Source organism: Lentzea chajnantorensis, assembly GCF_054300775.1.
The window spans coordinates 62,672-120,342 of record NZ_JBSDZT010000002.1; the positions used below are offsets into that span (position 1 = coordinate 62,672).

Here is a 57,671-nt window from a genome sequence, read left to right on the forward strand (position 1 = left end):
GCTTGAAACCGAGTTGCAGCTCCATGTCACCCGCTCACCCGATTCCGTACACCCTCGCCCCCTTCACGAGGCCCTCCGGCCCTTCGACCGCTACAAGCACATGGGATGGCAAAGCGTCGTGGCAAGCTCGCAAGCCTTCGACTGGCCAATGATCGTCTCCCAGAAGCTTCCCCGGCTCCTGGTGCTGGATGGTGCTAGCGCTGTGAATCGTTGGCTGGGCGAAACGAGCGAGGCGGAAGTCGTTCTCGCACTTGTACATCGTCCTGATGCATCCGCGGCTTCAGCAGCCGAGGCGCTGCTGAATCAATGCCGCAGCGCAGTTGACATCGACGTCAGAGCGCTTGGCTGGACGCCCCCTCCAGCAGTTGAGGTGATCGCATACGGAGTGCCTGCATGAGCCTTGTTGAGGAAGCAACTGTTCGCTACCGCGTAGCCGAGAACCCAGCCATCACTCGTGCACCTGTGGACAGCCCACTGATCGAAGCAGTGTCCACTGCTGCCGCTGCTCTTGTTAAACGTATCGACGAGCGCGAGCGGCCGGCCACATGGGCCACAACCAGAAGCGCCGCCAGTGCACTTCGCTGGTCAATAGCAACGCGACCCCTGGATCTGCAACAAGCGGACAGCCACAGCGTCGAGGCCCTGCGGACACTGACACGCGCAGCAGAGCGCCTGGCAGGCAGCGTGGATCCAGCCACCTTTCAACTCCTTCTCCGCTTAACCGCCGCTGCCGATGAGCTGCACGGACAAAATGATGTCGACTTTGCAACCGAGATCATCGCTCAGACACGTAGAAGCGAACCTCAAAACACCTGCGTCGTTCTTGTGAGCACCACCGCACGAGGAGAGGCCGAACGCGCGCTCCGGAACGAGCTTCCCACGACGACGTTCCTCAACCCTCGACAGTTCATGACTAGGTGCGTGTGGGGGCGGGCAGTCCTGGTGGGCGTGTCGTCTTGGTATCCGGACGAGCTGTTCACGTGCCCTCGGTCCGAGGAGCTCACATTGGTGCATCATCGATGGCTCGTCGACCGCAAACGCGTCCAGGGCTTGTTCACCAGCCGCAACGCCCACGGGATCGAAGTGCGAGTTCCGGCTCTCCACACCAAGTCTGCGGCTCCTGTCGATATACGGCCGCCAATCGAAGATCTCGACTGGTCCGCCATCGAACCAGTAGGCGGCAAGCCGAAGGATAACGATCCATTAGACGACGTGCCCGCGCACCTGGTCTTGCTCGCAGGCGGATACGGATTCTACCTTGAGCAGGATGCTGGCACGCTTCGAGGCCTTGATTCTGCGGGGACCTCGGGGCAATGGATTAGACAGATGCCAGCTACTGAACTGGCACCTGACAGTATTGTCGTACTCCGCAAGGGGGCAAGCGAGCGAGAGATCCTTCTCCCGATGATCGCAAGCATCCTCGGCGGGAGTGAAGCCTCGGTCCGAGCTTGTCAAGCCCGATGGAAGAACGCCCTTTCCTCTAGACTGAACACGGGAGACCTAGCGGGCATTCGTCGAGCGGTCGAACAACCGAAGCTTAGCCCTGCCTACGTCCGATACTGGGCGGGAAAGGTCTGCATCAGCCCACGCAAGTCGACCTTCGTCTCACTCCTCAACTATCTAGGCGTCGACGAACCCCAGGACTGCATAAACGCAGCCAGGAAGCTCTACTCTGCACACCATAAGGCTGGACGAATCTTAGCTCAGCAACTCGTCGCATCAGTTGATGAGTCAATAGTAAAACGCCTGATGGTCGAAGACTCCGTGACTCTATCTATAGGCACAGGATCGCCCCCGGTTCAGATGACCCTATTTAAGGTCATCGCCGTTTCGCCGACGATCACCACGGTACCGGCAACAGCACTGCGAATTGCGCTCCAAATGAAGGCGGCGGCATGGCTAGAATGATTCCTCCAGTATTTGACGAGTCGATGCCTAGTCCCGGCGAGCGTATGCTCTTCCAAAAGCTGCTTCGCGACCCCGGCACCGCGGAGTGGACAGTGCTCCACTCGCTAAACCTCGCCAACCATCCGAGCCAGGTTTGTGGCGAAGTGGACTTCGTGGTGATCGCTCCCGATCTCGGCGTACTATGCTTAGAGGTCAAGGCCCATAGACGCGTTACTAGGGATACCAATGGAAATTGGCTGCTGGGCGGCAGGGTTGCCACACGGAGTCCGTTCGTTCAGGCCGACGGCCAAATGCGCAGCGTCATGCAATTTCTGCACAGCCAGGAGCCTGCACTATCGAATGTGCCGGTCTTTTGCGCCGTATGGTTCACCAATTGCCGGATCCCACTTAATTCCAATATCGAGTGGCACGACTGGCAGCTCCTGGACCAAGACGACCTGTCCCGCCCGGTAGCGCAGACCCTCGCCGGCCTCTTTCACAAGGCCCGCACACATCTCGCAGCAAAGACGACGAAAATCCTACCATCAGGACCAACATCAAAGACCTGCCAACGGGCCGTCCAAGCACTCAGGCCCGAATTCGAGTTCGCGTCTCCGCAAGAACCCGAATCCAAGCATCGGGAAATGCAGATTTCGAGGTTCACAGAGGAGCAGTACGACGCGCTCGACACTATGGAGCGCGCCCCAAGGGTAATCTTCTCAGGGCACGCTGGCACGGGCAAAACGTTCCTAGGCTTGGAGGTGGCACGTCGCGCCGTTCTCCGAGGCCAAACCCCGCTTCTCCTTTGCTACAACCGATTGCTCGCATCCTGGCTTAGAGATGTCGCGCCACAAGGAGTCGAGGTGGCCACACTTCACGCCTTTATGTGTCGAATATCAAACACGAAGCCGCCACTCAACACTTCCGAGGCTTGGTGGCGCGACACACTGCCAGACCTAGCGATCCAGGCACTCCTTGAAGGCCCGACTACAGAATACGATTTGCTGATCGTCGACGAAGCGCAGGACCTGATGACGTCGACGTATCTAGACGTGCTCGACCTTAGCTTGACCGGAGGTCTGACCGGGGGCAGCTGGCGAATGTTTGGAGACTTCGAACGTCAGACCATATTTAACCGCGGAGAAGGTACGTCCGCGGTGACCGCTCGCGCCAGCGATGCCGTCGAGTACATCCTGACCAAGAACTGTCGAAATACACCGCGCGTTGGTAAGATGGCCACTACTCTTGCGGGACTGAATCCCGGCTATAAGGGCTTCCGACGGCCTGATGATGGCGTAAACGTCAGCTTTGCCACATACGCAAGCAACACAGACCAAGAGCGCATTCTGATAACGGCACTCAACCGGCTTACCGAGGAAGGATTCATTCCTGAAGACATTGTCATCTTATCGTCCAGTTCATTAGGAATTGCGGCTACTTCGGAAAACTCACGACTAAGAGCCAAGCTGTGCAGGCTCGACCAACCTCGTGCCGCTCGAGTTCGACATGGCACGGTCCACTCCTTTAAGGGACTTGACGCTCCTGCAGTGATCATGACAGATGTGCAAACCCTGTCCGGGCCGTCCACAGAAGACCTCATGTACATAGCAATGACCCGCACCACCGGGCCGCTCATTATGCTCGTCGACCGCGAGATCGCCCATGACATCGCACAACTCGCGCTTGGAGGTGCCGCCGATGCCTGACTTCATCCAGGCGAGGAATAGCGTTGTCGAATCCCTGCGCGCAGAACTCGTCGGGCCGAAAGCGGGCGGCAAGCCTCTTGACACGGCCCGCAGGGTCTTGAAATTTGCGGACTGGCCGTCGGCTAGAGGGCCTTGGCATGACGCAGTCACGGGCGAGGAGATTTTGACCGAGACCGGCCCTGCCATGAGATACGGGGTCGGCGTCCTGTTTAGCGACAGTGGCGCTCCGAGAACATCAGAGCACGAGCAACCTCTCCTGGATGCTGTGCCCCTGGACCGGGAGATGCCAGACGATGCATTCGCCGAACTGAGCGCGAGCGTCGAGAAGTCAACTGACAGAGTCTCCGAAAAGGCAGATCGCGATGACTTTGATCTTGACAGCGCCAACGCCTACAAACCAAGCACAATGGGCGTAACTTGCCGAGTCCGTGTTACTCCAGAAAGCTCAATTGAGCTTGTGGCGAATTTTGGACGTTACGAGAGTATCGATGTCCAGGTTGGCGAAAGCCAACGAACATGGTTTCGACGCCGTCCAGTTCAAATGCGAGCATCATTTAGAGGCGCGGACCTTACAGCCTCCGATTCAAGGAAGATCGTCGACGAGCACAAGCCAGCTCGCGAACGCACCGGCGATGAAGGCCTCAGCGTAGAAATCCGCGCTTACAGCAGGCCAACCAAATCCCCCATGGAGCGCTTAGTCACGTTCTACGTTGCGAATAGAACTAGCGGCGCCAAAGACACCTCAAGCCTATTCCAGTCCGGCTTCACGTTGTCTGTGTCAGCAGGAGCGCACGTTGTACCTTATCGACCTCCAGCCATAAGCCTTTCAGACGATCCTGAGCTTGCCAGCATCGCTCTGCTCTACAGGGGACACCAAACTTTTGCTGTCGGCCACGGATGTGCGGCCGACTGGGGACCAGTGAGCAAGGATGGAAATGTAACGACGGTTGATGCCACTGCCCTACCGGTACACGAAGCTCCAAGCATTACCCCTGTGATCAAGAAGCGCGATGGCCATGATCTCGTGGTAGGTATGGAGAATCTGGCACTCCTGGATTCGAGTGTCGCCGGCCAGGATGAAGTCGAACAGCTCCTCTCCGAGTACCAGGCATGGATCGACCAGCAACAAACTGAAATATCGGGACTCTCAATCGAGCTGCGTCGCACAGCCAACAGCCATCTAGATGAATGCCGATCGGCCCTCGATCGAATGCGAACAGGCTGGCAGCTGGTCACCGACGATCCCGTCGTAAGGCGTGCGTTCACCCTAGCGAACCAGGCCATGCTCACCCAGCAAGCACGGTCCGATGGAAAGCGTCGCGCTGTCACCCTTGACGAGAACGGAAAATGGTTCTTCGCAGGGACTCCTCCAACCTCCGAGCCTGGCACAGGAAAGGGAACATGGCGCCCATTTCAAATCGCGTTCTTTCTCGCAACTTTGGAGTCTACAGCCAATAACAGCAGCCAGTTCAGGGACACTGTCGAACTGATCTTTTTTCCCACTGGCGGCGGCAAGACCGAAGCTTATCTCGGGCTGGCAGCATTCTCCATGTTTCTACGGAGACTCCGTGATCCCGATGACGCGGGCACCGAGGTTTTAATGCGATACACACTAAGGCTCCTCACGACGCAACAGTTCCTCCGCGCATCCTCATTGATCTGCGCCATGGAGGAAATTCGCGAGCGAACACCCGAACTTGGTGATGCAGAGTTCTCGATCGGCATCTGGGTCGGTGGTGATAGCACGCCAAATAGCCGCAACGACGCAACCAAGAAGTACAACCAGCTCTCTAGCGGCGGACAGAATCCCTTCCTGCTTCTGCGCTGCCCATGGTGCAGGGCAGGGTTCGGCAGTGTACGAGACAGGGCGGCCGGCAGGCGCAAGAAGTACGCTGTAGCAGGATACGAGAAGTCCAAGAATTCAGTCAGGTTCCGGTGCCCCGACAATACATGCCACTTCCATCATCGCCAGTTGCCCATCTACGTGGTCGATGACGATCTTTACGACGTTCGCCCCACTCTTATTATTGGAACTGTAGACAAGTTCGCAATGCTCGCATGGAGGGAGAGAGCACGAGCGATATTTGGAATTGGCCCGGCAGGAAATCACATCTGCTCTCCGCCCGGACTGATTATCCAGGATGAACTACACCTGATCTCCGGCCCGCTTGGCTCAATGGCAGGACTCTATGAGGGAATTATAGAGGACCTGTGCACGCAAGCCTCTGCTACACCCAAGAAGCCGAAGATCATCGCCTCCACCGCAACAATCCGTCGTTACAAACAGCAGGTGCGTGACCTCTACGGCCGCAAAGACACTAGGCTCTTTCCGCCTCATGGGCTATCGGCTGGCGACTCGTACTTCGCTACCTGGGCACGTCGCCCTGACGGATCCCTTATGCCCGGCAGGCGGTATGTCGGAGTCCACGCTCCAGGCCTGGGATCAATGCAGACCGTTCAGGTCCGAGCCGCGTCCGCCTTGCTGCAAGCTCCGATGGAGTTACTTCCGGACGAGCGCGACCCTTACTGGACGTGCCTAACATTCTTCAACAGCCTCAGAGAGCTGGGAAACACACTCACGCTTCTCCAAGCAGATATACCGACTTATCTCGGCGGTATGAATAACCGCGACGGCCTCGACCGGGCACGACAACGGTGGCCACGACGCGTCCCAGAGCTGACCAGTCGACTCAGTGACGACGAGGTCCCCAAGGCGATCGAGGATCTCGAGATCGCATACGGCGAACGAGGCTGCATCGACGTCTGTCTTGCGTCCAACATTATCGAAGTTGGCATCGACATCGAACGGCTGTCGCTTATGACAGTGGTCGGTCAACCGAAGACGACCTCACAATATATCCAGGTCTCTGGCCGTGTCGGCAGACGATGGCACGAACGTCCTGGCCTCGTCGTGACCCTCTATGGCACCTCCAAGCCTAGAGATCGATCGCACTTTGAAAGGTTCCGCACCTACCACGAGCAGCTCTACGCACAGGTCGAACCGACTAGCGCAACTCCCTTTGCACTACCGGTTCTGGAGCGCGCAGTCCACGGAGCCCTCGTCGCCTACGTGAGGCAACGCGGTCCTCAGTCACAGGCACCCTTCCCGGTCCCACACGCGCTCATCGAGGAAGCAGCGAACGTGCTACGGAGGCGCATCAGGGCCACAGGGGGTGCGAGTGAGACCGACCTCGAGAACGTTCTTCAGCGCCGGCTGAAGCAGTGGACCAGCTGGCAGCAGACCAAGTGGGAAGCGAACCCTCCGCCCGGCGGCGATCCCGACAACGGCTTGATCCGTTATCCCGGCACGAGCGTCAACGTCGGTGCAAGGGACACCAGTTGGGAGACACCATCATCCATGCGGAACGTGGACGCGAACTGCCGCATTGAGATCACTGTGGACTACGCGGTCCGCAACGGCGCCGACCTCGATGAGGAGCCAAAGTGAAGCGGGCAACGAACGGAGTGATCCGTCGAGCACAACTGATCGCACCGTTTGGAGTCGGTGCAATGACGATCCTCGCCGACGGCACGTCTGTCATCGCTGCCGGTCTCGACCATTGGTTCAGTACGCCCGAACACAGCTTCCTCGATGAGACCGAGTTCGACGTGTCCGAGTGGCGCCTGCAGCAGCAACTTAAAGTCAGCGGATTCAAGCTTCCACCCGACTATCGCAGTGGTTCGAACTCTGGCGGGCCGCAGGCAAACATCGGCCTTACCGTGCCGTACCTGAGGTTTCCGACATGGAGCTTCTGCCCGATGAGCAGGTGCAAGCGGCTTGAACATCATCCCCTGTCCATGAAGGACCGTCCAGAGTGCCCTGATCTGTCCCACGCGGATGACAAGTACCCAAGCCGCATGGTCCAAGTCTCTTTCGTGGCCATATGCGAGGACGGGCACATCATGGACTTCCCGTGGCGGCAGTGGGTGCACCGCAGCATCTCAACTCAATGCGATGGGGTGCTGAGACTCCTGTCGACGGGTGGTGGGACGCTCGATGGTCAGAGGGTCACCTGCTCATGCGACATCGCACCGCGCACTCTTCGCGACGTCACCATGGTCACGCCGAACGGTTCATCACGGCTTTCTACCAACCTTGAGCCGGGCGTGGACTTCCTCTGCGAAGGCCTGATGCCGTGGCACGGACAGGAGTCTGGCCAACAAACTTCGCGATGCGGTACGCAGGTGCAGGCGAGTCTGCGCGGTGCATCGAATGTCTATTTCGCGCAGGTCGCAAGTTCCATCTATCTTCCGGAGCACACAGATGGCGTAAGACAGGGAATTGATTTGCTCAGCGATCTGGAAATCAACAGTAAGCTGAGCGCAGCAATTGACTTCGGCGTCACGGTCACGCTCGAACAACTCAGGATCTGGTCTGGCAAGCGGAGCACCACTCTTTCCGACGATGATCTTCAAGAAGCACTGAACCTCGTGACGGCTTCGTTGACTAAGACCACACTCAAAGTCACATCGCCGCCAGAGGTTAGCGAGCAAGACTTTAGACGTCCGGAGTATCAGTTTCTGCGAGACGGCAGCGAAGATAGATCACTTCGAGGACGTTCAGTTGCCCCCGAAGAGTACGGCGACGATCTCAGCGATTGGCTCATGCGAGTGACGCTGGTGGATCGACTACGTGAGACTCGAGCCTTGTGGGGGTTCTCTAGAGTCCACGCTACACCGCCATCTAAAGAGCGCGGTAAATCGCTGCTCAGGACCGATGCAATGAATTCTTCCAATCAGTGGCTTCCTGCGTACAAGGTCTACGGAGAAGGCATCTACCTGGAGTTCGACGAAGGCCGGCTGAGCCGCTGGGAGTCACGCCAAGAGGTTGTTGATCACGTCAGAAAGCTAGTTGATCGAGCCGCTGCGTCCAGCCGCGGCGGCTCCCACGTTGCACCCCTAACTGCCCGCCTGGTTCTATTGCATACATTTGCACATGTGCTCATCAACCAACTCATCTTCGAGTGCGGTTACAGCTCAGCCTCGTTGCGTGAACGCCTGTTCGTATCACAGGCACCTGGACCCATGGCAGGAATACTCGTATACACAGCATCGGGGGATTCCGAAGGAACAATGGGCGGACTCGTACGCATGGCGCGACCAGGACGACTTGAGGCAGTTCTGCGTTCAGCACGAGAGAACGCGTCATGGTGCGCAGCCGATCCAGTGTGTATGGAGCTCGGTGAATCCGGACAAGGACCGGAGTCGTGCAATATGGCTGCTTGCCACAGCTGCGCACTCCTTCCTGAGACCGCTTGCGAGGAATTTAACCGATTTCTCGACCGCGGCACGCTCGTCGGCACCGTGGATCAACCGGCCGTTGGCTTCTTCAACTAAAACGCGAGACGATGCGGACGTGCCCGGCCTCATGCGACCGGCGATGACCCCAGAGGCGACAGGCAGGCAGCGCTTACTTCTGGAGCTAGAGCACTACGGCCCGTCGAAACTCGGCCGCGAGCAGTCCGTAGTAGACGATCATCCAGAGGCCGTGTGGGTAGTCACCGGTTGAGCGGAGAGGGTTTCTCGGGGTCACAGCAGTCCGGCCTGGTGCGGGCGGATCGCTGCAGACCACAGCAGCCGTCCCGACAGCACGGCTCTCACCGACCTGCCTTGGGCGTGTCTTCCTGAGAAGGGACACACTTGGGTCGGGCTGTCCCCCGTCCCTCTGCGGAAATCTGCTGGTCACCCCCTGAGACGCGATGAATGAGGCCCGTCCCGCGTGACCCACCGCAGGACGGGCCTCAGGGCGGCACCGGCCAGGTGGGGGCTACTCAGCGCCAGGAAGGACTACGCGGGTGAATAGTGTGCGACTTCGTCCTCGGACACCAGCGTTAACCACACGCACTGAGAGGTCGTCGCGCAGACGGCCTCTTTTGCTGTTTTCTGCTCAGGGTCTTCGCACGCCCGAGAGGCGGCCACGTCCCCGGCATCACACCCCGAGGACCCTCTGCACGCCACTGGAACACACCCACCAGTCGTGTCAGTCGGTGGCCACCACCGGCCACCTGTCCCGCTCAGGCCACAGCGAAAACGGCACCTGTTGCGGAAGTCCTGCCAGCGCCCAGCAAGCTCGTCCACGCCAGCAGTTACGGCGGCAACAGGGTCAACTCGATCAACGCGGTCGTTCCTGACCGCCGGCGGTCAGGCGACGAAGATCGAGCCAGTGGCGACAGCCCGTCGTGAGGAGTGAAGCGATCACGCGAGGTCGAAGGTCAGCTTCGTAGCCTTGCCGTGGTCGCCGGAGAAGTAGCCGGAGGCGGTGACCCCGACCTTGTCCTTGCCGCCGTCGCTGAACTTGACGATCTCGACCGCGCCGTCGCGCGCCGGGTAGCTGACCCAGCTGACCGAGCCAGCAGGCGTCGTGCCGGGCAGGACGGCACCGTGCGGCATCAAGGTCATGGCGAGCAGCTGGAGGGCGTGGAGCTTGTCGTCGCCCTCCTTGCCCTCCAGCTCGTGCTTGATGAAGGCGAGCATCCCCTTCCACGCCCAGCTCTCCAGGACGACGTGCTCACCTGACTCCCTCACGCAGGCCAGCCGATCGGTGGCTGGGTCGACCTGCCTCACCCGGTGCACGCTCACCAGCGTCGTGCCCGGAACGGCGTGGCCGTAGATCGTGGTCCCGAAGTACGCGAACCCTTCGGCGACCTGTTTCGTCTTCATGTCCGAGGTGGGCTTCTCCCACTTCTTCCACAGCTCCTCGAACGCCAGCTTCCCCTTCTCGACGGCCTTCGCCGCGATGTCGGCCTTGATCGCATCGCCCAGCTCCGCGAGCCAGGCCCCCGCCGCTCCCGCGAGCATCGGCTTGGCCGCACCGCAGGCGGTCAGCGCTGGTGAACCGACTGCGAGAACCGCGGCACCGCGACCGGCGTTCACCAACGCCTGCCTTCGAGACATCGCCATTTCGCCCACCTTGGCAGAGAGGAGCAAGACCCTTGGAACGTACGTCATGAGCCGAAAATCCGCAGAGAATAAGATTTGCGCAACAATCTAGTAGTTTCGGGAACCTGCACGAGGTATGCGGCTACTTGATCGCAGATGTCCACAATTCACGAAGAATTGTGTCCACTTTCGAAAATGCGCGCATACCAGCATGTGGACGCGGTGGCCGGGTAGTTGAGGTGTCACCTACCCTGGCGGGCATGCCGTTGCGAAAGCTGGGGTTCCTCACCATCGGGCAGTTCGACGAGCACGATCCGGCTGCCGGCCACCGGTCCACCCTGGAGCTGATCGAGCTCGGCGAGGAGCTGGGCTTCGACAGCGCGTGGGTGCGGCACCGGCACCTGCAGCACGGCATCTCGTCGCCGGTCGCGGTGCTGGCGGCGGCGAGTCAGCGGACGAGCCGGATCGCGCTCGGCACCGCCGTCATCCCGCTGGGGTGGGAGAACCCGCTGCGGCTCGCGGAGGACCTGGCCACGGTGGACGTGCTGTCCGGTGGGCGGCTCAACCCCGGGCTGAGCGTCGGGCCGCCGATGCACTGGGACGACGTCAAAGGCGCGCTTTACCCGGACACGGCCGAGGTCGAGGACTTCGGCTACGGGCGGCTGGAGCGGTTGCTGCGGTTCGTGAGGGGTGAGAAGGCCGTCGAGTTCAGCGGCAGGGAGGGCATCGAGGTCTGGTCGGACCGGGTGCAGCCGCACTCGCCGGGGTTGGGCGAGCGGATCTGGTACGGCGGGGGCAGCCTCAGGTCGGCGCGGTGGGCTGCGGAGAACGGGCTGAACTTCCTCACCAGCAACGTCGTGCAGGCCGAGGAGTCCGAGGACTTCGCGCGGATTCAGCACGCGCTGGTGCGGAAGTTCCGCGAGCACCACCCCGATGGCGACAAGGCGCGGGTGTCGCAGGGGCTCGTGGTGATCCCGACCGACTCGGCCACGGCTGAGCAGCGGGAGAAGTACCAGCGGTACGTGGACGAACGGACGCCGCGGACGGCCAGTCCGGTGGGGCCGCGGCGGATGATGTTCGCGCGGGACCTCGTCGGCACGTCCGAGCAGATCGCGGAGCAGCTGCACGCCGACCCGGCGTTCCGGGAGGTCGACGAGGTGGCGTTCGCGTTGCCGTTCAGCTTCGAGCACGCCGACTACGTGCAGCTGCTGACCGACATCGCCACGCGGCTGGCTCCCGCGCTGGGGCGGCAGCCGGCCGGGTGACGAGGGTGGGTCAGGCGCCCGCGGGCTGGGCGATGCGCACGAGGATCGCGCCGCACTCCTCGCAGCGCACGACCTCGTCCGCGGCGGCCTCCCTGACTTTGCCCAGTGCGCTGCGGTCGAGCTCGATGCGGCACGCGCCGCAGCTGCGGGTCTGGAACACGGCCGCGCCGATGCCGCGCTGTTCGCGCTGGCGGTCGTAGAGCTTCAGCAGGTCGTCCGGGAAGCCCTTGGCCATGAGGGTGCGGTCGGCGGTGCGACGGGTTTCGGTCGCCTCCAGGTCGGCCAGTGCGGCGTCACGGCGGCGCGCGGCGGCTTCGAGGGTCTCGCGGGCCTTGTCGAGCTCCACGCGGGCGAAGGAGGCGTCGGCGGCCACGGCCTCGCGGCGTTCCATCAGCTCCAGGAGGTCGTCTTCGAGGACGCCCTGGCGGCGCTGGAGGGTGGCGAGCTCGTGTTCGAGGTCGGTGAGCTGCTTGGCGCCGACGGAACCTGACTGCATCAGCTTGCGGTCGCGGTCGGTGCGGGCGCGGACCTGGTCGATCTCGGTCTCCTGGCGCTTCACGTCGCGGTCGATGTCGCCGAGCGTCGTCTCGACGGCCACCAGCGCGTCCTGCTTGGTGCGCACCAGCTGCTCGACCTCGGCGATCTCCGCGATCTCCGGCAGCGTACGGCGCCGGTGGGTGACACGCGCCAGTTCGGCGTCGACCTGGGCCAGGTCGAGCAGCCTGCGCTGCACTGCGGGATCGGCTTTCACGCAAGTCCTCCTGCTGCTGCAGCTCGTCGCACCGACGGTCCACGGATCGGTCCGGCGGGTGGAGACGAGTACGTCGACCCTACCGCCGAAGGCCTCCCGCAGGATTTCCGCCGCCTGCTCGCACCACGGCCACTCGCTGGCCCAGTGCGCCACGTCGACGAGCGCGGGCCCGCCGGCCTCGACGTGCTCGGAGACCGGGTGGTGGCGCAGGTCGGCGGTCACGTACGCGTCGACGCCCGCCGCGGTGGCGGCGCCGAGGAAGCTGTCGCCAGCGCCACCGCACACGGCGACGCGCTTGACCGGGCGGTCCGGGTCGCCGGCGGCGCGCACGCCCTGCACGGTCGCGGGCAACGCGTCGGCGACGCGCTGGGCGAACACGCGCAACGGCTCGGCGGCGGGCAGCTCACCGATGCGGCCGAGGCCGACGCCGGGTTCGTCGGTCGGCTCCAGCGGGCCGGTCACCTGGAGCCCGATGGCCTGCGCGAGCGCGTCGGACACGCCGTTCAGCGCGCTGTCGGCGTTGGTGTGCGCGCAGTACAGCGCGGTGCCGCTGCGGATGAGCCCGTGCACCAACGCGCCCTTGGGCTCGTCGGCGGGAACACCGTTGACGCCGCGCAGGAGCAGCGGGTGGTGGGCGACGAGCAGCTGCGCGCCCACCTCGACCGCCTCGTCCACAGTGGACCGCGTCGGGTCCACGCAGACGAGGACCCTGGTGACCTCCTCCGCGGGGTCACCGCAGACCAGGCCGACCGCGTCCCACTTCTCCGCGATCCGCGGCGGGTACGCGTCCGCCAGCACCGCGATCACCTCGGCGAGCTTCACGCCAGTTCCTCCATCACTACCCGCAGCGCGTCCACGAAGACCGCGAACTCCTCCGGCGGCCGGATCGCGACGCGCACGTACGTGTCGTCCAGTCCGGGGAACGTGTCGCAGCGCCGCACCGCGATCCCCTTGTCACGCAGCGCCTCACGCGTTCCGCGCGGCACCCTGAGCAGCACGAACGGGCCCTTCGGCGGCACGACGACGAGGTCGCCCAGCTGCTGCACGGCGTGCGCGGTGTGCGCGGCGGCCTCGAACGCGAGCCGTTCGCCCTCCCGCAGCGCCGCCGGTTCACAGCACGCGGTGACTGCTTCGAGCGTGAGGCTGCCGACCGGCCAGTGCGGGCGGCCGAACGCCAAGCGCCGCAACGTCTCCGGGTCGCCCAGCAGGTAGCCGGCGCGCAGCCCGGCGAGCCCCCACGTCTTGGTGAGGCTGCGCAGCACGAGCACGTCCGGGTCGTGCGCGAGCGACTCGGGCTCGCCGGGGACGGCGTCCATGAACGCCTCGTCGACCACGAGGAGACCGGGCAGCCGCTTGACGCGCGCGGCCGGGTGCAGCACGGAGGTGGGGTTCGTGGGGTTGCCGACGACGGTCAGGTCGACGTCCGCGCTGACCTCGGGCAACGTGAAGTCGCCGCTCAGCGTGACGTGCTCCACCGGGACCCCGGCGTCGCGCAGCGCCACCTCCGGCTCGGTGAAGCCGGGGTGGACGATCGCGGCACGGCGGGGCGCGAGCTTCGGCAGCAGCGCGAAGCCCTCGGCGGCACCGTTGAGCAGCAGCACCTCGTCGGGTGAGCGCCCGTGCCGGCCGGCGACGGCCTCACGGGCGCGTTGTTCCGCTGCCGCGGACGGGTAGCGCCCCAGGTCGTCGAGCGCGGCGGACAGCCGGTCGCGCAGCCAGGCGGGCGGGCGCGGCACCCGCACGTTGACGGCGAAGTCGGCGAGGCCCGCTGCGGCGTCGACGTCACCGTGGTGGCGCAGGTCTGGGCTGGTCATCGCGGCAAATGGTAAGCGACCAGCCCAGGCGCGCGCGTCACTGCATGTAGCGGCGGAGCTCGGTGAGGTGGCTGATCAGCTCGTCCAGCTGGAACGCGTCGAGCTGCGCGGACTCACCGGGCGGGGTGCGGAAGCACACACGCCCCTTCTCGTTGAGGTACACCTCGAACGCACGACGGCGCCCGAGGGCGTCGGTGCACCCGATGATCTCCCGTTGCGGGGGCACGTCAGTACCGGTCTGCATGGGCGGCCTCCATGTCGTTTGTCCGTACATCTTGCGACAAGGGTTGAGCGTTACCGTGTGGCGGTGAAGGTCGCCTTTGTCTGCACCGGCAACATCTGCCGGTCCCCCGTGGCAGCGCTCGTGTTCCGTGAGCGGGTGTTGCGCGAAGGATTGTCCTCCCACGTCGAAGTGTCCAGTGCGGGCACCAGCGGCTGGCACGTGGGGAACCCGGCCGATCCGCGTGCGCTCAAGACGCTGGCGGACAACGGCTACCCCACCGACCACGTGGCCGCGCAGGTTGGCCCAGAGCACCTCGACGCCGACCTGCTCGTCGCACTCGACCCCGGTCATGCGCGCGCGTTGCGCCGGATGGTCGATCCTGGTCGCGTCCGGTTGCTGCGGTCGTTCGACCCTGACGCGGACGGCGTGGACGTGCCGGACCCGTACTACGGCGACCGGCAGGGCTTCGACCAGGTGCTGGGCATGATCGAGGCGGCGGTGCCGGGGCTGCTGGCGTGGGTGCGGGAAAGGCTTTGAGGCGCAAGGTCCAGTCCGCGCGGGCCACGGCGGCGGAGGCGGCCGGCCTGCGGTGGTTGCGCGTCGACGGCGGCCCCGCGGTACCAGTCGTGCACTCGGCGGACGGCGGCGAACTGGTGATCGACGAGGTCCCGGTCGGCCCGCCGGATCTTCAGGCGGCCGTGACCTTCGGGCGCCGGTTGGCCGCACTCCACCAGGCGGGCGCGCCGGCGTTCGGCGCACCGCCACCCGGTGGGCCGCGGGAGGCCACGATCGGACAGGCGCCGATGGTCAACGAACCTGCGCCGTCGTGGCCGGAGTGGTTCGCGTCACAGCGGATCGAGCCCTACGCGGTGCGGGTCGGGCTGGACCTGGGCGAGCTGTACGAGCGCATCGCCGACCTCGCCGGGCCTGCCGAGCCGCCCGCGCGGCTGCACGGGGACCTGTGGAGCGGGAACGTGCTGTGGGGCGCGGACGGGCAGGTGTGGCTGATCGACCCCGCGGCGCACGGCGGGCACCGGGAGAGCGACCTCGCGATGCTGCGGTTGTTCGGCTGCCCGTTCCTCGACCACGTGCTCGGGGCGTACCGGGAGGTCGCGCCGCTGGCCGACGGGTGGCGAGAGCGGGTGCCGCTGCACCAGCTGTTCCCGCTGCTGGTGCACGCCGTGCTGTTCGGTGGCGGATACCGGACAGAGGCGGTGGCGGCGGCGCGGACCGCTTTGCGGGGAAGATGAGGGTCATGGACCTCACCACCTGGACCTGGCTCAACGAACCGGCGAAGTGGTCGGCCACCCCGCTGACCGTGCACGCCGACCCCGGCTCGGACTTCTGGCGCCGCACCGGCAACGGGGTCGTGCGTGACAGCGGTCACCTCTACGGCGTCACGCTGGCCGGCGACTTCACCATCACCGCGACCTTCTCCGGCGAGTACGCGGCGCAGTACGACCACGCGGGCATCGGGCTGCTCGTCGACGACGAGACGTGGATCAAGGCGGGCGTCGAGCTGTTCGACGGGCAGCTGCGTCCCAGCGCGGTCGTGACCCGCGGTTTCTCCGACTGGAACCTGGCTCTGACCGGCGACTTCGAGCGGTTCACCGTCTCCGCCGAACGCCGCGGCGACGCGGTCTGGATCCGGTACGGCGTCGACGGCGAGGAGCCGACCACGGTGCTGCGCCAGGCCTACTTCCCGCCGGACATCGAGACCAAGGTCGGCGTCATGGCCGCCAGCCCGGAGGGTGAGGGGTTCGTGACCCAGTTCCAGGAGGTCCAGGTCACGCATCTACCGTGAGGTGGTGCGGTTCAAGTTCCTCCTCAAGCCGGGCTGGCTGGCGCTGACGCTGGCCGTCTGGGTGTTCGCGGGTGCGTGCGTCTACTTCCTGGCGCCGTGGCAGTTCGGCCGCAACGACGAGCGCCAGGGGCAGAACTCCGCGATCACCAGGTCGCTGGCCAGTGCCGCGGTGCCGTTCGGCGCGCAGCACGACGAGTGGCAGAAGGTCGAGCTGAAGGGCCGGTACCTGCCCGACGGGGAGGCGCTCGCCCGGCTGCGCACGGTCCAGGGCGAGGCCGCGTTCCTCGTCATCACGCCGTTCGAGACCGACAGCGGCAAGAAGGTGCTGGTCAACCGCGGTTACGTGCGGCCGGTCAACGGCATCAAGCCGCCGGGGTTCGCCCAGGCCCCCACGGGCGAGGTCACGATCGTCGGGCTCGCGCGCACCAACGAGTCGGACGCGCGACCGGCGATCCAGCAGGACGGGCACCGGCAGATCTACTCGATCAACAACGACGCCGTCGGGCCCGGCATCGAGCCCGGTCACTACCAGCTGATCGACGGCCAGGCCGGCGCGCTGGACACCATGCCGCTGCCGCGGATCGAGTCAGGGCCGTTCTACTCCTACGCGCTGCAGTGGATCGCGTTCGGCGTCATGGCGGTCGGCGGCTGGCTGTACTTCACGATCCGCGAGGCGCGGCCGGGCGGTGCGCTCGACACCGCGCCGAAGGCGAAGGCGAAGCGGAAGTCGATCGCCGAGCTACTTGCGGAAGACGGCGACGAAGGCGCTGACCAGGGCGGCACCGTGGCCGACGACGCGGGACAGCTCCACGGCACGCGTCACGTGACCTGAGTCGGGGTTGCGGCCGTGGCCGAGCACCGGCCGTTCCTCGACGCCGTGCGAGTACACCGTGCGGCCGCCCAGCCTGATCTCCAGCGCGCCCGCGAAGGCCGCCTCGACCTGGCCCGCGTTCGGTGACGGGTGGGCGGCGGCGTCGCGGCGCCACGTCTCCCACGCCTGCGGGGCCGAGCCGCCGACGACCGGGGCACCGCCGACGGTGAGCAGCGCCGCCAGCCGCGAGGGCAGCAGGTTCAGCACGTCGTCCAGCCGCGCGGACGCCCAGCCGAACCTGAGGTACCGCGCGGACCTGTGGCCGACCATCGCGTCGAGCGTGTTCGCCGCGCGGTAGCCCAGCAGGCCGGGCACGCCGAACGCGGCACCCCACACCAGCGGGCCGACGACGGCGTCGGACGTGTTCTCCGCCACGGACTCCACGGTCGCGCGCGCCAGGCCGAAGGTGTCCAGCCGGGCGGCGTCGCGGCCGCACAGGTGGGGCAGCCGGGCGCGGGCGGCCTCGACGTCACCGGAGTCGAGCTCGCGGCCCATGGATGTGCCCTCGTCGGCCAGCGACCGGCCGCCGAGCACGGTCCACGTGGCCACGGCGGTGGTCAGCGCCTGTGCGAGCCAGTGCCGGCGCGCGAGCCGTTCGACGGCGACCCCGCCTGCGACGACGGAGCCGACCAGGACGGTGGTGTAGGCGACGCCGGCGGCCCTGGAGTCGGCGTGCACGCGCTTCTCCAGCGCCGCGGCGGCGGTCCCGAATGCCGCTACCGGGTGAAATCGGCGTGGATCGCCGAACACCGCGTCTGCGGCCACGCCCAGCACCAACCCCAACGCGCGACCCGCGCCCACGGCATCCTCCCCAGCTCGTCGAAGGCACGGTAGCGCCGCACCGCCCGGGCACGCGCATTAGGGTGGCCGGTCGTGGAGCACAAGAGGCTGAAGCTGTACGCCTATCTGGACGCGCGCGATCACCAGCGCACGTACCTGGCGATCATGCGGCTGTTCACCTCCACGTTGCTCGCCGACCTCAGCGCGGGCGAGGTCGCGGGAGCGCTCGCCGGCCAGGAGCGCGAGGGCCGTGTCGAGCAGGGCGAGTCGCGCATCGAGAACGTGATCAACCGGCTGCGGCAGCTGGTCGAGTGGGGCAACCTGGTGCAGGGCCGGCGCGAGGTCGTGGCCGCGAGCATCGCCGAGTTCCAGCACGGCAGCGTCCGCTACCAGGTCTCCAAGCTCGCCGTCCGCGTGCAGCGCGACGTCGACGAGCTGCTGCGGGTGCCCGAGGGCGCCCGCGAGGTGTCGCGCGAGCTGCTGCCCGCGATCGAACGCGGCCTCAACGAGCTGGGCGGGTCGCTGTCCGTGGCGTTGCTGAACGAGGGCGACAAGACCAGGGAGCTGCTCGCCGAACGCGTCACCACCCTGTTCCTGCAGCACGCGGAAGCTCGCCGCCACGGTCCGCGACTTCTACGCCTACCTCGGCCAGGTCGTGACGCGCAACCACCTGGCGCCCGAGGAGATCGCGGGCTTCCGCAGCCTGCTGGTCGAGTACATCCAGCGGGTCGTCGAGGACGTGCTGAAGTACACGCCGCCGATCGCGGCGGCGCTCGCCGCGCTTGCGAAGGCCCGTTCCGAGCTGCTCCGGCTGCTCGGCACCGACCTGGGCGCCCACGTCGAACGCGCCCGCGGCCGCACGCCGGAGGACTGGCAGGAGCTGACCGACTGGTTCGTGGACCGGCCCGGCCGCCCGAGCCAGGTCACGGCGTTGCGCGAGGCCACCGCCCGCGCGATCGGCAGCCTGCTGGCGAGCGTGAAGCGCGCGACGTCCGGTGGTGGCCTGCTGCCCGGCCGGCGGGCCGAGCTGCTCAAGCTCGCCAGTTGGTTCGACGGCGCCACCCGCGAGGAGGCGCACGAGATCTACGCCTCCGCGTTCGGCCTGTACTCCTCCCGCCACCTCTCCCCCGCGCCCGAGCACGACTCCGACAACGAGCGCACGCCGTGGCGGGACGGCCCGGTCTGCGACGTCACGGTCAGCGTGCGGTCGCGCGGTGACCGAGGTGGGCGCGGGCGGCCGTCGCGCATCCTCGACGACCCGATGACCGAGCAGTCGCTGCTGGCGGAGGCGCGTGAGGCGGAGGAGGTCCGCGCGCGGCACGTGGCCGAGCTGACCTCCGCGGCCGGGAACCTCGGCGGCACAACGCTGTCGCACGGTGCGCTGGAGGTGTTCTGCGAGCTGCTGACCCTGGCGATGGCGCAGCGCGACTCACCGCGCGACAGCGGGTCGGCCAGCGATCCCGTGCGCGGGTTGAAGCTCGCGATCACCCCCGGCACGACCACGCAGATCAGGTCCGCCGCCGGGACGCTGACGCTGCACGACGCCACGGTGGTCCTGGAGCGATGAACCACTTCGACACCCTCTCCGAGATCGACGCCGCGAACGTGGTGCGGTGCGCGCGAACGTTGCTGCGCAGGCCGTTGCTGCGCTCCGAGGGCCCGGACGGCGAGCTGCTGGCCCTCGTCTACCGGCACCGGGCGGTGCTGCAGGACCTGTTCGCCGGGCTGCTCGGGTACCGGCTCGTGGTGGAGCGCCGGTTCGCGCGGCTGTACAAGTCGGGGCCGGGCAACGACGACACCCGCGGCGTGCTGAGCATGTCGCCGCGCGGGTACGCCTACCTGGCGCTGACCCTGGCCGTGCTGACCGGGACCGGCCGGCAGGCGCTGCTGTCCCGGCTGGTGGCCGACATCCGGTCCGCCGCGGCTGAAGCGGGCATCAGCGCACCCGACGACGTGACCGAGCGGCGGGCGCTGACCGCGGCGCTGCGGCACCTGGTGTCCCTCGGCGTGCTGCAGGAGACCGAGGGCTCGGTCGCGCAGGACGTGGTGCCGCAGGAGGCGCTGATCACGATCGACACGGACCTGCTGGGCCAGCTCGTGACCGGCCCGGTCGGCGAGGCCGACTCCCCGGCGCGGCTGGTCGAGCTGGCGGCCAGACCGGGTCCGCGCGGTGTCGAGCACGCGGTGCGGCGCAAGCTGGTCGAGACGCCGCTGGTGCTCTACGCGGACCTGCCCGCCGATCAGGCGGAGTGGCTGCGGCGCAACCAGCGCAAGGAGACGGCGCTGCTGGAGCAGGCCTTCGGGCTGTTCACCGAGTGCCGCGTCGAGGGCGTGCTGGCCGCCGACCCCGAGGACTACCTGACGGACCTGTCGTTCCCCGGTGTCTCGACGGTCGCGCGCATCGCGCTGCTCGCGTTGCCCGACCTGCTGGACGACCCGTCCGACGACGCGCCCGCACGGCACGTCGTCACGGTCGACCGGCTCCGCGAGGTCTGCGCGCGGCTGGTGGAGGACTACCCGGCCGCATGGTCGAAGCAGTTCACCGACGACCTCGACCGGCTGGTCGCCGAGGTGGCGGAACTGCTGCGGCGCATGGGACTCGCTGTCCCGTGCGCCGAGGGCTGGTCGATCAGCGCTGCCGCGCACCGCTGGCTGCCGTCACCCGACGGTGACCCGGAACGAGAACAACCGGAACCCGTTGTGGTGCGCGAAGTGCCGAGCTGGTCCCTGTTCGACGAGGAGAACGTGTCATGAGCAGGTGGCGGCTGCACCGCGGCGGCGTGGTCAACATCTGGCAGTACACCGAGCAGACGTTCGACTTCTCCGGTGGCCGCGCGATCTTCCAGGGCACCAACGGTTCCGGCAAGTCCCGCACGCTGGAGCTGCTGCTGCCGCTGTGCCTGGACGGCGACCTGCGCCAGCTCGGGTCCAAGGGCTTCGACACGGTCAGCATCCGGCGGCTGATGCTCGACGACTACGACGGCGGTCCGAACCGCATCGGCTACGCGTGGGTGGAGCTGGTCCGCGAGGCGGCCGACCACTCCGGCAACGAGTACCTGACCTGCGGTCTGGGCGTGAAGGCGTCCAAGACGTCGCAGGCGATCACGGACTCGTGGCGGTTCGTCACGCCGATGCGGGTGGGCACCGAGCTGCAGCTCGCCGGCCCGGAACGCGTGCCGCACGGCCCGGCGCAGCTGCGGGACCTGATCGGCGCGGACTGCATGTTCGAGGAACCGGCGTTCCGCGCGAAGGTCGCCGACGCGGTCTACGGCGTGCCCGCCGCGCGCTACGGCGACCTGCTGCACCTGCAGCGAACGCTGCGCAACCCCGACGTCGGCCTGAAGGTGCTCGAAGGCCAGCTGGAGCAGATCCTGTCCGACGCGCTGCCGCCGCTGGACCAGGCGATGGTCGAGCAGCTGGCCACGTCGTTCGACGACCTGGAGTCGATCCGCGAGAACATCGTCCGGCTGTCCACTGCGGACAGTGCGCTGTCGACGTTCCTCAAGACCTACTCGGACTACGCGTTCGGTGGACTGCGCTCGGCGTCCGAACGGCTGGACGCGGCGGAGAAGGCGCTGACCCGGTTGCAGCGCGAGCAGTCGAAGCTGGTGTCGGAGCTGGACCTCACGCGGGTCGAACGCGCGGCGGCCGAGCAGGCGCTCGTCGACATGGAGACCGGCGAGCAGCAGGCGGAGGAGACCATCGCGGCGCTGAAGGAGCTGCCGGCGTTCCGCGACCTGCAGGACCTGAAGACGCGCGAGAACCTGGTGGCGGAGAAGCGTTCTTCGGCCGTCGCGGCGCTGGAGACGGCGCACCGGCAGCGGGCGCAGGAGGACGCCGCGGTCGACACCGTGCTGCGGTTGCTGCGGCGGCTGGCGGAGGACCTGTCGGCTGCGGACGCGTTGACCGAGCCGTTGCGGGAGAACCTGCGCCTGGCCGGCATGGACGTCGACCTGGCGCCGGTGGTGCCGCAGGTGCCGGCCGCCGAGGCGACGGTGACCACGGCGACCGTGCGCGCCAAGCCCGATCCCGAGGCCGCACCGCTGCCGATCGACCGCCGGGTGCCGCCGGCCGCCGCGGGCGAGGAGGTGCTGGCCGAGCTGGCGACCGCGGTCGAGCGGGCAGCCGGGATCGCCTCGCTGGCCCGGCAGCGGGGCGCGCTGGCGCTGGCGCTGCACGAGCAGGCGCTGGCGCTCGACGCGCAGCAGCGCGAGGTGGAGTCGTTGCGCGGCAAGGCCAGGGACGCGCAGCTCGCCGCCACGGAGTCCACCGCCCTGCGCAACCAGGAGGCGCAGGAGCTCGCCGAGGCCGTGCAGTCGTGGCTGGCGCAGGTGCAGACGTGGACGACCAGCGGGCCGCTGGTCGACGAGCGACCGGGTTTCACCCCGTCGAGTGAGTCTCGATTCGCCGGTTCGGCCGCCTCGCAAGGAGGAAGCGCGCGGGAGGGCGACGGGGAAGCACCGGACCTCGACCACCCGGCGTTCCCGCTGCCCGCCACGGTCACCCCGGCCTCGGCCAAGGCGCTGACCACGGCGGCCCGCGAGTGGGTCGGCCCGCTGGTGCGCGCGGCCCGCGACGCCGCCCACGCCCACGCGCAGCAGCGCGCGGACCTGCGCGCCCGCCTGGACGCGCTGGACGAGGAGCTGGTCGGCCTGCGGTCCGGTGCCGAACGCGTGCCGCTGCCCGGCCGGTACGTCTCGGCCGACCGCGAACCGGCCACCGGTGCCCCGTTCTACCGCCTGGTGGACTTCGCGCCGGCGCTCACCGACGCCGAACGCGCGGGCCTGGAGGCCGCCCTGCAGGCCAGCGGCCTGCTCGACGCCTGGGTCACGCTCGCCGACACCGAGCTCACCGACGTGCTGGCCGTCGCCAGCCCGCCGGTCGAGGGCCGCACGCTCGCCCACGTGCTCGTGCCCGCGGTGGAGGGGTCGCCGGTGCCGGAGGGGTTCGTCGCGGACCTGCTGCGCGCGGTGTCGCTGGACGACCGGGAGGGCCTGAGCCTGACCACGGACGGCGTGTGGCGCGCGGGGGTGCTGACCGGGTCGTGGACCAAGCCCGAGGCCGAGTTCATCGGTGCCGGCGCGCGCGAGGCCGCCCGCGGGCGGCGGATCGCGGCGCTGGAGGAGGAGCTCGCGGAGCTGCGCCGGCGGCTCGGCACCGCCGAGGACGAGCTGGCCCGCGCGCACGAGCACGTCGCGACGTGGGAGGCGCACGTGGCGGCGTTCCCCGGTGACGGCGAGCTGATCGCGAAGCACAGCCGGGTGCAGGCCGCGGAGGAGTCGGCGGCACGCGCGCGGCAGCGGACGTTCGAGCTGCGGGAGGCGCTGGAGGACGCCGGTTCCCGGCTGGAGGCGGCCCGCGGCGAGCTCACCCGCCAGGCGGGCGACGCGGGCCTGCCCGCGGACACCGAGGCGTTGCGGCAGGCCAGGACGGCGGCCGCGGACGCCCAGCGGACCGCGGACCTGCTCGCCGACGCGGTGCGCAGGCGGTGCCAGGGCACGATCTCCGACCTCACCGACGCGTCGCACCGCTACCACGAGGCCGTCGCGGACCGGCAGACCGCGGAGGCCGACGCCGACGCGCGGTGCGTGGACCACGCGGCGCAGGCGGGGACGCTGGCCGAGCTCACCGACGCGGTCGGCGGCGAGGCCAAGGAGATCAGCGAGCAGCTCACGCAGCTGGAGAGGTCGCGCAAGAAGATGCGCGCGGACCTCAAGGGCGTGCGCGAGGGCATCACGACGGCGCGCGAGCAGGCCGCGAAGCTGGAAGCGTTGCTGGAGACCAACTCCACCCAGGTCACCGAGGCCGCTGCGGCGAGGGAGCGGGCGAGCGGCACCTTCGCGGCGACCGTGCGGGCGCCGGGATTGCTCGCGGCCGCGTTCCCGGACTGGGACGGCGAGACGGGCGAGACCGCGGTGCGCCAGGCGATCGCGGCGGCGGGCGACCGGCGCGGCGGCACCGAGGCCACGGTGATCGCGAAGCTCCAGGCGCTGCAGACGTCGCTCGCGGGCAGCCACGACATCGCAGCCGAGCAGCACGCGGGCCTGCTGACCGTCACGGTGACCGGCGAGGAGGGCGCGAAGCCCGTCGCCGTCGCCGCACGGCAGGTCTCGACGAGGCTCGGTGAGCAGCGCGGGTTCCTCGACGAGCAGTACCAGGGGATCTTCGCCGACTACCTGATCCGCGACCTGGCGGAGTGGCTGCGCGGGCAGGTCGCCGTGGCCGAGGACCTGACCAAGCGCATGAACGAGGTGCTGTCGCGGGCGCGGTCCAGCCAGGGCGTGCACGTGAAGCTGGCGTGGAAGTCGTCGGCGGCGCTCGACGACCAGACCCGGCAAGCGCTTGCGCTGGTGCGGTTGCCGTTCGGCGAACGCACGCCGGAGCAGGACGCGACGCTGCGCCGGGTGTTCACCGAGCGGATCGAGAACGAGCGCGACACCCACTCCGGCGGCTACGCGGAGATCCTGTCGCGGGCGCTCGACTACCGGACGTGGCACCAGTTCACGGTCACCGTCGGCGACACCGGCCCCGACGGCAACCCGCGCGAACGCCGGCTGCGGCAGCTGTCGTCCGGCGAGACGCGGCTGATCTCGTACGTGACGCTGTTCGCGGCGGCGGCCAGCTTCTACGACGCGGTCAGCGACGAGTTCGACCCGCTGCGGCTGGTGCTGCTGGACGAGGCGTTCGAACGGCTCGACGACCCGACGATCGCGCGCATGCTGGGGCTGCTGGTCGACCTCGACATGGACTGGGTGATCACCTGGCCGAGCGGCTGGGGCGTGTCGGACAAGATCCCGCGCATGCACATCTACGACGTGCTGCGGCCCAAGAACGGCCGGGGTGTGGCGTGCACGCAGACGACGTGGGACGGCGCGGTGCTGGACCGCATCGACCCCTAGCAGGACACCTCGGCACCCCCGCCCGGCAGACCGGCCCCGCCGGTGCTGCCGGGCCGTTGTGTTGTTCACCTGATCTTGTGCGGACTCCGGCGCCCCCGTGACGGTGGCTCCAGCGGGCCCGTCGCGACAACCGCGACGGTCGCTCCGCTGTCGAGAGGAGGTCGTCGAGGTGGTCGTTCCCGCACGTCGAAGAACCCGGTCGAGGTCGCGGCCGCGGACCGGCCGGCCGCGTGCCGCGCTGTGTCAGGCCGCCAGGTGGTGCCGCACGCGGGCACCCCGGGTCTGGAAGGGGGTGCGGCTCGTCCTCCTGCTGGTGGAGGGCGTGGTGGCGCCGTTGAAGGGGGAGGTCGCCCTCGCCGTCGCGGCGAGGGCGCTCCGCGTGGTGGGTGACGCGATCGTCGACCCTGGCAGGCACGGGCGATCGTGACACCGGGTCCGGTCGCCTCGGCGGCCGGACCGTCCCCTTCCCAGGGAACAGCACAGCGGCGCCGGAGCCAAGCGCCGGTTGTCCCGGCGATGTCGCAGGACCGACACGAAAGTGGTTTCGTTGCAACGAACGGGGAAGGGGGACGCCGCGGTGCCGATGTGCGAGGAGTGCGACGGACCCCTGCCGGAGGCGACCGAGTCGGGACGCCCGCGCCGGTACTGCTCCGACCGGTGCCGTTCCCGCGCCCACCGCGTCCGCCTGCGCGAGACCAGGCGGGCCGAGGCGCGCCGGTCCCGGCAGTGCGACATCGAGGTCGCCGGTCACCGGTGCGGGCGGGCCGCGGTCTGCGTGCTCGCGGTCGACGGGCGGGAGCTCAAGGTCTGCGCCGCGTGCGAGGACCTCGCGCTGAGGTTCCTGGTCGGTCAGGGCACGTCCGCGACGGCGGTGGAGACACGGCGCATCGACCGGCCGGACACCGGGCCCGCGCCGATCCCGCCGCGGCCGGTCGGTCAGGGGAAGGTGCTGCTGATCGAGGACGACAGCCGGGTGGTCGACGCGCTGAGCGCAGCACTGGGACGCAGGGGGTACGAGGTCGTGGCCGCGCTCACCGGCAGGGAGGGGCTGGACGCGGCGCTGGCGCACCGGCCGGCGGTGGTGCTGCTCGACCTCGGCCTGCCCGACGTGGACGGCATCAGCGTTCTGCGCAGGCTCCGCGCCACGAGCGACCTGCCGGTGATCATCACGACCGCGCGGGGCGAAGCCGCCGCCAGGGTGCTCGGCTTGGAGACGGGCGCCGACGACTACCTCGTCAAGCCGTACGACATCGGCGAGCTCGTCGCCCGCATGCGCCGCGTCACCCGGCACCGCGCCGCCGCCCGCCCGCTGGTCTACGACGACGGCGCCCTGCGCGTGGACTTCGAGCTGCGCCAGGTCCACCTCGGCGGCGAGGAGGCGCACTTCTCGGAGCGCGAGTTCCGGCTGATCGAGGTCCTCGTCCGGTCAGCGGGTACCGCCATCCCGACCGGCGTGATCGTCGCGCACGTCTGGGGCGACTCCGAGGTGACAGGGCCCAGAAAGCGCACCTTGGCGGTCCTTGTGGCCGTGCTGCGCACGAAGCTCAACGAGCACCTCGGTCCGAACGCGATCGTCGCCGCACACGGACTCGGCTACTACTACCTGCCACCGAACCGGCCCGCTTCCGGCCCACCGGTCGGGTACGGCCACGCCGATCGGCTGCTCAACCCTGACCGGCCCGGATAGGCCAGGTCCGGCTATGTTGGCGCGGTGAGCGTGTACGACCGCCCCGAACTCGCCGAGCTCTGGCGCCTGGCCCGCGAGACCCTCGAAGGCGGCGGGCGGTCGGCGTTCAGCCTGCGCGTCGAGGACGAGCAGACCGCGCGGGCCCTGTCCGAGCTGCTGCGCAAACCGGTCGCGCACCCGGCGCGGCGGCAGATCTCGTTGGCGCGGCTGGACGAACACGTCCGCGCGCACGGCAGCACGTTGCCCGAGGTGCTGGAGGCGGTGCACGGCGAGCCGGTCGGCCTGTCCGCCGAGACCGAGGCGTCGACCGCGGACGCGGTGCTGCGGTACGCGTTGCGCGAGCACGGTCTGCTCGGGCGGCCGTGGGCGGCGGAGTGGATCGAGCACGTGCGCCGGTACGGCAAGATCCCGCAGCCCGCGTTGCCGATGCTCGCGAACCAGGCCGCCGAGGTGCTGGCGCGGCTCGACCCAGGCCGCGTCACGACCCGGTTCGCGTTGGCGGGCAACGACCTCGACGACGGCCGCCCGCTCACCCGCATCGTGCAGAAGGCGTTGCAGCTCGCGGGCACCGACTGGGAACGCATGGGCGTGCTGCCCGACGCCTACGGCAACCCCGTGCTGACCTCGCAGGGCTACCTGACGCTCAACGACGTGCTGGCGGCCCGGGAGGTGACCGTCGTGCACAGCGCCCGGCTGCTCGAATCGGGTGTGCCGGGGCCGCTGGTGGTCCTGCCGGCCGGGCTGACCCCGCAGGCCCGGCACCACCTCGCCGGCAAGACCGTCCGCTGCCACGACGACTTCACGCCCGACGGCGTCCGGCGGATGAACGAGCTCCTCGACCACACCGGCGGGACGCCGTGGCGCATGTCCGCCGCCGACTACCGCGAGGCCGTGGCCACGCTGATCGCGCGCGGTGTCGAGCTGCCCACGCTGAACACCAGGCCGGAGGAGGCGAGCTGGGACCCCGACCTCGCCGCGACCATGACCACGACCGGCCTGGTGGTCACCGAGGAGCACGTCCTGCCGTCACTCCTCCTCTGAGGGCGCGAACCGCTTGACGTCCCACCGGCCGTGGCCCTCCATCAGCTTGCGGCCGATGCGGCGCAGGTCGGCGAGGTCGCGTTCGTTCAGCAACGACGTGAAGTGCTCGGCGATCGACGCCCGGTAGACCCGCGCGGTGACACCCAGGCAGGCCTCCTCGCCCTCCGGTGTCAGGACCGCGAACACCAGCCTGCGGTTGTCCTGCGGCTGCTCGCGCGTGACCCAGCCGCGTTTGACCAGGCGCTCGACCAGCCGCGTGACACCGGACGGGCTGACGTCGAGCAGCTCGGCGAGCTCCAGCATCTTCAGCCGCCCGCCGTTGTGGTGCAGCTGGTAGAGCGCGACGTGCTCCAGCAGCGAGCACCCGGCCTCGGCCTCCATGCGCTCCCCCAGCGCGGCGCGCACCGCGTCGACGCCCTGCTGCGCGTACAGCCACGAGTAGATCGGCTCGCTCACCGGGTCATCCTAAATCAGGTTTGACGGCGCGATGTTTTCACGCTCAAATGTTGAGCATGAAAACCTCAGCGGACGTCACCGTCGTCGGCGCCGGGCCGGTCGGCCTGCTGCTCGCCTGCGAGCTCGCGCTCAACGGTGTGCGCACCACCGTGCTCGAACGCCTCACCGCGCAGGCGGACACCATCAAGGCCCAGATGATCAGCGGCCGGACGTTCGAGATGCTCGCCATGCGCGGCCTCGGGCCCGCCGTGCTGGCTGAGAGCGCGGCCGAGACCGCGAGGCTCGCCTGGTACCGGCCGTCCGGCGGGCACTTCGCCGGACTGTTCAAACTGGACGGTCTGCCGCTCGTCATGCTGACGCAGCAGGCACTCGAACGGGTCCTGGAGGCCCGCGCCCGCGAAGCTCGGCGTCGAGGTCCGCCGCGGTGCCGAGGTCACCGGCCTGGACCTCGGCAGCGAGTTCGTCGTGGGCTGCGACGGCGGACGCAGCACCGTCCGCAGGCTCGCCGGCTTCGACTTCCCCGGCCAGGGGCCGACGCTGACCGGCTACCAGGCGGTCGTCGACCTCGACGGCGAGCTGCCGTTCGGCTGGCACCGCACCCCGGCGGGCGTCTTCGCGTTCGGTCCGCTGAGGGGCCGGATCATGATGATCGACCACTCCGGCCCGCCGGAAGCGCGCGAGGTCACACCGGAGGTGCTCGAAGCCGTGCTGCGCCGGGTCAGCGGCCACGACGTGCGGATCACCGCCGTGCACACCTCGACCGTGTGGACCGACAACACCCGTCAGGCGAGCACCTACCGCCGCGGCAACGTCCTGCTCGCGGGCGACGCCGCGCACGTGCACTCGCCGTTCAGCGGTCAGGGCCTCAACCTCGGTCTGCAGGACGCGCTGAACCTCGGCTGGAAGCTCGCCACCGGTGACCTCGCGCTGATCGACACCTACACCGCCGAACGCCACCCGGTCGCGGAACGCGTGCTGCGCAACACGATGGCCCAGGTCGCGCTCACCCGGCCCGATCCGCAGGCGCGCGAGCTGCACGGCCTGTTCAGCGACCTGCTCGACCTGCCCGCGGTGCGGGAACGCATCACGGCGATGGTGCAGGGCACCGACATCCGGTACGGGACCGGCTGCGAGCACCCACTTGCGGGCACGTTCGTTCCGGGGCTGGACCTGGCCGACGGCAGGGGAACGACGACCGTGCTCGCCGGTGAGGAGGCGACGATCAGGCCCGACGGGTACGCGTCCTGGGTCGGGTCGCGCTGAGCCGGCCCAGGACCCCGCTCACGAGGAAGAGCCGGCGCCCGACCAGGACTGCAACATCCGGAACGCGATCGACGCGCCACCGGCGAGCCCGAGACCCGGCACGCTGCCCGGTTCCTCGATCGCCTTGCGCACGTCCGCCCGCGACACCCACTTGGCCTCGGCGATCTCGCCGTCGGCGAGCAGCAGCGGGTCGGCGGGGTCGGCCACCGCCTCGAAACCGATCATCAGCGACCGCGGGAACGGCCACGGCTGGGACCCCAGGTACCGGATGTCCCGCACGGCCACGCCGACCTCTTCGAGGACCTCGCGGGCCACGCAGGCCTCCAGCGACTCGCCGGCCTCGACGAACCCGGCCAGCACGGAGAACCGGCCCTCCGGCCACTCCGGGCCGCGTGCGACGAGCACCTGGTCGGCGCCGTCGTGCACCAGGCAGATGACGGCGGCGTCGGTGCGCGGGTACTCCTCGCGGCCACAGCCGGAGCACGCGGTGTGCCAGCCGGACTTGGCCGGGACCGTCGGCGAGCCGCACTTGGCGCAGAACTTCGCCAGGCGGTGCCACTGGAACAGCGCCGCCGCCGTGGTGAACAGGCCCGCCGACATGTCGTCGAGGGTCGCGCCGGCCTGGCGCAGGTCGAGCCACTGCGGCTCGTCGGTCAGCTCCGGCGCCGACCACGCGCGCGGCGTCACGGGGGCGGCGTCGTCCTCGGCGGGCACCGGCACCGCCCAGTAGGCCATGTCGTCCTGCACACCCAGCAGCACGGCGTTCAGCGGCGGCCTGTCCCCGAAGTCGGTGGCCGGGCGGTCGACGACCCTCGTGCCGCGGCCGGACACCAGGGTGCGACCCCTGGTGTCGACCACGATCATGCGCGACTTCGGCCAGAGCGCGGCGATCTGCTCCTCGTTGCCGCGCACCGGCTCGGTGCGGTCGACCGCGGCCCGCGACAGCGCGGGCAGGCCGACCAGGTCGAAGCTCACGGAACCCGGACCCCTCCCAGCGCCCGGAGCTTCGGCGCGAGCTGCTCGGCGTCGCCGACCAGCACACCGGTGAAGTTGCCGGGGGCGAAGAACTCCAGCGCCGCCGCCGCGACCTGCTCCGGCGTGACGGCCGCGAGCCGCTGCGGGTGGGCGACCAGCCAGTCGATGTCCAGGCCCAGTCCGGCGAGGTTCACCAGGAACGACGCGAGGCCGCCCTGCGACGACGTGGACGTGAGCAGCGACCCGATGGCGTACCGGCGCGCGACGTCCACCTCGGACTCCGACGGCGGCACCATGCCCAGGCGGGCCAGCTCGTAGCGGGTCTCCAGCAGCGCCGCGGCCGTGACCTCCGACGCCGTGTCCGCGTCGATCAGCAGCGTGGCGCCGTGGACCGTGAACTCGGGGTGCGACCGCGCGCTGTAGGTGTAGCCCTTGTCCTCGCGGATGTTCTCGACCAGGCGCGAGGAGAAGAACCCGCCGTAGACCAGGTTCGCGAGCTGCAGCGCCGGGTAGCGCTCGTCGGTGCGCGGGATGGCCTGCGCGGCCAGCCGGATCTGCGACTGCACGGCACCGGCGCGGTGCACCAGGTGCACGTCACCGCCTTCGACCCGCGGCAGCGGCGGCAGCTGGACGGCCTCGCCGTCACCGGCCCACGACTCCAGCGCCGCGCCGATCTGCGCGACCGCCTCGGACGGCTCCACGTCGCCGACGACGACCAGCACCGACCCCTTGGGCAGCAACGCCTTGCGGTGCAGCGCCAGCACGTCGTCGCGGGACACGGCGGCGACCTCGTCGGCCTCCGGCATCTCCTTGGCGTACGGGTGGTCGCCGTACAGCACGCGCTGCAACGCCTCGCGGGCGATGACGTTCGGCTGCGAGCGGGCGATCGTGATGCGCTCGACCAGTCGGCCGCGCTCGCGCTCGACCTCCTCGGCCGGGTAGGAGGCGTTGGCCAGCACGTCGCGCAGGACGTCGAGCACCGTGCCGAAGCCGGTGGCCAGCGCGTTGCCGGTGAAGCTCAGCCGCTCCGGGTCGACCACGGCGTCGAGCTCGCCGCCGACCAGCGCGAGCTCGGTGTCGATCTGCACGCGGCTGCGGTTCGCGGTGCCGGTCAGCACAGTGTTGGCGAGGATCTCCGCCTGCGCCGCGTGCGTGGAGCCGCTGCCGGGCTCGGCCGGGTCGGCGAACGGCACGCGCAGCCGCACCTCGACCATCGGCACGGTCGCGCGCTGCACGGCGATGACGCGCAGGCCGTTCGGCAGCGTGGTGTCCACAGTGGACAGCTCGGCGGCCACCTTCTGCGCGCCCAGCTCCGGCAGCGGGCGCGGACCGGTCTCGGTGCGCCCGATCTCCTCGGCGGAGCGGTGGGTCTTCGCGGCGGTCACTGCGTTCCTCCGGTGGGCTTGACGAAGAGAAGTGCACGGGCGTCGGGGCGCAGCGCCTTGGCGGCGGCCGACACCTCGTCCACGGTCACCGAGGCGATCCGCTCGGGCAGTTCGTAGATGCAGCTCGGCGCGGCCGAACAGCAGCTCCGCCGAGCCGAGGCCCAGCGTGCGGTTCGTGAGCCGGTCGTGCTCCTTGTGCATGGTCGACGCCCAGCGGGCGGTGACCTTCGCGAGCTCCTCGACCGACGGCGGTTCCTGCGCGAGCTTCTGCAGCTCCTCGTCGATCGCGGCCACGACCTGGTCCGGCGAGACCTCGGCGGTGTGGATCGCGGTGATGCTGAACGTGTCCGGGTCGCGCGCCTCCAGCGGGCCGAACAGGCCGCAGCCGGCGTTGAGGTCGATCACGATTCCCTCGCGGTGCACCAGGCGCTGCTGCAGGCGGGAGCTGTCGCCGTCGGTCAGCACGCCGGCGAGCACCAGGTAGGCGAGGTAGCCGTCGATGTCGGTGCCGGGGTCGGGCACGCGGTAGCCGATCGCGATAGCGGGCAGCGGGGCCAGCGCGTCGCCGTGCTCGTGGCGCACCTCGCCCTGCGGCGCGGGCTCGGCGAACGAGGGCCGCTCCGGCTTCGGCCGCGCGGGCACGTCACCGAAGTGCTTCTCCACCAACGCCTTCGTGGCCTCGACGTCGAGGTTGCCCGCGACCGTCAGCACCGCGTTGGACGGCGAGTAGTAGGTGTCGAAGAACTCCGCGCAGTCGTCGACCGTGGCGCTCTCCAGGTCGACGAAGTCGCCGTAGCCGTTGTGCGCGTTGGCGAACGTCTTGAACAGCACCGGCGGCAGCAGGATCCACGGGAACCCGCCGTACGGGCGGTTCAGCACGTTGAGCCGGATCTCCTCTTTCACCACGTCGATCTGGTTGCGGAGGTTCTCCTCGGTGAGCTTCGGCGCGCGCATGCGGTCCGCCTCGAGGAACAGCGCGCGCTCCAGCGCCGCCGAGGGCAGCAGCTGGTAGTAGTCCGTGTAGTCCGGGTGCGTCGACCCGTTGAACGTGCCGCCCGACGACTGCACGTGCCGGAAGTGCGCGAGCTTCTCCAGGCTCTCGCTGCCCTGGAACATGAGATGTTCGAACAGGTGCGCGAAGCCGGTGCGCCCCTCGGGTTCTGAGCGGAAGCCGACGTCGTAGTGCACGCTGACGCCGACGACCGGTGCGCTGGCGTCGGGGGCGAGCACCACCCGCAGGCCGTTGGGCAACGTGAACCTGTGCAGTTCGGGTGAGGCCATGCCTGCCAGCCTACGGGTTCGGCGCCCGGAGCGATCGCAGGTGGCCCGCCTGGGCGAGCACGCCGTCGAGCGCCCCGAGGAACGCCGGGAAGCTGCGCCGGAAGTCGGTCGCGCCGCCGTACCAGTAGAGGTCCTGCCGGCCGAACGTCGCGAGCCACCGCTCGGTCTCCCCGAGCACCACCGCGTACGGCAGCGACCGGGAGAACACCAGCTCGCGGTCCTCCTCCGGCACGTCGTCCGGCGTCACGCCGTGCAGGTACCCGCGCAGGCCGCGGACGTGCACCAGCAGCTCGCTGCCGCGCTTGGTGCGGGCGGGCATCGAGCGGGCGCCGAACGCCAGCGCCACGCCGGCGACCGCGACGGCCAGGCCGAACAGGGCGTTGCCGACGGTCAGCGCGAGCGCGACCGTGGCCACGACGCCCAGCGCCGCCACCACGACACCGACCCACCAGAACAGGCTGCGCTCGGAGTCCGGGCGGCGGGCGAACCAGCGCTTCTCCACCACGTCGGCGTAGAGGCGGTCGCGGACCAGTGCCAGGTCGATGCCGCGGCCGCGCAGCTCGGACACGGTCACCGCGTCCGCGCCGGCGGGCAGCAGCGCCTCGTAGACCGCCCGCTCGTAGCCCGACAGCGAGGCGTCGGCCGGGTTGCGGCGCACGATCTGCCAGTCGTGGCCGAAACCACCCTCCTGGCTCGTCTCGGCGATCCACAGGTAGTTGCGCACGGCCAGGTCGATGACGGTGGCGGTCACGTCGACGACGTCCACGTGCTCGTCGACGACCGTGCCGACCTGGCCGGGCAGCACACCATCGGGTGAAGCGAAGGCGACCCGGTCGTTCTGGTCGCGGACCAGCACGCTGACCGCGCCGACGTCACCGGCGAGCGCCGCCGCGTCCCGGCCGCGCAGGAACCACAGCAGGGCGACGCCGCCGAACAGGAGCAGCAGCAGCCCGCCGAGCGCGGCACCGCTGACCGGGGTGAGCGCGAACGCGGCGGCCAGCCCGGAGGACTCGACCACGACGGCGTTCGCGGGCACGACACCGGCGGCCAGCCCGACCGCGACGTCGACGCGTTCCCCCGCGGCGAGCTTGATCTCCTGCGCCCGCACGCCCTTGCCGTCGGCGAGGTCCGCGCTCGTGCACGGCTGCGACGAGCCGACCGGGCCGGCGAGGCAGTTGACCGACGTCGGCGAGTCGGGCGCGGAGAACGTGGCGGAGACCTTGTCCAGCTCGACGTCCCAGCCGCCCGCGACCTGCCAGCGGACCTCCAGCGCGTCGCCGACGGGGGCGACCGCGCCCCCGACGGTGTAGGTGACGGTGGCGTCGCCGCCCTCCAGGCGCAGCGTCAGCTCGTCCCCGCTGACGGTCGCACTGCCCCTGCCCTCGACCTTCGCGTCGGTGATCGTGAACTGGCGCTCCAGGTCGTTGCCGACCGCGAGTCGCAAGGGGACGGTCCGGTTGACGGTCTTCCCGTCCGGCACGTGGACCTTCTCGGTGACGGAGAGCCGCGCGTCGCGCTCCAGCTTCATCCGCACCTCGGTGCTGACGGTCCCCGGCAGCGGCTGCGCGAGCGCACCGGCCGCCGCGCCGACGGGCACCGCGGTGGCCAGCGCGGTGGCGGCGAAGAGCGCCAGGCCCCAGTTTTTCAACACGGCTGCGGACAATAGCGGAGTCCCCATAAGCTCTGGCGCTGTTCGCACCAGGCGCCATCCGGGGGATTTCCGACGATGACGGCACCACCGCCGTGCCTGCGACACGAGCTCGGCGGACGGCACGTGAACCGACACCCCGTGCGACGCGTCCCACAGAGGTGGGCGGGACGCGTTAGCCCGGTCGGGGGACGTGCAGATCCCGTCCGCCTATGCTCGTAACCGACCCAGGCTCACCGTTGGGGGGACCTCAGGCGATGACGCAACCACCGCCACCGGGCAACTGGCCGCCGCCGCGCCCGGTCGGCCCGCCGCCCATGCCCGCACCGCTCGGGCAACCGCAGCGTCCGCCTTACGGGCCACCGCCCGGCATGCCCCCGCAGGGCCCACCGCCGATGGGCCCGCCGCCCCAGGGCCCGCCGCCCCAAGGCCCACCACCTCAGGGGCCGCCGCCGATGGGCCCGCCACCGATGGGTGGCCCGATGGGCCCGCCGCCGCGGCACTACGGCCCGCCGCCCGGTCCGTACGGGCCTCCTCCCGGCCAGGTCATGCCGCCGCCGCAGCCCTCGTGGGGCGGTTACGGCGCGTATCCGCCTCCGCTGCGGAAGAAGAGCAACGGCCCGATCGTGGCCCTCGTGCTGGGTGGCGTGGTGATCCTCGGCCTGGGCGCGATCGGCCTGTTCGCGGCGACGCTGAACAGCAAGGTCAAGGACGCGGGCTACTCGGGTTACACGACCTACAGCCCGACGTTCAGCAACGAGCCCACCGCGGAGACGACGACGGGAACGACGGCCCCGTCGCGGTCGGCCCCGTCACGCGCGCCGTCGACCCAGTCGACGCCCGTGGGCCCGAAGGCCGTGTACGCGCTGGCGGACCACCCGTTCCTGAAGCCCAACATCGGCGCGAACCGCCTGGCGAGCTGCCCGTTGCCCGCGATGGACTACTCACCGGCTGGCCAGGACCGCTACCTGCGCGCGGCCCTGCCGTGCATCGAGGCGATGTGGAAGCCCGCGATGCAGGCGGCGAACATGCCGTACCAGCCCGTCGAGCTGCACATCGTGACCGAGTCGGTGCAGTACCCGTGCGGCACCGTGCGCCCGGACTCGACCGCCCGCTACTGCCAGGGTGGCATCTACTGGACGGCGAACGCCTACGCCTCCGAGCGCAACCCGAACAACCCGAACCACCCCGGCAAGTACCTGGGCCAGCTCGCCCACGAGTACGGCCACCACATCCAGTGGCTCACCGGCATGCTCAAGGCCTCGGACCGCGCGCAGTACGACGCGGGAGGGTGGGATACTCCGAAGGGCCTCGACCTGAACCGCCGGATGGAGCTGCAGGCGACCTGCTTCGGCGGCATGACGCTGGCACCGCTGTCCCACGGCGCGGTCCCGATGGACGTGATCCAGACGGGCCTCAACGACGCGGGCAACCGGGGTGACTACGACATCTACCCCACGAAGGACCACGGCACACCGCAGAACAACGCGGCCTGGGTGCGGCAGGGCTACTCGTCGAACCAGGCGTCGCAGTGCAACACCTGGGCGTCGCAGGCCCAGTACGTCTCCTAGCGAAAGGCGCACCACGTGACCCAACCGGCGGGGAACAACCCGTTCGTTCTCGCGGGCGTGTTCGCGCTGGTGGTCGCGTTCGTCCTGGGCATCGGCCAGCTGACGGGCCCGCAGGTCGTCGCGGGCCGCGCACTGGCCGAGTCCTCGCGCCCGCTCACCCAACCGTCGACGACGGACCCCTCGACCCCGATCCGCCCGCGCGCGGTCCTGCGCTTGGCGGACCACCCGTTGCTGCTCAAGCCCACGCCGCTGGCCGAGGTGACCTGCGACCTCCCGCGCTTCGGCACCTCCGACCCGGCCCTGGCCGCCTACTACGCGGCCGGCGTCGCCTGCCTCGACGCGGCCTGGGGCCCGCTGCTCACCGCGGCGAACATGCCGTTCGAGAAGCCCCTCCTGGACGCCTCCCCCGTCCTGCACGACGGCCCCTGCGGCGCCGCACCGGAGTCCGACCACGCGGTCGCCTACTACTGCGGCCGCAACCACACGATCTACATGCCGACCTCCCGCCTGCGCTCCAACGGCGGCGGCGAGGCCCCGGCCACCCACCTCGCCACGCTGTCCCACGAGTACGGCCACCACGTCCAGGCCCTCACCGGCCTGCTGCGCGCAGCCGACCTGAAGATCACCGACGCGGGCGAGCGGACCCCGGCGGGCCTGGAGATGTCGCGCCGCGTCGAACTCCAGGCGAACTGCTTCGCGGGCATGTTCCTCACCGCCGTCTCAGGCCGCGGCTCGGTCACCCCGTCGCTGGCCAGGCAGGCGCAGGAGGACTTCCAGTACGCGATCGAGGAGAAGCCGGAGGACAACGCGCACGGTTCCGCGAAGAACCAGGCCCAGTGGGCCGGTGCGGGGTTCACGGCGAACTCGACCTCGGCCTGCAACACGTTCGCGGCTCCGCCCGCGCAGGTCTCCTGACCGGTTCCCGACCGAGCCGAAGGCGAGGCGCCTCAGCCCGGCTGGGCCGAGGGCTGCGCAGCAGGCGTGCCCTCTGCCCTCGGCAGCACGACCCGGAACACCGACCCGCCGCTGGCCGGCTCACAGCTCAACTCCCCACCGTGCGCCCGCACCACCCCCCGAGCGATGGCCAGCCCCAGCCCGGACCCCCCTGACCGCCGGTCCCGCGCGTCGTCCAGCCGCACCAACCGGTCGAAGATCCGCTCGCGTTCCGCGTCCGGCACCCCCGGCCCGTTGTCGGACACGGTGAACCCGGTCAGGTCCACCCGGATCCGCACGGTCCCGTGTGGACCGGTCGCCTGCCGGGCGTTGTCCACGAGGTTGGCCAGCACCTGGGCCAGCCGCTGCCCGTCGCCGACGACGACCGCGGGGACGCCTTCGGCGGCGATGTCGAAGTCCGGTGCCACGAACCGGGTGCGCGCCACCTCGGCTTCGGCGAGCGCGAGCAGGTCGACCTGCTCGCGCTGCATCTCGTAGCCGGCGTCGAGCTGGGCGAGGGCGAGCAGGTCGTCGACGAGCCGGCCGGCCCTGCGGGCTTCGCGGACCAGCAGGAACGACATCTGGTCGCGGTCCGGTGAGTCCACGGGGGCCTGCACCAGCGCTTCGGCGACCGCCTGCACGCCGGTGATCGGGGTGCGCAGCTCGTGGGCGGCGTCGGCGACGAACCGGCGGGTGCGCAGCTCCGAACCCTCCAGGGAGTCCAGCATGCCGTCGAACGCCGCCGCGGTGCGGCCGAGCTCGGTGTCCGTGCGCGAGGGGTTCAACCGGCCGCCGCGGTGGCCGGCGGCGATCGCCTGGGCCAGTGACGTCATCGCGTCCAGAGGGGCCAGTGCCCGCCGCACCACGAAGAACAGCAGGGCGCCGACCAGCACCACGGCCCCGAGGCCGAGCAGCACCAGCAGTTTGCGCAACCGGCCCTGGGCGGCCGAGATGGCGCCGTAGTCGGCGTCGACGGTGATCTTCACGCCCTGCACGGTCCGTTCGCGGCGGCCCGGTGAGGCCTCGTCGGGGGTCTCGCCGAACTCGCGGCCGTCGGGGAAGCGGAGCTTCACGCGCATGTTGTTGCGCGACAGGTCCTTCGCGATCTGGCGGGGCGGGCGGCCGCTGCGCAACATCTGCACGGCGCGGTTCTCGGTCTCCATGGCCACCGTGCCGAGGTCCTTCGTGGACTGCTGGGCGAAGGTGCGGTCGACGGAGATCACCAGCGCGACCATCACGACGATCAGCACCAGCAGCACCGACACGGCCACGCGCCGCCGCAGCGACACGGTGCGCAGGGACGCCGGGCGCAGGTTCACTCCTCGGCCCGCAGCACGTACCCCAGGCCGCGCACGGTGTGCACCAGCCGCGGTCCGTGCTCCTCCAGCTTGCGGCGCACGGCGGAGACGTGGACCTCGACGAGGTTCGGGTCGTAGTCCTCGTAGCCCCACACGGCGGTCAGGATCTGCGTCTTCGACACCACCCGGCCGCGCTGGGCGGCCAGGTACACGAGCAGGCGCAGCTCGGTCGCGGTCAGCTCGATCGGCTGGTCGGCGCGCATCACGACACCGGCGTCGGCGTCCACGACGAGGTCGCCGACCTGCACCGTCGACGGCGTGCGGCCCAGCCTGCGCAGCACGGCCGACACCCGCGCCACCAGCTCGGCCAGCACGAACGGTTTGCCCACGTAGTCGTCGGCACCGCCGGACAGGCCGCGCAGCCGGTCGGGGACGCCGTCGCGCGCGGTCAGCATCACCACGCCCGCGCCGGACGCGCGGCGGATCACCTCGAGCAGCTGGAAGCCGTCACGGCCGGGCAGCATCACGTCGAGCACCACGAGGTCGGGGCGGAAGCGGCCGAGGTCGGCCTCCAGCTGGCGCCCGTCCAGGCGGTGCTGCACCTCGTAGCCCGACTCGCGCAACGCGGACGAGACGGCGGCGCCGATCGCCTCGGCGTCCTCGATCACCAACACCCTGGCGGACACCTCCCCATTCTGCTGATCATCCGCGAAGTCGGCGACCCACCTTCAGCTCAGATTCAGGCTTCGCGCGCACGCTGGGCGCATGTCGAAGAAATCAGCGTGGGCCGGCGCCCTCGTCGCGGCCGCCGGGCTCACCGTCGGCGGCATCGCGGTCGCGACGGCGGCCGACAACCCCGACGGTCCGCCGGCGGCGTTCGCCGAGCGCCACCCCGGCGGCCCCGGCAAGGGCCACGGCCGGGACAAGGCGCAGAACCTCAAGGACAGCACGCTCGTGGTCGGCCGGGTCAAGGCGGTCGAGACGAGCAAGCTCACCATCGCCAAGGACGACGGCGGTGAGGTGTCGCTGACCACCGACAGCGGCACGAAGCTGCGCGGCGGTGACCTCGCGGGTCTCAAGACCGACCAGCGGGTGACCGTCCGGGCCAAGGACGGCAAGGCGCTGAACGTGGCCCTCGCCAAGGCGCGCGCGCAGGGCACGGTCAAGGACGTCAACGGCGACAACGCCACGTTGATCCAGGTCGACGGCCTGCAGACGCCGCTGGACCTGTCCGCCGTGAACGAGAAGCCGAAGAACGGCGACCTCGTCGCGGTGACCGGGACCGTGTCCGACGGCAAGACCGTGAAGGTCGAGCAGTTGCGTCAGCTGCCGAAATAAAACCGGTCTCCCACGCGGGCCGCCGCGTCTGCGAACATCGCAGTGTGGCGGTTCCGCGAAGCCCGGACAGATGGGTGTTCATCCTGCTGGTCGTAGGACTGGTGGGCATCGGTGTCGCGGTCGCCCTGCTGGTGCCCACCAGGGTCCTGGGAGCGGCGGAGCCCCCGAGGCGGGTGACCGCGACCGTTGTCGAGAGCGGCTCCTGCGGCCAGGGCATGGACACCGTCGAGTGGGACGCCGACGGCCGGAAGGAGCAGGCCAAGCTCGACGGGTGCGGCCACCGCAAGGGCGAGACCGTCGAGGTCGTGATGTCCGCGGGGAACACCGGCACGGTCCAGTCAGCGGCCTCGGTCCCGGCCGGTATGCCGATGGCGAGCCGCCTCACCGCGCTGCTGCTGTGCCTCGCAGCGCTGGCGGGCGGCTTCTACGCGTTCCTCTTCCGCTACGCGCCGCTGCGCGCACCGGCGGTGCTCCCTACTCCCCGGCCGGGGTCACCTTCTTGACGTAGATTGGCGCGCTCACCGTTCCACCGGGTGCAGGCTGGTGTGTTTGCCCAGGTCAGTGCTATACGCGCAACTACAGCAACCGCCTGAACGGTGCCGTACTGAGACCCTGTTTGAGACCCTGCCAGCTGGAGCCGAGAGCGCCGCTAGGTCTAGCGGGTGATGCCGCTAGGTCTAGCGGGTGCTCTAGGGGCAGGCACTAGGGCCGACCTGCGTTCTAGCGTTCTAGGGACCCTCTGAGGACCCTTCCGCAGGGCTCGAAACGGGGTGTTTTCGGGGGTCTTGCTGGCAGCCGCTAGGGGGTCCCGTGGGTCCCACGGCGGGCGTCTGCGCTGCTCAACGCGCGGGACCCTGGCGCGGGACGGCGTACGGGACTTGTCCCACGAACGCCGTGGGGTCCCACGAGGGGTCCCATGAGGGGTCCCGCCGCGTCCGGCCGCCGACGGACACCTCACGAGCCTTCCGCCGTGGCGGGGCAGGGTGGCCTGTCCGGTCGTCCGCATGCCGGTAAGGCCGCCCTGCGCGGGCACGGGTACGGCGGTGATTGGTCTGCGTTGCCGCCTGCTGAACAGCCGCGTGCAGCGCCAGGGAGGGAGGCAGTCACCCGTCCATCCAAGATGCGCACAGCCCATAACCAGCACCTTTGGTCGGCCGCCTTCCCGACTCCCCCTCCGGCTTCAGCCCTGCTCAACACAGGGAGGTACGGACAGGGAGGCACCCAGGGAGTTCTCCCTCTCTCCCCCGCGCCTCCCTGCCGTCGTCCCTGCCGCCAAGACCCGCGAAAAGATTGGCATTGGTACTACTCGCGGAGGTCGCCACGGGCAACGCCGGCCAGACCGTCACCGCTGGCCAGGACTGCGTAACACGAGCCGACCGGCGGTGAACTGTCAGCCAGTGGTCCACTGCGACGCATGGGCTGACGCTGGCGAACTTGGCGAATTGGCGAAATAAGCCCCTGACCTGCGGTTTCGCGCCGGACTTATTTCGCACGTGGCGAATTAAGTCCCTCCCAGTCCGGGACACGTGCCGTCTGACCTGCGCAAACGTGCCCGGACTTATTTCGCCAACCGCTCCCGCCGAGCCACGTCCTTCAAGGGGACGTGACACCAGGGCGCACGCCTATCGACCGTACGTCCACTGGCTGCCTGTGCCCTTGTACTGCGACACCGGGATCGGCTCCACACCCGGTCGCATCCTTGCTCGGTAAAGGACTCCGAAGAGATGATCGATTTCGTGACATACAAGCCGTGCGAGACCTCGTTCAAAGCTGGTTATTTGCATTGCGCCATTGATATCCACATGCTCAACCTCGACCGCCTGAGACCTCGGCACCATCCCGCGCACATCAAAGAAACTAAGGCACCCTTCGTACTGCTCATCAATGTCCGCAGACTCGTCAATAATGCGCGGGTTGATCAGCGTAATCAACTCACCGTTAGGCGAACGAACGACGGTGGCAGCGCGGCCGATTCCGATTTGAGGGGCAGCCAAGCCCATGCCCTTGGAGAAGTTGTGCACCTGCCCAACCCTCTCCATCGTTGACACCAGCTGCGCAATCACTCGCCGCACATCTTCCGCTTCACCCGGCAGGTCAAACGGTGTCGCAATCTGACCCAGAAAAGCGTCTCCCTCCTGCACGATCCCGAGAGACTCCATCTGCTTACTAGGACTCAACTGCTCCACGCTCCGCCCCTCCTCAGGGTCGCCCGCCTTGAACTTCCACTCAACCCGATACCGGGCGTGCAATGGTGGATCTTCCGTGGACCAAGTAAAGATGATTCTATCGCCTTCGTTCGTTTTGGCGATAGGAGTGCGGAACGACGTGGCCTCAGCCGACATCGATGTTTCCATTCCCCAGACGACCGGCTGAAGCCTCGCCGGGAAATCAACCGCAAGACTCAAACGACGTGTAGGCAACCTGACTGCCCGCTGCCACCACGGTCCCCACTTACGCGCGGGCACTGCATAGTCGTACTCAATCCAGACAGTCTCACCCGGATAGAGTGGATAACGACCGTCCGAGTTCTCGAAGAGGAGCCACAGTTCTTTAAATGCATCGCGATCATGCTTGACGCGCCACGTCATAGGCTCGTCACCACAACTCGCGACAAGGCCGATCTCTTCCCATTCTAGCGGGTCTTCCCTATAAAGCTTATTCGAACGATCAGGGTCACCCGGATGCCGGTCGACTGCAATGCGGATTAGGTACTGCGACACCGGCTCAGTACCGACATTGTGAAGCTGTCGCCGAATACTGGTGCGCCACACGCCGTTGCCGTTCTGATCCTCGACGTAGGTCAGCGTCGCGTGCTCATGCTCGACGATGAGCGCCGGACCAGGTGCCGACTGCGGATCATCGCCAGCGACGTCGCCGGATCGGCCGGCCACTGGCGACGCGGTCGCGGTTGGCTGCAAGTCGTTCCAGCGACGAACCAGCGCCCGACCCGCCTGCATCTGCCGATCGGCCAGCTCCGCGAAACTCCGACTCGGCATCACGGTGCCGCGCTCGACCTTGCTGATGTACGAGGCGTCGTAGCCAACGGCACGCGCTAGCGCCTTCTGCGAGTAGCCCGAAACCTCGCGCCAGTGCCGAAGTTCCGCAATGAAAGCCTCCACATTGGACTGATCACCTTGCGAGGGACTGTCACTAGTCACACCTCTGCTCCCCCTGTGAATCGCCGTGTGAATGGAATGAATCGCACGTGATCGCTGCTCAACCTGCCCTCCACCCAGACCCCCACCGCAAGCTAGCCACATGAACGCAGAGACCCCAGCAACCGAAGATCACGAGCGAGACAGCTTCGCCACGGCCTCCTCGACCTCTTCGAGCCGACGACGAAGGTCAGCAAGGACAGTGCGGACCTCTGCCAGGTCGACGAGCGGAGACCCGACCGCCGAACTGTTCGTTCGCACGAAGGCACCTTGTCCCTGCCGCGACACGACCAGCCCGGCGCCCTGAAGTTCGTTGAGCGCGCGCTTCACCGTTCCGACCGAGACGCCGAAGTTCTCGACCATCTGCTGATGGGTCGGCAAGCGCTCACCAGGCTCGAAGACACCCTCTTCGATGTCAGCCCGAAGAGCCTCTACCACTTGCATGTAGGGCGGCCTGAGGTCGTCTGGGTCGAGTTTCCGCATGTCAAACATGGTAACCCAAGTCAACATAGCTAACTTCTTGACTATGTTTGCGATGTTGGCTAGCTTTGCACCTGTCGCACTGATCGCTAGAGCGGCAGACAGCAAAAAGGCCCCGGCGGTGCGCCAACACCGACCGGGGCGGACAGATCACATCGAGCCTCAGGAGCTTGCGATGCAGCACGAGGGTACCCGGTTCTACCGGGTTAAGGCAGTCGCCGAACGGTATGACGTTTCGGTCCACACGATCTACCGCGCCATCAGGTCCGGCCAGCTGGACGCCTACAAGATCGGCGGTGCGATCCGCATCCCGGAGCAGGCGTTGCAGACGTTCGACGCGGCGTGCGCCGACGCCGGTTACGACGCGTTCGTGGTGGGCGACGAGTCGCCGGAGGCCGCCGACCACGCCGAGCTGCACGACCTCGCAGGAGGTGGCGGCGCGATGAACACGACCGCTTCCGCGACCGTCAACGGTGTCGCGACCCCGTTCATCCCGGCCACCCGCCCGCTGTCGCTGTCCACGCCCGTGGTCGCGTCGGTGAACGTCACGATCCCGCTGGACCGTGACGACCTGGCCGCCCTGCTGTTCTTCTACTGCGAGGGTGACCCCGAGTTCCTGCACCAGGCCGACGACGCGGACCACGTGCGCCGGGTCATCGCCGACACGGCCGTGAACATCGGCATGTGCCAGGTCGACACCACGCTCTACGAAATCGCGGGCCTGGCCGCCGACGACGCCCGCCAGGAGCTGGTGAAGTTCTGCCGCCGCCTCATCGCGGAGCTGTTCCCCGACGTGCCGCAGCAGACCCGCCGGCCGGACTCGCGCGCGTCCGTCACCGCCCCGACCGCGACGAGCCGAGAGCTGGTGACCGCATGAGCACGCCGACGCTGGCCCGTTCGGCCACCCGTACCCAGGCCGTGAGCGTGTTCGAGGTCCGCTACCTCAATGGGCAGGCACGCATTCAGTTCCGCAGCCCGGAACTGGGCGGGCCGGTCGATCTGGCCATCGGCGAGATCACGGCGGCGCTGCACCTGTCGGGGCAGCAGGTCACGGCCGCCACGACGCGGCGTGAAGCCGCAGAACTGGTGGTGCGCGCGCTGGTCTCGCTCGGCCTGGGTGCGGTCCGCGCGGTGGACCAGGCCGCTCGTGCCTGGGGCGCGTACGGGTCCGGCGAGCTGCCCTGGTCGGTCGCGCGGGGCGACGCGTGCACGGCCGCCGCATGGCGGCTGGGCATGGTACTCCCCGAGCTTCCCGCGCCTGGCACGTCCCGCCCGATCGACCTCGACTGACCCCACAGACCCGGTCTGTCCGGCGGTGCTCGAACCGCCACCGCGCCCCGGTTCCGGGTGCGCTCCAACGCCACCGCCGGACGGACCCGCCGCACCTGTTCCCGCATTACCCGGCCTGCACCGGCCGTTCCCGCCGACCGCGCGGACCGCTGGTCAACCACCTCGTAGACCCACCCGCGCCCGGTGCGTTCGACCGCACCCGCGCGCACCCGTTCCCCATGCTTCCCGACTCTTCCCGGAGGTCTGCGCCATGCGCGCCCGCAACCGCGTTTCCGCTCTTCCCAGCCGGTCCCGGACCCGTCCCGTGCTCACCCTCGACGACGTGATCGCAGCCCTGTACGTGGGTGCTCCGGACCCGTCGTACTGGGAGCAGATCGGCCCGGAGCAGATGGCCCGCTACGTCCTCCAGGTGGCCACCGACCCGGCCTGCCGACTGGCCGACCTCACCACCGTGGTCACCGCCGCGCGCGGCACCGAGCAGGCGCCGGAGCTGGCCGCGTACATGGCGCAGTGCGTCGCGTTCGCACCCGCCGTGCTGGCCGCCCTGGACCGCCTCTGAACCCTGTCACGTCCCCCTCGTCTCGCCTTCCCGTTCGTCGTCAGGAGCCGTCGTGACACACGCGAGCACCACACCACCCGCCACCGGTCCCCGGCCTGGTGGGCGGCGGCTGTACCCCGTCACCCCCATCGCACAGCCCGCACCGGCCGACGTGGCGGGCCAGCTGGCCGCCCAGGCCGCCGCCCAGGTCGCCCGCGCCCGGCAGTGGCTGCCCACGATCGAACCGGCCGCGTTCGACTGCTACCTCGGCAAGCTGACCACCCTCATGGACCCGCACACCGAGGCCGACCCGGCGGGCGTGCTGGCCACCCTCGTCAGCGCGGCCGGCGTGTTCATCGGCCACGGCCCGCACCTGCAACTCGGGTTCGAGAAGCACCCGCTGTTGGTGTGGCCGCTGCTCATCGGCGCGACCGGCCTGGGCCGTAAGGGCACGGCGACGAACGCCGCGCTGACACTGGTCGGCATGGCGGACAACGGTTTCCGTGCCAGCAACGTCCACACCGGACTGTCGACCGGTGAGGGCCTGGCCGCCGTGTTCGCCGCAGAGCCGGAGGACGGCAAGGCCGGGAGCAAGCCGCGGCTTCTGCCGGAAGGAGACTGCCGCCTGCTGGTGGAAGAGCCGGAGTGGGCGTCGGTGATGGCGCGCATGAAGCGCGAGGGCAACACGCTCTCCGCCACGCTGCGCGCGGCCTGGGAGGGCGGCAACCTGTCCACCCTCAACGTGGACGCCCGCATGGCACGACAGAGCCACCTCGGCATCGTCGCCCACATCACCCCAGGCGAGTTCACCGCCAAGGTGTCCGCCTCCGACCTGGCGGGCGGCACGTACAACCGGTTCCTGCCCGTCGCGGTCGCGGCGTCGAAGTTCTTCCCGGCCGCGCCGGACACGACGTTGCTGGGCGAGCTGGCCGCGTCGTTCGGGGACCGGTTGCGCAGCGCCTCCCAGCTTGGCGCGCTCGGCTGCACCGACGCCGCAGAGCTGGAGTGGAAGCGGCTCCAGCTGGAGTTCACGGGCCACCTGGGACGTGACCGGCCGCAAGTGGACGAGTTCATCTCGCGCGCGGGCGTGACGTGCCTGCGAATCGCCGCGCTCTACGCCGCGCTCGACCGCACGGACCAGATCACCCCGGCGCACATGACCGCCGCCGCCGCGCTGGTCCGCTACTCGATTGCGTCCGCCCGCGCGGTGCTTGCACCGAACGACGCGGCGGACAAGGTCATGGCGTACCTGACCGCCGCCGCTCCGAACGGCAAGACCACCACGGAGATCACGAAGGAGGTGTTTCAGGGCCACGCCAAGCGGGACGGGATCGACCTGGCGGCGCTTCTCGGGCAGCTGTGCGACGCAGGACGCCTCACCAAGGCCGTCCAGCCCGGCAAGGGACGGCCGACCGTGACCTACACCGCCGCCCGACGGGAGTAGTTGGCGAAATAAGTCCGGGGCACGTTCGTGCAGGTCAGACGGCACGTGCCCCGGACTGGGAGGGACTTAATTCGCCACGTGCGAAATAAGTCCGGCGCGAAACCGCAGGTCAGGGACTTATTTCGCCAATTCGCCAAGTTCGCCAGACACAGCAGCCCTCGCGGGCTCGGGAAGGACACCGGACATGCCCACCGCCAACGCCACGCCCGGACCGGAGCAGCCCCGTATCCTGCTCCGTGTCGAGGAAGCCGCACGGCGGCTGTCCATCAGCCGCACCACCATGTTCGGACTGCTCAAGTCCGGCGAGATCGACTCTGTCCTAATCGGACGCCTGCGGCGCATTCCCACGACGGCCTTGGACGCCTACACGGCCACGCTGACCGCCGGACCCGGCGCAGCAGCCTGACCACGGCCCCACTACCCCGCCCAGGCGGTAGCGCACACGCGTCAACCAGCGCATGTCACGTCCCCCGCCAACGCGCCGGCCGAACCGGAGCAGCGCCCACCTGGGCGGGGTAGTGGGGCCGTCCTTCACCACCCGCGCACCGCAGGGAAGCACCGGGGAAGGAGTCGGGGAAGCAAAAAATCTTGGGGATTTTTCCCCGAGACCTTCCCCGGCCAACTTCCCCGCCCCGACCAGCATGAACCCGTCACGGGGAAGATCCACAAGCCGACCGCTCAAGCCTCGGAATCCACCTATGGAGCACTTTCGCTCCCCCACTGACTTCTTCCCCGGAGCAACGCATTTGCACGCGCACACGAGAGGAACACCTCGCATGGCACGTAAGCCCCGTCCCGAAGGCACCCGCGCCCCCAACGGCGCGAGCACCATCTATCTCGGCGCAGACGGTAAGTGGCACGGCCGCGTCACGATGGGCGTGCTCGACAACGGCAAGCCCGACCGCCGACACGTCAAGCGCGCCACCGAAGGTGAGGTGATCACCGCCGTCCGCGAACTCGAACGGCAACGCGACAGCGGCAAGGTCAAGAAGGCTGGTCGCACGTGGACGTTCGAGATGTGGCTGACGCACTGGGTGGAGACCATCGCTGCGCCGTCGCTGCGCTACAAAGCCGCGACGTCGTACCGGACCGCCGTCTACCTGCACCTCATCCCAGGCCTGGGAGCGCACAAGATCGACCGACTTGCGCCAGAGCATTTCGAGAAGCTGTACCAGAAGATGATGAAGTCCGGACGCCACAAGCCGAGCACGATCGGCCAGATTCACCGGACCGCGATCACCGCGTTGAACGAAGCGATGCGTCGCCGTCACGTGACGGAGAACCCGGCCGAGCTGGCACGGCCGCCGAAAGTGGAGGAGAGCGAGATCGAGCCGTTCCACGAGGACGAGATCAAGCGACTCGTGAAAACCGCGCTCAACCGCCGGAACGGTGCTCGGTTCGTGCTGGCACTTGCTCTTGGCACCCGCCAAGGCGAAACGCTGGGTCTGAAGTGGTCGCGCCTCGACAAGAGCACGCGGACGATCCGGATCACGCGGCAGCTTCAACGCCAGAGCTGGCAACACGGCTGTGATGACGTGGCGGCGTGTGCCGCAAAGCACCACAAGACTGCGCCGTGCGGAGAACGCTGCCGTCACAAGCGGAAGCCGTGCCCGCCCCCTTGCCCGGCTGGATGCCTGGGCCATGCCAACAGGTGCCCTGAGAGGACCGGTGGCGGCCTGGTGGAGGTGGAGGTGAAGTCCAGTGCCGGAAAGCGCGGCATCGTGCTTCCAGACGAGCTGTACGAACTGCTCATCAAGCACGAGGCGCAGCAGGCCGCAGAGCGCGAGACTGCGGGGACTGAGTGGCACGTCGGCGGCTGGATGTTCGCTCAGCCCAACGGACTGCCGATCGACCCGAGCAACGACCGCAAGGACTGGAAGGCGTTCCTGATGGAGGCCGGAGTGCGGGACGCTCGGCTGCACGACGCGCGGCACACCGCCGCGACCGTGCTCCTCATCCTCGGCGTGCCCGAGCGCGCGGTAATGGAGTTCATGGGCTGGTCGAACATCGCGATGGCAGCGCGCTACATGCACGTGACCGCGCCCGTCCGGCGAGACGTCGCGAGGCGCATCAACGGGTTCATCTGGAACGGCGACTGAGACCCAAACTGAGACCCTGACGGGGCCACCTGACACCAGGTGGCCCCGTTTGCGCTGGTAGAGCGACTGTCGCACTACTCCCCGGCGGGCGTTACTTTCTTGACGTAGAGCAGCCGGTCACCCGGCTCGATCGCGTCCGCCTCCGGTGCGTCGACGCGGTACAGCGTCTTGCCCCGCACGACGCCCAGCACGATGTCGGACAGGTGCCGCGGCGACCCGCCCACCTCGCCCGGTTCGACGTCGCGCTCGGCGATCGCCAGGCCCGCGTCCGGCGTGAGCAGGTCCTCCACCATCGCCACCACGGACGGCGTCGCGGTGGCCATGCCCAGCAGGCGGCCGGCCGTCTCCGACGACACGACGACCGAGTCGGCACCGGACTGCTTGAGCAGGTGCTCGTTCTCCCGTTCCCGCACCGACGCCACGATCTGCGCCTTGGGTGCGAGCTCGCGGGCGGTGAGGGTGATCAGCACGGCCGTGTCGTCGCGGTTCGGGGCGACGACGATGGCGCGGGCACGGGCCGCGCCGGCGACCCTCAGCACGTCGTTGCGCGTACCGGAGCCGTGCACGACCACGAGCCCCTTGGCGGTCGCCGCGTCGAGCGACTCCTGCACGGTGTCGACGACGACGATCGAACCGGGGTCGACGCCGTCACCGAGCAGCGCCGCGACCGCGGACCGCCCCTTGGTGCCGTAACCGACGACCACCACGTGGTCCCGCACGACCCGCCTCCACTTCTGAATGCGCAACGCCTGACGGGAGCGCTCGGTGAGAACTTCGAGTGTCGTGCCGACCAGCACGATCAGGAACAGGACCCGCAGCGGCGTGATGACGAGGACGTTCACCAGCCGCGCGGTGGACGAGGCGGGCGTGATGTCGCCGTAGCCGGTCGTGGAGAGCGACACCGTGGCGTAGTAGAACGCGTCGAGCAGCGAGACGCCGTCCTCGTTGACGTCGCGGTAGCCGTCGCGGTCCAGGTAGACGATCAGCACCGCGAGCAGCAACGCGGCCATCGCGCCGACGACGCGCTTGAGGATCGCGCGGACCGGGCTCTGCACCTGGTCCGGCATCCTGACCACGCCGACGAGCGAGTGCGAGGCCTCGTCAGACAGGCTCATCGGGTCAACCTCTCGGGGAGCATCCGCCACAGGTGAGCGGCCGCCTCCGCGCCTTTGAGGAGCAACGGCACGACTACGCGCTCGTTCGGCGCGTGGACGCGATCATCCGGCAACGTCGCGCCGAGGTACACGAGGGGCACCCCGAGCCACGCCTGCAGCACCGCGGCCGGCCCCGACCCGCCCGCCCGCGCGAACCGCACCGGCTGGTCGAAGGCCAGCTCGAACGCCTCGCGGACGGCCTCGTTCGCCGGGTCGTCCGGGCTGATGGCGTACGGCGGCACGCCCGTGCCGCGGAAGCTGACCTCGGCCCTGATGCCCTCGGGCGTGTGCTTCGCGACGAACTCGCGCAACTGGTCGGCGACGTTCTCCGGCAGCTGGTCCGGCACGAGCCGGAAGCTGACCTTCGCGGTCGCGGCCGCCGGGATGATCGTCTTCAGGCCGGGTCCGGTGTACCCGGCCGACAGGCCGTTGACCTCGGCGGTCGGGCGGACCCAGAGCCGTTCGAACGTGGTGTAGCCGGGTTCGCCGGACAGCGCCTGCGCGCCGCCGCCGTTGGCCGCGAGCCACTTCCGCTCGTCGAACGGCAGCGCGGCGTAGTCGGCGCGTTCCCGCTCGGTCGGCTCGCGGACGTCGTCGTAGAAACCGGGGAGTTGAACGCGGCCGTGCTCGTCGTGCAGCGCCGCGACCAACCGCGCGAGTGCCGTCGCCGGGTTCGGGACCGCACCGCCCGCGCGTCCGGAATGGACGTCGTCGATGCCGCCGAAGAACGTGATCTCACCGCCGAGAACACCGCGTTGCCCGGTGTTGACCGTCGGTGCGTCGCGATCGTGCAATGCCGTGTCGGTGAACACGACGAGGTCACATCCGAGATCGCTTTTGTGGTCTTCGAGGAGCTTTCGCAGGTGCGGGGAACCCGATTCCTCCTCACCCTCGACGAAAAGCTTCAGGGTGACGCTCGGCGCATTCTGCCCGGTCGCGGACAGGTGCGCCCTCACCGCGAGCAGGTGCATCGCGACCTGGCCCTTGTCGTCGCTCGCACCCCGCCCGCGCAGCTCGTCGCCGCTGAGGACGGGCTCGAACGGCGGGTGGTGCCAGCGTTCCACCGGGTCCACCGGTTGCACGTCGTGGTGGCCGTAGACCAGCACGGTCGGTGCGCCGGGGTCCTCGGCGGGCCAGCACGCGTAGACCGCGGGCAGCGCCGGACCGTGGTCCCAGACCTCGACCTGCGGCCACCCGTCGGCGCTGAGCCGATCGGCCAGCCACCGGGCGGATCGGTGCACGTCGGCGTGGTGCGCCGGGTCGACGCCGATCGACGGGATGGTCAGCCACTCGCTGAGCCCGGCCACGAACTCCTCGGCCAGCGCGGCGACCGCGGACCGTTCTGGATGATGAGAATCACCTGCCACGCCGCAGGACAATAGGCCAGCCCGCGCTCGCCTACGCGGTGCAGGCATGACAGGGTGACGGCATGGAACCGAACCGTTCCCGAGCGCGATCGGCGTTGGCGCTCGCCGCACTGCTCGGGCTGGCCGGGGCAACCCACTTCACCAGGCCGAAGTACTACGACGCGATCGTTCCGCGTGCGCTGCCCGGTACCCCGCGGCAGTGGACGTACGCGTCGGGCGCGGCCGAGCTCGCCGTCGCGGCAGCCGTCGCCGCACCCCGCACCCGCAGGCTCGGCGGTCTCGCCGCCGCGGCGCTGTTCGTCGCGGTGTTCCCGGCAAATGTGAAGATGGCTCTCGATTTCCGGGACAAATCACCCAAAGCCAAGGCAATTGCCTACGGTCGCCTGCCGTTGCAGGTCCCTCTTGTGGCATGGGCGTGGAAAGTGGCGAAGTCGTCGCCCTGACCACCCCCGGTGGTGAGTGGCGGGGTGTCGGCAAACGCTGTCATTTCTTGCGCGAGAAACCTTAGGATGCGCCCTGTGCAAACGCTTCTGCAACGCGCCGCGGCCGCGCTCGGCTGGGACGGGGTCGCCGTTCCGGACGTCGCCGTGCTCGGCCAGCAGGTGTCCGCGGTGGTGCGTTTGCTGCCCGAGGTCCACGAGTGGAGAACCCAGAACGGCTGGCCGCCGCGCGCGGACCCGTCGTGGTTCCGCTCCTGGTTCGAGCCGGCCGCGCACGACCGCCTGCCCGTTGCCGCCGTGGAACTGGTCGGCGTGCTCGTCAGCGAGTCGACGACGGACCGGGCGCTCCAGTCGTGCGGCACGTTGCTGACCCTCGCGCCGTGTGCGGTCATGTTGCCGCGGACCGGTGAGTCGCAGGCGTGGTCGTTCATCGAGCTCGACTACTACGGCATCGGTGTCGTGGTCGCGGACGAGCACTCCGCCGACCTGATGGTGCCGCCGGAGGACCGCTCACCGGAGTTCGGGCCGTCGCTGTTCGGCCGGTGGCTGCTCGAAGTGCTCTACGAACGCGTGCTGAAGGCCTCGCACGCACCGGCCGGGACCAGCCCGCAGTCCTGAGCCAGCCCCGGTCCTGAGCCGGACCCGCAGTCCTGCCTAGCCCACGATCCTGCCTAGCCCACGGTCCTGATCAAGGCCTTCAGGCCGTCCTCGTCCAGCAGGTCGGCCGGGCGCACCGTGTGGTCGTGCCGGACGTAGTGGAACGCGGCCCGCACCCGTTCCAGCGGCTCGTCCACCAGCGCCGCCCACGCCAGCCGGTACGCGGCGAGCTGCACCGACAACGCCGGCAGCGCCTCCTCGTCCGGCACCGCGCCGGTCTTCCAGTCGACGACGGTCCAGCCGTCCGGGTCCCGGTAGACGGCGTCCATGCGGCCGCGCACCGAGATCCCGTCGAACTCCGCCTCGAACGGCACCTCCACGTCGTGCGGGGTGCGGTCGGCCCACGGGCTGCTCAGGAACGCCTCCTTGAGGCGGTCCAGGTCCGTGTCGGGCGAGGCGTCGGCGTCACCGGCGCCGGGCAGCTCGTCGATGTCGAGCAGGCGGGTGGCGCCGAAGCGGTTCTCCAGCCACGTGTGGAACGCGGTGCCGCGGCGGGCCAGCGGGTTCGGCGGGAACGGCAGCGGCCGACGCAACCTGCGGGCGAGCAGGTCGGGGTCCTTGGCGAGCTCGACGAGCTGGCTCACGCTCAGGTGGTCGGGCAGCAGGACCTGCTCACGCCGGTTCATCGAGGCGGCCCGTTCGGCGAGCAGCACGTCGACGTCCGCGGCCCAGCCCTCGGGGTCGGCGTCCTCCGGCAGCTCCGGGTCGTCGGGGACCACGTCGTCGGGCAGCGGTTCCGGCTCGGGCGGGAAGTCCTCGTCCGGTGGCTCGTCCGGTGGCGGGTAGTCCTCGTCGGCGGGGGTCTCCGGTTCCGGTTCCGGCTCGAAGATCAGCGGCAGCGGCTCCGGCGGTGCGGTGCGGAGCCGGTCGAGCGCGGCCAGCACCAGCTCCGCGCCCTCGACGACGGCGTCACGGCGCTTGCCCAGCGGGTCGGCGGGCCACTGCGCGGCCTTCACGTCCTCGGCGAGCGGGTTCGGGGTGCCGGGCTCGGGTTCGTCGGCCCAGACGCTGATGTCGCCAGGGGCGTTGTCGCGCTGCAGGACCGCGTGCATGTCGGTGAGGAACACCGAGGGGCCCTTGGGTTTGTCGCCCGCCTCGCCCCACCAGTGGCCGGACAGCAGCAGGCTGTGCTCGGCGCGCGTGACGCCGACGTAGAACAGCCGGCGTTCCTCGACCTGCCTGCGGTCCTCGAACTCCTCGGCGTGGATCGTGAGGGCCTCGTCGACCTCCTTGCGGTTCTGGCCGGCACTCAGCTTCAGCTCGGGCAGGTCCTGCGCGTCACCGCGCAGGTCGGCGGGCAGCTCGGTGACCGCCTTGAGCCAGCACGACGACTTCTTGCGGCCCGGGAACACGTCCTTGACCAGGTGCGGCAGCGCGACGATGTGCCACTCCAGGCCCTTCGCCGAGTGCACGGTCAGGATCTGCACCCGGTCCTCGGACACCTCGACCTCGCCCGGCTCCAGCCCGTCCTCGGCGTGCTCGGCGGTGTAGAGGTAGTCGAGCAGCGACGGCAGCGTCGCCGACGGGCTGGCGGCCGCGAAGTCCGCGACGACGTCGGCGAAGGCGTCCAGGTGCGCGCGGCCGACCATGCCCGGCCGCGACATGGCCTCGATGTCCAGCAGCAACGTCCGTTCGACGTCCGCCACCAGCTCCGGCAGCGGCTGGTCGAGCCTGCGCCGGATCGCCGCCAGCTCACCGCCGAGCCTGCGGATCCGCCGGTACCCGTCCGTCGAGTACGCGTCCGGGTCGCCGGGGTCGTCCAGCGCGTCGGCGAGCCCGGCCTGCTCGGCGTGCTCCCCCGGCAGCGCGTCCGCGATCACCAGCAGCGGGTCGTCCACGGCGGACTGTCGCGACTGGACACCGGCCAGGTCCCGCGCCCTGGTCCACAACGCGGCCAGGTCGCGCGCCGCGAGCCGCCAGCGCGAGCCGGTGAGCAACCGCGCGGCCGCCGTGCCCGCGAGCGGGTCGACGAGGACGCGCAGCGCGGACACCAGGTCCCGCACCTCGGGCTCGTCGAGCAGCCCGCCGAGCCCGACGACCTCGACGGGCAGCCCGCGTTCCCGCAGCGCCGCGGCGATGGCCGCCATGTCGGACCGGCGCCGCACCAGCACGGCCGCGGTCGGCGGCGCCCCCTCCGCGTCGAGGTGCGCGATCCACTGCGCCGCGAGGTTGTCCGCCATCCAGTCGAGCTCCTGGCGGATGTCGGCGTGCAGCGCGAGCCGCACGTCCCCCGGCCCCGCACCCGGACGGGCCTTGAGCTCCTCGACGTCGAGACCGGCCTCCCGCAACGGCAACGACACCGCGTTCGCGAGCTCCAGCACCTCCGGCGGGTTGCGGAAGCTCGTCAGCAGCCCGAACTTCGTCGTCGGCGGGAAGTCGTCCGCGAACCGCGGCAGGTTCGCCGCCGACGCACCGCGCCAGCCGTAGATCGCCTGCGCCGGGTCGCCCACCGACGTGACCGGCATCGGCGCGCCCTCACCGAAGAGGCTGCGCAACAGCACGCGCTGCGCGTGCCCGGTGTCCTGGTACTCGTCGAGCAGCACCGCGCCGTACCTGGCCCGTTCGCCCTCGCTGACCTCGGGGAACCCGGCGAGCTGCGCGGCCAGCGACATCTGGTCGGCGAAGTCGAGCGCCGCCTCCCTGCGCTTGCGCTGCTGGTAGGCGTCGAGCAACGGCAGCAACGCGACCCGCAACCGTTGCGCCGCAACGATCTCCTTGAGCTTCTCGGGCAACGCGTCCCGCTGCCGCGGCGCCTTGGGGGCGTTCTCGACGAGCTCGGTGAGCCGCGCGGCGTGGTCCTGCAGCTGTTCGGGCGTGACGAGGTGCTCACCCAGCTCACCGGCGAGCGAGAGCAGGTACCCGGTGATGGTCGCGGGCACCTTGTCGGTGTCGAGGTCCTTGGCCCACGTCGACACGACGCGGTGCGCGAGCTGCCACGCCGCGGTCTCGGTGAGCAGCCGCACCCCGGGCTCGACCGGGAGCCGCAACCCGTGCTCGGTGACGAGCCGCCCCGCGTAGGCGTGGTAGGTGAGCACGACGGGTTCGCCGGTCAACACCGCCATCTTGCGCTCGCCGCTGGGGTCGAGGTCGTCGAGCAGGGTGGAGCCGGCGAGCCGCCTGAGCCGCGCCCGCACCCGGTCCGCGAGCTGGCGGGCGGCCTTGCGGGTGAACGTCAGGCCCAGGACGCGGTCCGGCTCGACCAGCCCGTTCGCCACCAGCCAGACGACCCGCGCGGCCATGGTCTCGGTCTTGCCGGCACCCGCGCCGGCGATGACCAGGGCCGGGCGGGCGGGGGCGGCGATGACCTCGGCCTGCTCGGGGGTCGGCTTGTTGAGGCCGAGGGCTTCGGCGATCTCGAAGGGGCTGACGGTCATGGCCGCCTGCCTGTGGGGTGGGGAGCGGGACGAGACCGATCAACGCGCGCATGGCGGTCAACGCGCGGCCGGTGCTCAACGCGCGCATGGTGTTCGACGGGCACACGGCGGTCAACGCATGGCCGGTACTCAACGCGCGCTCGAAGCCCGACGCACGGCTCGTGCTCAACGCGCGCACGCCAGCCGACAGCTACACCGCGCTCAACACGCGCACGCCAGTCAACGCGCGCACGGCGGCCAACGCACGGCCGGTACTCAACGCGCGCACGGAGCCCGACGCACGGCTCGTGCTCAACGCGCGCACGCCAGCCGACAACTACACCGCGCTCAACGCGCGCACGGCGGCCAACGCACGGCCGGTGCTCACCGCCCGCATGCCGTCCGACGGTTCCGTGCCGTCCCATGCGCGCCAGCGCGCCAGCCGCTGAGAGCCGCGCCGCGCCAGCAGGCCCCCCAGCACCCACACGTCGCTCCCCCACCGCGCGCCCAACGGCCCCACGCCACCCAACAACCCCACACCGCCCACCACGCGCGCGGCATGCGCCCGTGGCAAGGCGCGGCTCAGCGCACGAGGCGAAGAACCGGACCGGGGTGCTGAGCAACGTCACCGGCACATCTTCCTACCTGCTCCGAACGGCTCCGCACCAGCCGGGTGGACGCGGTCGCCCGGCGGTGCGCCGGGAGGGAGGTGCAGGTCACCGGCGGGCCTCACCACCTACTCGCTCACCTGGCGTCCGGACGGGTGGACCGGGCACGTGGTGCGGGCCGGGCAGCGGTCGCAGTCGGCGTTCTCGCGCGCCGTGTACGAGGGGCCGAGCACGGACTCGGCCGCGTCTTGGACGACCTCCAGCCACGCGCGGACGCCCTGTTCGTCCAGGGGGGCCTGGGTGCGTTCCACGGCGCCGGTCTTCTTGTCCTCGCGGGCCACGTACAGCAGGCGGGCGCCGCCCGGTTCGGTGCCGAGGCCGATGTGCGTGAAGCCGCCCAGGGAGGTGGCCAGCTGGTAGACGGCGAGCTGGGGGTGTTCCTGGCCGGCGTCGCGGGAGACCGGGTTCTTGCCGGTCTTGATGTCCACGACGATCGGGCGGCCGTCGGCGTCGTGTTCGAGGCGGTCGACGCGGCCGCGGACCTGGAGCCAGGGGCCGCCGTCGCGTTTCGGGACCTCGACGGACATCTCCTCCTCGACCGCCACCTGGGTGAGCTGGCTGCGGGTCATGGTGAGCCAGGCGAGGAACGTGTCCAGCATCTTCTCGACGCGCATGCGTTCGCGGCGGGAGAACCAGGGGGCGCCCGCGTCGACGGCGGCCCAGGCCTCGTCGAGCTTCACGCGCAGCTCGCGGGCGTCTGCACCCGAGGCGGCGGCTTGGGCGAGGGCGTGGACGAGGGTGCCGGTGACGGAGGCCAGCTCGGCCGGGTCCTGGCCGCCGTGGCGTTCGACGACCCAGTGCAGCGGGCACTTGGTGATCACCTCGATGGTCGAGGGGGTCACGCTGACCTTCTGCTCTTCCGTCCACAGTGGATCTTCTGACGACACGGCGGCGACGCCGTACCAGGACTCCGGGTGCGCGCCGGGAACGCCGGCCTCGGCCAGGCGGGCCAGCTGGGTGGCGGCGCGCGAACGGCGGTCGGCCGGCTCCGCGTCCGAGCACACCACCCGGCGCAGCTCGCCGACCAGCTCGGCGAGCACCAGGCCGCGCTGGGGGCGGTGGAGCTTGCGCTCGTCCTCGGCGGACGACTCGATCTCGTCCAGGAAGCGCGACGGCTGCTCGTCCTCGCCGCGGACGGCGCTGATCAGCAGCTTCGACCGGGCCCGCGACGCCGCCACGAGCAGCAGGCGGCGTTCCTCGGCCAGGATCGGCGCCACCGCGGACACCGACGGCTCCAGGCCGGCCAGCACGTCCACCATCCGCTCGACGCC

Annotated in this window: 47 protein-coding genes and 4 pseudogenes (2 of these 51 running past the window's edge); 32 read left to right on the forward strand and 19 right to left on the reverse strand. The window is 69.4% G+C overall.

Annotated elements, in window-relative coordinates; genetic code table 11:
- The 5 genes in view from ACVDFE_RS00685 to drmB are tightly spaced (at most 44 nt apart) and all read left to right on the forward strand, a layout consistent with a single transcriptional unit that may run on beyond the window.
- A protein-coding gene (locus ACVDFE_RS00685) for a hypothetical protein (RefSeq protein WP_458429242.1) crosses the window boundary here: on the forward strand, window positions 1-397 show its 3' portion. 377 nt of this gene lie to the left of the window's left edge; 397 of the gene's 774 nt are visible here — the last part of the coding sequence; its start codon lies off the left edge, out of view; it ends in the stop codon at window positions 395-397.
- Complete coding sequence (locus ACVDFE_RS00690; RefSeq protein ID WP_458429243.1) at window positions 394-1,908, forward strand: hypothetical protein; 1,515 nt, start codon at window positions 394-396, stop codon at window positions 1,906-1,908. Before ACVDFE_RS00685 ends, ACVDFE_RS00690 begins: the two co-directional genes overlap by 4 nt.
- A 44-nt stretch (window positions 1,909-1,952) precedes the next feature.
- Window positions 1,953-3,593 carry an NERD domain-containing protein gene (locus ACVDFE_RS00695; protein ID WP_458434245.1) on the forward strand — a complete coding sequence of 547 codons (1,641 nt, stop codon included), beginning with the start codon at window positions 1,953-1,955 and terminating at the stop codon, window positions 3,591-3,593.
- A complete protein-coding gene (locus ACVDFE_RS00700) occupies window positions 3,586-7,041 on the forward strand; it encodes a helicase-related protein (protein ID WP_458429244.1) in 3,456 nt (1,151 codons plus the stop codon). Before ACVDFE_RS00695 ends, ACVDFE_RS00700 begins: the two co-directional genes overlap by 8 nt.
- Complete coding sequence (gene drmB / locus ACVDFE_RS00705; protein WP_458429245.1) at window positions 7,038-8,930, forward strand: DrmB family protein; 1,893 nt, start codon at window positions 7,038-7,040, stop codon at window positions 8,928-8,930. Before ACVDFE_RS00700 ends, drmB begins: the two co-directional genes overlap by 4 nt.
- Before the next feature lie 858 nt (window positions 8,931-9,788).
- On the opposite strand, the gene ACVDFE_RS00710 is transcribed toward drmB, so the two are convergent.
- Complete coding sequence (locus tag ACVDFE_RS00710) at window positions 9,789-10,493, reverse strand: hypothetical protein (RefSeq protein ID WP_360386462.1); 705 nt, start codon at window positions 10,491-10,493, stop codon at window positions 9,789-9,791.
- A gap of 239 nt (window positions 10,494-10,732) precedes the next feature.
- Here ACVDFE_RS00710 and ACVDFE_RS00715 point away from each other — a divergent pair, with 239 nt between their 5' ends.
- Window positions 10,733-11,737 carry an LLM class flavin-dependent oxidoreductase gene (locus tag ACVDFE_RS00715; protein ID WP_360386459.1) on the forward strand — a complete coding sequence of 335 codons (1,005 nt, stop codon included), beginning with the start codon at window positions 10,733-10,735 and terminating at the stop codon, window positions 11,735-11,737.
- A 10-nt stretch (window positions 11,738-11,747) separates the two neighbouring features.
- Here the strand turns inward: ACVDFE_RS00715 and ACVDFE_RS00720 are convergent, their stop codons facing one another.
- The 4 genes and pseudogenes from ACVDFE_RS00720 to ACVDFE_RS00735 all read right to left on the reverse strand — a co-directional run bounded on the left by ACVDFE_RS00720 (window position 11,748) and on the right by ACVDFE_RS00735 (window position 14,546).
- Window positions 11,748-12,488, reverse strand: a complete 741-nt coding sequence (locus ACVDFE_RS00720; protein WP_360386456.1) for a zinc ribbon domain-containing protein — start codon at window positions 12,486-12,488, stop codon at window positions 11,748-11,750.
- Window positions 12,489-12,512: 24 nt separating this feature from the next.
- Window positions 12,513-13,310, reverse strand: a pseudogene (locus ACVDFE_RS00725) (Nif3-like dinuclear metal center hexameric protein); the annotation flags it as partial.
- A complete protein-coding gene (cobC, locus tag ACVDFE_RS00730; RefSeq protein ID WP_360386450.1) occupies window positions 13,307-14,302 on the reverse strand; it encodes an Rv2231c family pyridoxal phosphate-dependent protein CobC in 996 nt (331 codons plus the stop codon). The gene cobC and the pseudogene ACVDFE_RS00725, both read right to left, overlap by 4 nt.
- A 37-nt stretch (window positions 14,303-14,339) precedes the next feature.
- On the reverse strand, window positions 14,340-14,546 hold the full coding sequence (locus ACVDFE_RS00735) for a hypothetical protein (RefSeq protein ID WP_030472678.1): 207 nt from the start codon (window positions 14,544-14,546) through the stop codon (window positions 14,340-14,342).
- A gap of 63 nt (window positions 14,547-14,609) precedes the next feature.
- Between ACVDFE_RS00735 and ACVDFE_RS00740 the strand changes: the two genes are divergently transcribed.
- From ACVDFE_RS00740 to ACVDFE_RS00755, 4 genes are read left to right on the forward strand one after another with little or no spacing between them, the layout of a single operon-like run.
- Window positions 14,610-15,062 carry a low molecular weight protein-tyrosine-phosphatase gene (locus ACVDFE_RS00740; protein WP_458429246.1) on the forward strand — a complete coding sequence of 151 codons (453 nt, stop codon included), beginning with the start codon at window positions 14,610-14,612 and terminating at the stop codon, window positions 15,060-15,062.
- Complete coding sequence (locus tag ACVDFE_RS00745) at window positions 15,059-15,775, forward strand: fructosamine kinase family protein (RefSeq protein WP_458429247.1); 717 nt, start codon at window positions 15,059-15,061, stop codon at window positions 15,773-15,775. Before ACVDFE_RS00740 ends, ACVDFE_RS00745 begins: the two co-directional genes overlap by 4 nt.
- Before the next feature lie 5 nt (window positions 15,776-15,780).
- Window positions 15,781-16,329, forward strand: a complete 549-nt coding sequence (locus ACVDFE_RS00750; protein WP_458429248.1) for a DUF1349 domain-containing protein — start codon at window positions 15,781-15,783, stop codon at window positions 16,327-16,329.
- 4 nt (window positions 16,330-16,333) lie between these two features.
- A complete protein-coding gene (locus ACVDFE_RS00755; protein WP_458429249.1) occupies window positions 16,334-17,161 on the forward strand; it encodes an SURF1 family cytochrome oxidase biogenesis protein in 828 nt (275 codons plus the stop codon).
- Here ACVDFE_RS00755 and ACVDFE_RS00760 read toward each other — a convergent pair.
- Window positions 17,069-18,001: a cobalamin biosynthesis protein gene (locus tag ACVDFE_RS00760; protein ID WP_458429250.1), complete on the reverse strand. Its 933-nt coding sequence runs from the start codon at window positions 17,999-18,001 to the stop codon at window positions 17,069-17,071. The two genes, ACVDFE_RS00755 and ACVDFE_RS00760, sit on opposite strands and share 93 nt — an antisense overlap.
- A 144-nt stretch (window positions 18,002-18,145) precedes the next feature.
- On the opposite strand from ACVDFE_RS00760, the pseudogene ACVDFE_RS00765 reads away from it, so the two are divergent.
- The 7 genes and pseudogenes from ACVDFE_RS00765 to ACVDFE_RS00795 form a co-directional block, all read left to right on the forward strand.
- Window positions 18,146-18,523, forward strand: a pseudogene (locus ACVDFE_RS00765) (DUF2397 family protein); the annotation flags it as partial.
- A gap of 112 nt (window positions 18,524-18,635) precedes the next feature.
- The gene (locus tag ACVDFE_RS00770) at window positions 18,636-19,547 is read left to right on the forward strand and encodes a DUF2397 domain-containing protein (protein ID WP_458429251.1); all 912 of its coding nucleotides are present in this window, start codon (window positions 18,636-18,638) and stop codon (window positions 19,545-19,547) included.
- A complete protein-coding gene (locus tag ACVDFE_RS00775) occupies window positions 19,544-20,734 on the forward strand; it encodes a TIGR02678 family protein (RefSeq protein ID WP_360386431.1) in 1,191 nt (396 codons plus the stop codon). The genes ACVDFE_RS00770 and ACVDFE_RS00775 overlap by 4 nt, the downstream gene beginning before the upstream one ends.
- Window positions 20,731-24,879, forward strand: a complete 4,149-nt coding sequence (locus ACVDFE_RS00780; RefSeq protein ID WP_458429252.1) for an SbcC/MukB-like Walker B domain-containing protein — start codon at window positions 20,731-20,733, stop codon at window positions 24,877-24,879. The genes ACVDFE_RS00775 and ACVDFE_RS00780 overlap by 4 nt, the downstream gene beginning before the upstream one ends.
- Window positions 24,880-25,171: 292 nt before the next feature.
- A complete protein-coding gene (locus tag ACVDFE_RS00785) occupies window positions 25,172-25,306 on the forward strand; it encodes a hypothetical protein (protein WP_360386426.1) in 135 nt (44 codons plus the stop codon).
- Between the two features lie 120 nt (window positions 25,307-25,426).
- Complete coding sequence (locus ACVDFE_RS00790; protein ID WP_360386423.1) at window positions 25,427-26,566, forward strand: response regulator transcription factor; 1,140 nt, start codon at window positions 25,427-25,429, stop codon at window positions 26,564-26,566.
- 24 nt (window positions 26,567-26,590) lie between these two features.
- Window positions 26,591-27,607: a DUF2399 domain-containing protein gene (locus ACVDFE_RS00795; protein WP_458429253.1), complete on the forward strand. Its 1,017-nt coding sequence runs from the start codon at window positions 26,591-26,593 to the stop codon at window positions 27,605-27,607.
- Here the strand turns inward: ACVDFE_RS00795 and ACVDFE_RS00800 are convergent.
- Entirely contained in the window at window positions 27,593-28,063 is a 471-nt protein-coding gene (locus tag ACVDFE_RS00800; protein WP_360386418.1) for a MarR family winged helix-turn-helix transcriptional regulator, read from the reverse strand. The genes ACVDFE_RS00795 and ACVDFE_RS00800 overlap by 15 nt on opposite strands.
- Before the next feature lie 56 nt (window positions 28,064-28,119).
- Here ACVDFE_RS00800 and ACVDFE_RS00805 point away from each other — a divergent pair.
- Window positions 28,120-28,404, forward strand: a pseudogene (locus tag ACVDFE_RS00805) (FAD-dependent monooxygenase); the annotation flags it as partial.
- Window positions 28,405-28,528: 124 nt separating this feature from the next.
- Complete coding sequence (locus tag ACVDFE_RS00810) at window positions 28,529-29,326, forward strand: FAD-dependent monooxygenase (protein WP_458429254.1); 798 nt, start codon at window positions 28,529-28,531, stop codon at window positions 29,324-29,326.
- Between the two features lie 18 nt (window positions 29,327-29,344).
- Here ACVDFE_RS00810 and nudC read toward each other — a convergent pair whose 3' ends face one another.
- From nudC to ACVDFE_RS00830, 4 genes and pseudogenes are all read right to left on the reverse strand, one after another.
- Entirely contained in the window at window positions 29,345-30,301 is a 957-nt protein-coding gene (gene nudC / locus ACVDFE_RS00815; protein WP_458429255.1) for an NAD(+) diphosphatase, read from the reverse strand.
- Window positions 30,298-31,686, reverse strand: coding sequence for a M16 family metallopeptidase (locus ACVDFE_RS00820; RefSeq protein ID WP_360386412.1), 1,389 nt, complete (start codon window positions 31,684-31,686; stop codon window positions 30,298-30,300). Before ACVDFE_RS00820 ends, nudC begins: the two co-directional genes overlap by 4 nt.
- Window positions 31,683-32,967 (reverse strand): annotated as a pseudogene (locus ACVDFE_RS00825) (M16 family metallopeptidase). Before ACVDFE_RS00825 ends, ACVDFE_RS00820 begins: the two are co-directional and overlap by 4 nt.
- Before the next feature lie 10 nt (window positions 32,968-32,977).
- Entirely contained in the window at window positions 32,978-34,618 is a 1,641-nt protein-coding gene (locus tag ACVDFE_RS00830) for a DUF2207 family protein (RefSeq protein ID WP_458429256.1), read from the reverse strand.
- Window positions 34,619-35,097: 479 nt separating this feature from the next.
- Here ACVDFE_RS00830 and ACVDFE_RS00835 point away from each other — a divergent pair, with 479 nt between their 5' ends.
- Window positions 35,098-36,186 (forward strand): neutral zinc metallopeptidase, encoded by a 1,089-nt coding sequence (locus ACVDFE_RS00835; RefSeq protein ID WP_458429257.1) that lies wholly within the window; start codon window positions 35,098-35,100, stop codon window positions 36,184-36,186.
- Window positions 36,187-36,201: 15 nt separating this feature from the next.
- Entirely contained in the window at window positions 36,202-37,101 is a 900-nt protein-coding gene (locus ACVDFE_RS00840; RefSeq protein WP_360386401.1) for a neutral zinc metallopeptidase, read from the forward strand.
- Window positions 37,102-37,133: 32 nt separating this feature from the next.
- Here the strand turns inward: ACVDFE_RS00840 and ACVDFE_RS00845 are convergent, their stop codons facing one another.
- Together ACVDFE_RS00845 and ACVDFE_RS00850 are read right to left on the reverse strand one after the other, a co-directional pair.
- Window positions 37,134-38,438, reverse strand: a complete 1,305-nt coding sequence (locus ACVDFE_RS00845; protein ID WP_458429258.1) for a sensor histidine kinase — start codon at window positions 38,436-38,438, stop codon at window positions 37,134-37,136.
- Complete coding sequence (locus tag ACVDFE_RS00850; protein ID WP_053739297.1) at window positions 38,435-39,103, reverse strand: response regulator transcription factor; 669 nt, start codon at window positions 39,101-39,103, stop codon at window positions 38,435-38,437. Before ACVDFE_RS00850 ends, ACVDFE_RS00845 begins: the two co-directional genes overlap by 4 nt.
- Window positions 39,104-39,182: 79 nt before the next feature.
- On the opposite strand from ACVDFE_RS00850, the gene ACVDFE_RS00855 reads away from it, so the two are divergent.
- On the forward strand, window positions 39,183-39,755 hold the full coding sequence (locus ACVDFE_RS00855; protein WP_458429259.1) for a hypothetical protein: 573 nt from the start codon (window positions 39,183-39,185) through the stop codon (window positions 39,753-39,755).
- 74 nt (window positions 39,756-39,829) lie between these two features.
- Window positions 39,830-40,258, forward strand: a complete 429-nt coding sequence (locus ACVDFE_RS00860) for a hypothetical protein (protein WP_360386394.1) — start codon at window positions 39,830-39,832, stop codon at window positions 40,256-40,258.
- A 1,119-nt stretch (window positions 40,259-41,377) separates the two neighbouring features.
- Here the strand turns inward: ACVDFE_RS00860 and ACVDFE_RS00865 are convergent.
- Together ACVDFE_RS00865 and ACVDFE_RS00870 are read right to left on the reverse strand one after the other, a co-directional pair.
- Window positions 41,378-42,874, reverse strand: a complete 1,497-nt coding sequence (locus ACVDFE_RS00865) for a peptide deformylase (RefSeq protein ID WP_458429260.1) — start codon at window positions 42,872-42,874, stop codon at window positions 41,378-41,380.
- A 168-nt stretch (window positions 42,875-43,042) separates the two neighbouring features.
- Window positions 43,043-43,393 (reverse strand): GntR family transcriptional regulator, encoded by a 351-nt coding sequence (locus ACVDFE_RS00870; protein ID WP_458429261.1) that lies wholly within the window; start codon window positions 43,391-43,393, stop codon window positions 43,043-43,045.
- 172 nt (window positions 43,394-43,565) lie between these two features.
- On the opposite strand from ACVDFE_RS00870, the gene ACVDFE_RS00875 reads away from it, so the two are divergent.
- From ACVDFE_RS00875 to ACVDFE_RS00900, 6 genes are all read left to right on the forward strand, one after another.
- On the forward strand, window positions 43,566-44,267 hold the full coding sequence (locus ACVDFE_RS00875) for a helix-turn-helix domain-containing protein (protein WP_458429262.1): 702 nt from the start codon (window positions 43,566-43,568) through the stop codon (window positions 44,265-44,267).
- A complete protein-coding gene (locus tag ACVDFE_RS00880) occupies window positions 44,264-44,680 on the forward strand; it encodes a hypothetical protein (protein WP_458429263.1) in 417 nt (138 codons plus the stop codon). The genes ACVDFE_RS00875 and ACVDFE_RS00880 overlap by 4 nt, the downstream gene beginning before the upstream one ends.
- A gap of 322 nt (window positions 44,681-45,002) precedes the next feature.
- The gene (locus ACVDFE_RS00885) at window positions 45,003-45,239 is read left to right on the forward strand and encodes a hypothetical protein (RefSeq protein WP_458429264.1); all 237 of its coding nucleotides are present in this window, start codon (window positions 45,003-45,005) and stop codon (window positions 45,237-45,239) included.
- Between the two features lie 52 nt (window positions 45,240-45,291).
- Window positions 45,292-46,662 carry a DUF3987 domain-containing protein gene (locus ACVDFE_RS00890; protein WP_458429265.1) on the forward strand — a complete coding sequence of 457 codons (1,371 nt, stop codon included), beginning with the start codon at window positions 45,292-45,294 and terminating at the stop codon, window positions 46,660-46,662.
- Window positions 46,663-46,846: 184 nt separating this feature from the next.
- Window positions 46,847-47,068 (forward strand): excisionase family DNA-binding protein, encoded by a 222-nt coding sequence (locus ACVDFE_RS00895; protein WP_458429266.1) that lies wholly within the window; start codon window positions 46,847-46,849, stop codon window positions 47,066-47,068.
- 370 nt (window positions 47,069-47,438) lie between these two features.
- Window positions 47,439-48,761, forward strand: a complete 1,323-nt coding sequence (locus ACVDFE_RS00900; RefSeq protein WP_458429267.1) for a tyrosine-type recombinase/integrase — start codon at window positions 47,439-47,441, stop codon at window positions 48,759-48,761.
- Window positions 48,762-48,835: 74 nt separating this feature from the next.
- On the opposite strand, the gene ACVDFE_RS00905 is transcribed toward ACVDFE_RS00900, so the two are convergent.
- Both ACVDFE_RS00905 and ACVDFE_RS00910 read right to left on the reverse strand, forming a co-directional pair.
- Window positions 48,836-49,876 carry a potassium channel family protein gene (locus tag ACVDFE_RS00905; RefSeq protein WP_360386391.1) on the reverse strand — a complete coding sequence of 347 codons (1,041 nt, stop codon included), beginning with the start codon at window positions 49,874-49,876 and terminating at the stop codon, window positions 48,836-48,838.
- On the reverse strand, window positions 49,873-51,282 hold the full coding sequence (locus ACVDFE_RS00910; protein ID WP_360386389.1) for a M20/M25/M40 family metallo-hydrolase: 1,410 nt from the start codon (window positions 51,280-51,282) through the stop codon (window positions 49,873-49,875). The genes ACVDFE_RS00905 and ACVDFE_RS00910 overlap by 4 nt, the downstream gene beginning before the upstream one ends.
- A 62-nt stretch (window positions 51,283-51,344) precedes the next feature.
- On the opposite strand from ACVDFE_RS00910, the gene ACVDFE_RS00915 reads away from it, so the two are divergent.
- Together ACVDFE_RS00915 and ACVDFE_RS00920 are read left to right on the forward strand one after the other, a co-directional pair.
- A complete protein-coding gene (locus ACVDFE_RS00915; protein ID WP_360386387.1) occupies window positions 51,345-51,725 on the forward strand; it encodes a DoxX family protein in 381 nt (126 codons plus the stop codon).
- Window positions 51,726-51,800: 75 nt separating this feature from the next.
- A complete protein-coding gene (locus tag ACVDFE_RS00920) occupies window positions 51,801-52,340 on the forward strand; it encodes a hypothetical protein (RefSeq protein WP_197289137.1) in 540 nt (179 codons plus the stop codon).
- Window positions 52,341-52,393: 53 nt separating this feature from the next.
- On the opposite strand, the gene ACVDFE_RS00925 is transcribed toward ACVDFE_RS00920, so the two are convergent.
- Window positions 52,394-55,753, reverse strand: coding sequence for an ATP-dependent helicase (locus tag ACVDFE_RS00925; protein ID WP_458429268.1), 3,360 nt, complete (start codon window positions 55,751-55,753; stop codon window positions 52,394-52,396).
- 50 nt (window positions 55,754-55,803) lie between these two features.
- On the opposite strand from ACVDFE_RS00925, the gene ACVDFE_RS00930 reads away from it, so the two are divergent.
- Window positions 55,804-56,181 (forward strand): hypothetical protein, encoded by a 378-nt coding sequence (locus ACVDFE_RS00930; protein WP_458429269.1) that lies wholly within the window; start codon window positions 55,804-55,806, stop codon window positions 56,179-56,181.
- Between the two features lie 287 nt (window positions 56,182-56,468).
- Here the strand turns inward: ACVDFE_RS00930 and ACVDFE_RS00935 are convergent, their stop codons facing one another.
- Window positions 56,469-57,671, reverse strand: the end of a protein-coding gene (locus ACVDFE_RS00935; RefSeq protein WP_458429270.1) for an ATP-dependent helicase. 1,935 nt of this gene lie beyond the right edge of the window; only the last 1,203 of its 3,138 coding nucleotides appear in the window; the start codon falls outside the window, past its right edge; it ends in the stop codon at window positions 56,469-56,471.

What these genes read in the sequence shown, in the direction of transcription:
- ACVDFE_RS00710 (WP_360386462.1), bottom strand. Translation starts at nt 10,493, where the DNA reads ATGGCGATGTCTCGAAGGCAGGCGTTGGTGAACGCCGGTCGCGGTGCC.
- ACVDFE_RS00925 (WP_458429268.1), bottom strand. Translation starts at nt 55,753, where the DNA reads ATGACCGTCAGCCCCTTCGAGATCGCCGAAGCCCTCGGCCTCAACAAG.
- ACVDFE_RS00875 (WP_458429262.1), top strand. Translation starts at nt 43,566, where the DNA reads ATGCAGCACGAGGGTACCCGGTTCTACCGGGTTAAGGCAGTCGCCGAA.
- ACVDFE_RS00715 (WP_360386459.1), top strand. Translation starts at nt 10,733, where the DNA reads ATGCCGTTGCGAAAGCTGGGGTTCCTCACCATCGGGCAGTTCGACGAG.
- ACVDFE_RS00895 (WP_458429266.1), top strand. Translation starts at nt 46,847, where the DNA reads ATGCCCACCGCCAACGCCACGCCCGGACCGGAGCAGCCCCGTATCCTG.
- ACVDFE_RS00750 (WP_458429248.1), top strand. Translation starts at nt 15,781, where the DNA reads ATGGACCTCACCACCTGGACCTGGCTCAACGAACCGGCGAAGTGGTCG.
- ACVDFE_RS00700 (WP_458429244.1), top strand. Translation starts at nt 3,586, where the DNA reads ATGCCTGACTTCATCCAGGCGAGGAATAGCGTTGTCGAATCCCTGCGC.
- ACVDFE_RS00780 (WP_458429252.1), top strand. Translation starts at nt 20,731, where the DNA reads ATGAGCAGGTGGCGGCTGCACCGCGGCGGCGTGGTCAACATCTGGCAG.
- ACVDFE_RS00695 (WP_458434245.1), top strand. Translation starts at nt 1,953, where the DNA reads ATGCTCTTCCAAAAGCTGCTTCGCGACCCCGGCACCGCGGAGTGGACA.
- ACVDFE_RS00870 (WP_458429261.1), bottom strand. Translation starts at nt 43,393, where the DNA reads ATGCGGAAACTCGACCCAGACGACCTCAGGCCGCCCTACATGCAAGTG.
- ACVDFE_RS00735 (WP_030472678.1), bottom strand. Translation starts at nt 14,546, where the DNA reads ATGCAGACCGGTACTGACGTGCCCCCGCAACGGGAGATCATCGGGTGC.
- ACVDFE_RS00835 (WP_458429257.1), top strand. Translation starts at nt 35,098, where the DNA reads ATGGGCCCGCCGCCGCGGCACTACGGCCCGCCGCCCGGTCCGTACGGG.
- ACVDFE_RS00905 (WP_360386391.1), bottom strand. Translation starts at nt 49,876, where the DNA reads ATGAGCCTGTCTGACGAGGCCTCGCACTCGCTCGTCGGCGTGGTCAGG.
- ACVDFE_RS00900 (WP_458429267.1), top strand. Translation starts at nt 47,439, where the DNA reads ATGGCACGTAAGCCCCGTCCCGAAGGCACCCGCGCCCCCAACGGCGCG.
- ACVDFE_RS00930 (WP_458429269.1), top strand. Translation starts at nt 55,804, where the DNA reads ATGGCGGTCAACGCGCGGCCGGTGCTCAACGCGCGCATGGTGTTCGAC.
- cobC (WP_360386450.1), bottom strand. Translation starts at nt 14,302, where the DNA reads ATGACCAGCCCAGACCTGCGCCACCACGGTGACGTCGACGCCGCAGCG.
- ACVDFE_RS00880 (WP_458429263.1), top strand. Translation starts at nt 44,264, where the DNA reads ATGAGCACGCCGACGCTGGCCCGTTCGGCCACCCGTACCCAGGCCGTG.
- ACVDFE_RS00775 (WP_360386431.1), top strand. Translation starts at nt 19,544, where the DNA reads ATGAACCACTTCGACACCCTCTCCGAGATCGACGCCGCGAACGTGGTG.
- ACVDFE_RS00690 (WP_458429243.1), top strand. Translation starts at nt 394, where the DNA reads ATGAGCCTTGTTGAGGAAGCAACTGTTCGCTACCGCGTAGCCGAGAAC.
- ACVDFE_RS00855 (WP_458429259.1), top strand. Translation starts at nt 39,183, where the DNA reads ATGTCGAAGAAATCAGCGTGGGCCGGCGCCCTCGTCGCGGCCGCCGGG.
- ACVDFE_RS00915 (WP_360386387.1), top strand. Translation starts at nt 51,345, where the DNA reads ATGGAACCGAACCGTTCCCGAGCGCGATCGGCGTTGGCGCTCGCCGCA.